Here is a 51,199-nt window from a genome sequence, read left to right as displayed (position 1 = left end):
GTTGATAGGCCAGATGTGGAAGCCCGGTAACGGGTGGAGCTGACTGGTACTAATAGGCCGAGGGCTTGTCCTCAGTTGCTCGCGTCCACTGTGTTAGTTCTGAAATAACGAACGGCCGTGTTGTGTTCCGGTGTTGGTTAATTTCATAGTGTTTCGGTGGTCATTGCGTTAGGGAAACGCCCGGTTACATTCCGAACCCGGAAGCTAAGCCTTTCAGCGCCGATGGTACTGCAGGGGGGACCCTGTGGGAGAGTAGGACGCCGCCGAACTCCTTTTATAGTTAAGCCCCGTGCCCTTGTGGCACGGGGCTTTTCTGCGTTCCGGACAGTTTAAGGTCGTGACATGCGCTACGAACTGGTCATCTTCGACAACGACGGTGTGCTCGTGGACAGCGAGCCGATCTCCAACACCATCCTGGCCGACTACCTCACGGAGCTCGGGCACCCCACCTCGTACGAGGAATCCCTCCGTGACTACATGGGGGCCGCCATGCACCGGGTGCATGACCTCATCGAGGAGCGGGGCGGGGAGAAGCTGCCCGCGGACTTCGACGACACGTTCCACTCGCGGGTGTTCGCCGCGTTCCGGCAGGAGCTGCAACCCGTGCCCGGCGTCGAGGAGGTGCTGGGGGATCTCGTCGCCGAGGGGGTCCCGTACTGCGTCGCGTCCTCCGGCAGCCACGAGCGGATCCGCGTCGGGCACCTGAAGACCGGGCTCGACCAGTGGTTCGAGGAGGAGTGGATCTTCAGCGCGGAGGACGTGGGACGCGGGAAGCCGGCCCCCGACCTGTTCCTGCACGCCGCCGACCGGATGGGGGTGCCGCCGGACAGGTGCGTCGTCATCGAGGACAGCCCGCTCGGGGTGGAGGCCGCCAGGGCCGCCGGCATGGATGTGTACGGGTTCACGTCGATGATGCCGGCGGACCGGCTGGCCGGGGTGACCGGGCATTTCTCCGACATGGGACAGCTGCGGGAATTGCTTGCCTGACCCATCTACCCATGGGTAGAAACTGGCTCTACGCTCGCGCCCATGACAGATGCACGATTGCGGCACGGCAGAGCCTCCCTCGCGTTGAGCTTCTTCGTGCAAGGCGTCACCTTCGCTCTTCTCGTGACGCGGATCCCCGCCATTCAGGACCGGTACGGGATATCCGACGGCCTGCTGCCCGTGTTCCTCGCCGCCGTGCCGATCCTGGCCGGTGTGGGCAGCGTGGTCACCGAGAAGGTGGTCGCCCGGGTACGGCCGCGCGTGGTCCTGCGGTGGGCTCAGCCCGTCGTGCTCCTCGCGCTGCTCGGTGTCGGTGCCGGGAGCGAGGTGTGGGAAGCCGCCGTGGCGCTGGGCGCGTTCGGGCTGGCCGTCGGCGCGCTGGACGCGTCCATGAACATGATGGGTGTCAGCCTCCAGCGGGCGTACGGGCGTTCCATCATGCTCGGCTTCCATGCCGCGTACAGCCTGGGCGGGATCGCCGGGGCCTCGATGGCGTGGGCCGGGGCGCACTGGGATCTGTCGCTGCTGGTCTCCTACCTTCCGGTCGTGGTGGTGCTGTTGCCCGTCGCGCTCGCCGGGAGCCGTTGGTACGTCGAGGGGAAGCGGGAGGACGAGGGGCGGGCCGCCGAGCGGGGGAAGGCCGGACCGGTCTCGTTCAAGCTGCTGATGCCGCTCTGTCTGGTGATGTGCTTCGCGTACATCGGGGACTCGACGGTCTCCAACTGGAGCGCCAAGTACCTACAGGACGTGCTGGGGAGCTCGGAACAGCTCTCGACCGTTCCGTACAACGTCTACATGGTGACGACGCTGCTGGGGCGGGCCGTCGGGGACTTCGGGGTGCGGCGGTTCGGCGCGGTGGCCGTGGTGCGGTTCGGGAGCGTGCTGGCCGCGGCCGGTTTCGGTGTGGTGGCCGTCGCCGGCGGGGCCTGGGTCGGGATGCTCGGGTTCACCATGCTGGGGTTCGGGCTGTGTGTGATCGTGCCGCAGACGTTCGCGGCCGCCGGGCGGCTGTTCCCCGGTGCGAGCGACACCGCGATCGCCCGGCTGAACATCTTCAACTACGTGGGGTTCCTGGTCGGCTCGCCCCTGGTGGGGGCGCTCGGGGACGCCTGGAGCTACCGGGGCGCGATGCTCGTACCGATGGTGCTGGTGCTCGCGATGCTCGTGTACGCCAAATCGTTCGGCGCGGAGCCCGCCCGATACGGTGGCGGGCATGAGCGGCCGCGCACAGCTGATGTGGGATGACGCAGTAACGGGATACGACTTCGGGGACAGTCATCCCATGGCCCCGGTCAGACTTGCCCTGACGATGGGTCTGGTGCGGGCGTTCGGTCTCGACCGTGCGGTGGACGTGGTGGCGGCCAAGCCCGCGGGGGACTCCACGCTGCGGCTCGTGCACCGCTCGGACTATGTGGCGGCCGTGCGGGCGGCCTCGGTGGATCCGGACCACGCCGACCAGAACTACGGGCTCGGGACGACGGACGATCCGGCGTTCGCCGGGATGCACGAGGCGTCGGCGCTGATCGCCGGGCAGTCGGTGGCCGCGGCGGAGGCGGTGTGGCGCGGGCAGACCGGGCACGCGGTGAACTTCACCGGCGGGCTCCACCACGCCATGCCCGCCAGCGCGTCGGGCTTCTGCATCTACAACGACCCGGCGCTCGCCATCGCGCGGCTGCTGGAGCTGGGCGCCGAGCGGGTCGCGTACATCGATGTGGACGTGCACCACGGGGACGGCGTGCAGGCGGCCTTCTGGGAGGACCCCCGGGTGCTGACGGTCTCGCTGCACGAGCACCCGCGGACGCTCTTCCCGCAGACCGGCTGGCCCGAGGAGACCGGTGCGGGGGCGGGCGAGGGCGGTGCGGTGAACGTGGCGCTGCCGGCCGGGACGGGGGACGCGGGGTGGCTGCGGGCGTTCCACGCGGTGGTGCCGGAGCTGCTGGCGGACTTCCGGCCGCAGGTCCTGGTGACGCAGCACGGGGCCGATACGCACTTCGAGGACCCGCTGGCCCATCTCGCGGTGTCGCTGGACGCCCAGCGGGCCGTGATGGCGGCCTGCCACGACCTCGCCCATGAGTACGCGGACGGCGGGCGCTGGGTGGCGCTCGGCGGGGGCGGCTACGCGGTGGTGGACGTGGTGCCGCGGTCCTGGACACATCTGGTGGGGATCGCCGCCCACGCGCCCGTCGACCCGGAGTCGGTGATCCCGTCGTCCTGGCGCGACGAGGTCTATGCCCGGACCCGGCAGCTCGGGCCGGCCCGGATGACGGACGGCCGCACCCCGTCGTGGAAGGCGTGGGAAGAGGGGTACGACCCGGCGGACCGGCTGGACCAGGCGGTGCTGGCGAGCCGCCGTGCCGTCTTCCCGCTGCGGGGGCTGCTTACCTGACGCCCGGCCGTCGCGTCCAGCGGTTACGCCAACTGTGGGGCGTAACCCGGCTTTTGGCCCCCGGGCGGTGCGGGTACGGGAACATCGGCAGGGTGTTGAGCACCGGAGCGCTGCGCGCTCATCTGCTGGCGGCCCGGCTGGCCGGGCCCGTGGCCACCCCGCGGGAAGTGAGTCTGCGGAGTTACCGGCTCTTCGCGGCCAGAGACCCCCGGGTGACGCTCGGCCTCGATCCCGGACGGGGCTGGGGGGAACGGGAGTTGCTCCGTCTCATGGCCGAGAAGTGCGGGGTCTCGGACGATCCCGCGCATGTCTCGGGTCCTGATGTGATCGATCCGGAGCGGACGCTGGCGGGGCTGGACGCGTTCGCCGCGCGGCTGTCGGACGCGGCTCTGCGGCGGGCGCCGGTGCTGTTCGGGACGGGACATCCGCACCGATTGCTCGGCTTCTACGCAGCGCTGGCAGACGCTTTGTCGTCGGTGGGGTGCGCTGTCCTCACCCCCGCGCAGGGGCGATGTATCGACATAACGACCCGGTTCGGCGTACGCACGTACCACCTCGACTACGTACGGGGAGTCGCGCTGGTGCGCGAACCCGGCGTGCGAGTGCCCGGTGGTGGTACCGGCGCACACTCCCACTCCCCGCTGCCGGTCAGGGTCGCTCTGGAGGCCGCGGCGGAGGCCCGGGGGCCGCTGCCGGAACTCGTCGTCGGGGACCACGGCTGGGTCTGCGGGGCAGGTCAGCTGGGCATCGAGGCGATCGGGCTGGCCGATACGGACGACCCGGCGCTGTTCGTCGGTGAGGCCGAGGGGAGGGTGTCGGTCGCCGTTCCGCTCGACGACGCCGTGCGCTCCGCCTACTACCTGCCGCTCACGCGCTATGTGCTCAATCGGGCGTGTCTGTCACAGTAGGCGGCCGATCGTCTCTCCTCTTCCCCACTCGCATCACCCGCCCCTAATCTGGGGAGTGAGCGCACATCGACGAAGAGTCACCGGAGGGGAAGCCGGTGCGCGTCGCGTGCGGAAGGTACAGGTGGATCATGGCTGCTGACAGCGAGAGGCCTCTCAACGAGGTCAAGTTTCTGACCGTGGCGGAAGTCGCCTCGGTCATGCGAGTGTCGAAGATGACCGTGTACCGCCTGGTGCACAGTGGTCATCTGCCGGCGATCCGGGTGGGCAGGTCCTTCCGGGTGCCGGAGCAAGCGGTTCACGAGTATCTCCGGGAGTCCTTCGTGGGGGTGGGGTCGGCCTGACATTCCCCTCGGATTACGTCCCTCACCCGGTGGCGGGTAGGCTAGGCCGACGTAGGTCGTGTGGGCCCAGACGCCCCGCACCAGTGAAGAAGAAGTGAGCGAGGGTAGTCGTGGGCTCTGTCATTAAGAAGCGGCGCAAGCGGATGGCCAAGAAGAAGCACCGCAAGCTGCTCAAGCGCACTCGCGTTCAGCGTCGCAACAAGAAGTAGGCGAACGCAGTTCGTGAAATCCGCAGCCCTTCCGCCTTACCGGCGGGAGGGCTGCGGTGCTGTGCGGACCGCCTCCGCCGGGCCGGCCACGCGCACAGCGGTTGCGGGCATTCGGGCCATGACGCGGCACGAGCCTGCCGTGCGGGCGTCACGGGGCAACCTCCACCCGCTACGGTGACGACCGGGGAGAACCTCTTCGAGGACCCCTCCGACTCACTTCACGGGAGACCGACGGAAGGCGCTGATCTTGGGGAAGGTCGTGCTCGTCACGGGAGCGGCCCGGCAGCTGGGCGGCCGCTTCGTGCGGCGCATCCAGCGTGATCCGGGCGTGGACCGGGTGATCGCGGTCGACGCGGTCGCGCCCGGCCATCAGCTGGGTGACGCCGTCTTCGTGCGTGCGGACATCCGCCAGCCCGCCATCGCCAGAGTCCTCGCCGAGCACTCGGTCGACACGGTCGTCCATCTGGACGTCAGCGGGAAGGGGCTCGGGGTCCAGAGCCGTACCGCGGTCAAGGAGACCAACGTCATCGGCACCATGCAGTTGCTCGGTGCGTGCCAGAAGGCCCCGGCCGTTCAGCGGCTGGTGATCAAGTCCAGCACGGGGGTGTACGGCTCCGCGCCCCGCGACCCGGCGGTCTTCCACGAGACCACCCCGCCCAAGTCCCTGCCCAGCGGAGGCTTCGCGAAGGACGCGGTGGAGGTCGAGGGGTACGTACGGGGCTTCGCGCGCCGCAGGCCGGACGTGGCCGTGTGCGTGCTCCGGTTCGCGAACATCCTGGGGCCGGACGCGGATTCGCCGCTCGCGGACTATCTGGCGCTGCCGGTGCTGCCGACGGTGTTCGGGTACGACCCGAGGCTCCAGTTCGTGCACGAGGACGATGTGATCGACGTACTCGGCATCGCCGCGAGCGAGCCGCTGCGCGGCACGCTGAACAGCGGCACCTTCAACATCGCCGGGGACGGGGTACTGCTGCTCTCGCAGTGCTCGCGGCGGCTGGGGCGGCCGACGATGCCGCTGCTGCTGCCCGCGGTCACCTGGGTCGGCCAGGCGCTCCGTACGATCGGGATGACGGACTTCTCGCCGGAGCAGATCCGGCTGCTCACCCATGGCAGGGTGGTCTCCACGGTCCAGATGCGCGAGACCCTGGGCTTCCGGCCGCGGTTCACCACGGTGGAGACGTTCGCGGATTTCGCGCGCAGCCGGGGGCCGGGGCTGCTGCCGCCCGAGGCGGTGGGCCGGGCCGTCGGCAGACTGGCGGCGATGCCGTTCGCCGGGGGGACCGGCGGGGCTCCGGGGATCACCGGGGCCGGCGGCGACACACACCCGACCCCGAGCGGCAGGTAGAGGAGCGCACCGACGATGGCGGATGCCAAGGTCATTCCGTTCGACGACGACCGTTCGCGGTCGGGGGGCTCGCCGCGTGCCGCGCGGCGGCGGTCCCCAGGACGCGGCAACGGGTCCGTGAGCGCCCTGCCGGGGCAGTCGGACGCCGGGCTGCCGCCGGAGGAGCCGGAGGAGCCGGAGGAGGCCGTGGTGGCACCCGAGGAGGCGGAACGGGGTGGCTGGGACCGGCGGATCGCGGGCGGGCTCGCGTTCCTGCGGCGGCGGGTCACGGGTGAGTACGACGTCGACGAGTTCGGCTACGACGAGGAACTCACCGACCAGGTGCTGATGTCGGTGCTGCGGCCCATGTACGAGAAGTACTTCCGGGTCGAGGTGAAGGGCATCGAGAACATCCCGTCGGACGGCGGGGCGCTCATCGTGTCCAACCACTCCGGGACGCTGCCGCTGGACGGGCTGATGCTCCAGGTCGCGGTGCACGACAACCACCCGGCGGGGCGCCATCTGCGGCTGCTCGCGGCGGACCTGGTCTTCATGCTGCCGGTCGTCAACGAGCTGGCCCGCAAGGCGGGGCACACGCTGGCGTGCGCGGAGGACGCGGAGCGGCTGCTGAGGCAGGGCGAGGTCGTCGGGGTGATGCCGGAGGGCTTCAAGGGCATCGGCAAGCCGTTCGGCGAGCGGTACAAGCTCCAGCGCTTCGGGCGGGGCGGCTTCGTGTCGACGGCGCTGCGGGCCGGGGTGCCGATCGTGCCGTGCTCGATCGTGGGGGCCGAGGAGATCTACCCGATGATCGGCAACTCCAAGACGCTGGCGCGGCTGCTGGGTACGCCGTACTTCCCGATCACGCCGACGTTTCCGTGGCTGGGGCCGCTGGGGGCGGTGCCGTTGCCGACGAAGTGGACGATTCAGTTCGGCGAGCCGATTCCCACGGACGGGTATCCGGTGGAGGCGGCGGAGGATCCGATGCTGATGTTCAATCTGACGGATCAGGTGCGGGAGCAGATTCAGCACACGCTGTACAAGTTGCTGGTGCAGCGGCGGTCGGTGTTCTTCTGAGGTGACCGGGTGCGCCCGGCGTGCCGCTCTGTCCTCAATCGCCGGACGGGCTGGATTTTGTCGGCCTCGGGCGCGCTCGGGCGGGGGCTCTGTCCTCAATCGCCGGACGGGCTTGTGTTGGCCGGACGGGCTTGGGGGTGCCCGTCCGGCGGTGGGGTCAGGAGTCGTTCCTGCTGTCGATCCCGAGGCCTCCGATCAGGCCGGGGATCAGCGGGGGCAGGGTGATGTCCGGCGTGGGTGGCGTGCTCGGGGTGTCCTTCGACGGTTCGGTGGTGTCCTGCGACGGCGGGTCGAAGAGGTCGTCCGTGCCGCCCCCGATCAGGCCGTCCGCCGGGGTGCTGTTCGAGCCCGACGGGTGGGGCGAGGAGCTGCTGCCCTTCTTGCCGTCGTGCGCGTCGGCGGGTGCGGAGGACGACGGCGATGGCCGGTGCGAGGACGGGGCCGTGCCGGTGCCGGTGTCGGTGGAGCCGGACTGCTGCGATCCGCCGCTCTTCTCCTTGGCGCGGGGGAACAGCGACTGCAGCGGCGCGACCTCTTCGTCTATGGCCGCGAAGACGGAGCTGACCTGGTCGCCGAGCTCGGTCAGCTGGACGGGCAACCGGTCGCGGAGGCTGGTCCAGCTGTCGCGGTGCGAGCGGGAGAAGGAGTCCAGGGTCTGGATCGGCCCGATGGCGCCGTTGCGCTGGTAGGCGGCGTGGAGCAGGCGGTGGCCCTCGGTGGCGTCGTGCGTCATGCCGTTGAGGGTGCGCCTGACCTCGCCGAGCTGTTCGTGGTCCAGGTCGGACGCGCGGCCGCGCTCCATCAGCCTGCGGGCTTCGCTGAGCCGGGTCGATGCCTGGTCCAGGTAGACCTCGCCGCGGTCGGTGTCGCTGCCGGCCAGGTTGAGGTGGAGGTCCTCCATGCCGCGCTTCAGCCCGTAGAGGGAATCGCCCGGGAGGGCGTCGGAGCTGGCGGCGGCCACTCCGCCGAAGGCTCCCGCGGCCACACCGACGGTGAGTCCGCCGGCCGCGAGGCCTTTCGTCCAGCGCGATTTGGGGCGCAGTTTGCGGAGCGGGGAGGCCCGGTGGGCCCCCTTGCCCCGTTGTTCGGGAACTGTAGGGGCCGCGGACGCGCCGCCCGCGGCGAACATGGCCTCCATGGCGGCGACGAGCTGGGCTCGCTGCACCACTTTGACCTCGGGATCCAATACCGGCTTCGGTAGCTCACCGAGGCCGTTCGCCAGGGCCAACAGCGGTCCGCGGTCGGCCGGTTCGGCCGGTTCCTCGGGCTGTACGGCCGCCGCACCGCGGAGCGACTGCTCCTCCACGGCCTGGGCGAAGGCGTTCGCCCGCCGGTGTGCCGAAACGTTTGCGATCACTGGCGGCACCTCCTCTCGTCATGACGGTCGACTCCCCTGAGCGTCCGGAAGGTTGCACACCTTGAGCGCATCCACACGATTGAGTGAGTGTCTGCGGACATGGGGTGACGACAGGGGGCCTGCAACCGGCACAACGAGTGGCGCGGCACTTGGGTTACGCACGAAAGATGATCGGACCAGTGCGTGATGAACGTATTGCCGAGAGTGATTCGGCCCGGGGTGGGGTCAGCGGGCATCGTCCGGAAGGAGTCGGGCAAGTGTGCGGACGGCGCGGTACTGCAGGGTCTTGATCGCGCCCTCGTTCTTGCCCATCACCCGGGCGGTCTCGGCGACCGAGAGCCCTTGCAGGAAGCGCAGGGTCACGCACTCCTGCTGCTGGGGGTTGAGTCGGCGCACGGCTTGCAGCAGTGCGGCATTGGAGAGGGACTCCAGGACGGAGTCCTCGGGGCTGCGCTCGACCTCGTTGGCGTCGAGCATTTCGCCGGTGGTCACTTCCAGCCGGAATCGACTGGATTTGAAGTGGTCGGCGACCAGGTTGCGAGCGATTGTGACCAGCCAGGCGCCGAAATCGCGGCCCTGCCAGGTGAACGTGGAGATACGCCGCAGGGCACGCAGGAAGGTCTCACTGGTGAGGTCCTCCGCTGTCGCCTTGCCGCCCACGCGGTAGTAGATGTAGCGGTACACGGTGTCGCTGTACTGGTCGTAGAGACGGCCGAAGGCGTCAGCCTCACCGGCCTGTGCGCGCTCGACGAGATCCATCATGCGCGCGCTGTCGCTGTCAGCTGTCGGCCGACGAACGGTGGACGTGGTCGTTGCGCCGCGGTTGCTGCGTCTTCCGACCGCCGCACCGCGTTCGGCCAGGGCGTAGCAAGGGCCGGCAGGCGCAGGGGTGGCAAAGGCGGGTACGGCGTACGCGGTGGGGACGAAGCCGCGCAAGCGGTCGGCGACCGTTGCGCGCAGCGTAGCCAGGCCCGAGGCGTCAACCCCGACGTGTGGGTACACGGGACTCCCAGAGGCAGAGCTTCCATCACGTGCAGTGCGAAACCGTCACTCGTCGTAGTGAGTGGTGGGTTCCGAATGCGTCTGAGGAGAATAACGCTTCGTACAGGCAGTGCTACACCCAGTTGCTCAAATCACCGGTTACGTCGTTTCTGTAGCGACTATTCGACACATCAAGTAGCACATCGTGACCGGTTATTGATCGAATTACTTCGAGATCTGCCAGTAGCCGCGACAGGTTGTGGTCGGGCGAGGGTGACCCGGTCAACACGGGCGACCGGGGTCAGCGGCGGCGGCGGTGCAGGGCGACGGCGGCGGCGGTGCCGCCCGCGAGGGCGCCCACTCCGGCCGCGGCCGGGATGCCGACCTTGGCCGCCTTGCGGCCCGTCCGGTAGTCGCGCAGCCGCCAGTCACGGGCGCGGGCGTACTTGCGGAGCTTGGTGTCCGGGTTGATCGCGTACGGGTGTCCGACCAGGGACAGCATCGGGATGTCGTTGTGCGAGTCGCTGTACGCGGCGCAGCGCGCCAGGTCCAGGCCCTCGGCCGCGGCCAGGGCGCGTACCGCCTCGGCCTTCGCGGGGCCGTGCAGCGGTTCGCCGACGAGGCGCCCGGTGTAGACGCCGTCGACGGATTCGGCGACGGTGCCGAGCGCGCCGGTCAGGCCGAGGCGGCGGGCGATGATCGTGGCGGTCTCCACCGGGGCGGCGGTGACCAGCCAGACCTTCTGGCCGGCGTCGAGGTGGGCCTGGGCGAGGGCGCGGGTGCCGGGCCAGATGCGGTCGGCCATGTACTCGTCGTAGATCTCCTCACCGATGGACATCAGTTCGGATACACGGTGCCCCTTCACGATGGACAGGGCGCTGTCGCGCGCGTCCTGCATGTGTTCGGGGTCCTCGACGCCGGCCAGCCTGAACCAGGCCTGCTGCCAGGCGAACCGGGTCAGTTCACGGCGCTCGAAGAACTTCCGCTTGTACAGGCCGCGGCCGAAGTGGAAGATCGCGGCGCCCTGCATCACGGTGTTGTCGAGGTCGAAGAAGGCGGCGGCCCGTTCGTCCCCGACGACGGGGAACTCGGGTTCCCGTTCCTCCGCGCCGGGCGTGGCGCCGGCCTCGGCGTCGGCTTCAGCTTCGGCTTCGGCGGACCGCTCGGCGTCGAGCGACGACTTCCGCGCTGCCTCTGCTGCTGCCTCGCCTGCCAGCACGCTCCGTGCTGTCGCGGAACGCCTGCGGGGTGTGAGCCATCCAAGAGCGGCCATGTCGTGAGCATAGCCAGTCGGTTCGGCCCTTCCCGACCTGCCGGGATGCCAGGGCGTGAACTCTCGGGGACCGAACTGCTGAACGGGTGATTGGGGGTGTGGGGGGCGTGGTGCGGGCATGGGGCCGGGCAGGTCTCCGCGCGGCGGAGAATGAAGGGTATGAGTGCCCTGTTGCGTCGTACGAAGAAGAAGCCCGCGGACCGGGTGGTGACCCTCGTCGGGAAACCCGGGTGTCACCTCTGTGACGATGCCAGGCTGGTGGTGCGCACGGTCTGTGAGGAGACCGGCGCGTCCTGGGAGGAGAAGGACATCACCAGGGACGATGAGCTGTACCGGGAGTACTGGGAGCAGATCCCCGTGGTCCTCATTGATAACGAACAGCACACGTTCTGGCGGGTGGACCCGGTAAGACTGCGCAGGGCGCTGCTTTCCTGAGTGAAACCCGGTTAACATCATGGGCGTTTTGAGTGGTCTCGGGGGCGTAGTCGTGAGGAGTGTGTACCACCTTGCCCCCTTCGGGCCCGCAACGGGCTGATGCGATCGGCGGTTCCTGGATCGCGCGGCGAATGCGCGTGACCCCGGTCACTTTGACCGGACAAATCGGACACTATCTTTGTGCACGCGTTCACAAAGACATAGCCTGCATTCGACGGGGCGGCCCTGGGACATACGGCCGCCTGCAGCCCCGCTCATCCCGCAGGAGCACCGTGGCAACTGGCCGAAACCACCGACCGGCGACCCGTAGCCGAGGAATTCCCGAGGCCACCGTCGCCCGACTTCCGTTGTATCTCCGTGCGCTGACCGCGCTCTCCGAGCGCTCGGTCCCCACGGTCTCCTCCGAGGAGCTCGCCGCGGCGGCGGGGGTCAACTCCGCCAAGCTGCGCAAGGACTTCAGCTATCTCGGTTCGTACGGGACGCGCGGCGTCGGCTACGACGTCGAGTACCTCGTCTACCAGATCTCCCGTGAACTCGGCCTCACGCAGGACTGGCCGGTCGCCATCGTCGGCATCGGCAACCTCGGCGCCGCCCTCGCCAACTACGGCGGTTTCGCCTCCCGCGGGTTCCGGGTCGCCGCGCTGATCGACGCCGACCCCGCGATGGCCGGAACGCCCGTCGCCGGCATCCCCGTCCAGCACGCGGACGACCTGGACCGGATCATCAGCGAGAACGGCGTGTCGATCGGCGTGATCACCACCCCGCCCGGCGCGGCGCAGCAGGTCTGCGACCGTCTGGTGGCCGCCGGCGTCACCTCCATCCTGAACTTCGCCCCGACCGTGCTCTCGGTGCCCGACGGCGTCGACGTGCGCAAGGTCGACCTCTCCATCGAGCTCCAGATCCTCGCCTTCCACGAGCAGCGCAAGGCGGGCGAGGACGCCACCGCGGACGACGGCCCCGACCCGGCCGCACCGCCCGTGCGCGCCGCGACCACCAGCCGGAAGGGACCCGACGGGGACATGCCCGCCGTGATGCCGGCATGAGTCTCCTTGTCGTAGGGCTGAGCCACCGCAGCGCTCCCGTCTCCGTGCTGGAGCGGGCCTCGCTGCCCGCCGGCACCCAGGCCGAGCTGCTCCGGGACACCCTCGCCGCGGAGCCCGCGGTCGAGGCCGCCGTCCTCGCCACCTGCAACCGCATCGAGCTGTACGCCGACGTGGACAAGTTCCACGCGGGCGTCGCCGAGCTGTCCACCCTGCTCGCCCGGCACAGCGGCGTCGGTCTGGACGAGCTCACTCCGTATCTCTATGTGCACTACGAGGACCGGGCCGTCCACCACCTCTTCTCGGTGGCCTGCGGACTGGACTCGATGGTCGTGGGCGAGGGCCAGATCCTCGGCCAGATCAAGGACGCGCTGGCGCTGGGGCAGGAGCTCCACACCGCCGGCCGGCTGCTGAACGACCTCTTCCAGCAGGCCCTGCGGGTCGGCAAGCGCGCCCACAGCGAGACCGGGATCGACCGGGCCGGGCAGTCGCTCGTCACGTTCGGTCTGGAGCAGCTCGCCGAGGGGCGCGACCCCGGGGTCTGGGCGAAGGGCAAGCGCGCCCTGGTGATCGGCGCGGGCTCGATGTCCTCGCTGGCCGCCGCGACCCTGGCCCGTACCGGTGTCGCCGAGATCGTCGTCGCCAACCGCACCCGTGCCCGCGCCGACCGGCTGGTCGAGATCCTCAACCAGGCCGGCGGCACCGGAGTGGCCGCCCACGCCGTGGAGATGGCCGCGGTCTGCGACGAACTGACACGTGCCGATGTCGTCGTCTCCTGCACCGGTGCGACCGGTCTGGTGCTGAGCGCCGAGGCCGTCGCCGGTGCGCTCGGGCTGGAATTCGCCCCGCGCGAGGCGCCTGCCGCGCCCGTCGCCGCGCCGCCCGCCGATCTGGACCAGCACGCCGCGTGGGTGGAGAACGGCTCCGCCACCGCGACCGCGCAGGCGCAGGCCGTCCGCCGGGTCACCGTGCCCGCCCAGTCCACCGGGCCGGTCCGCCTCGCCCTGCTGGACCTCGCGATGCCCCGCGACATCGACGGCGACGCCGCCCGCCTCGACGGTGTGTGCCTCGTCGACATCGAGTCGCTCGCCGAGGCGTCCGCCGACGCCCCGATGGCCGCCGATGTGGACCAGGTGCGCACCATCGTCGCCGACGAGGTCGCCGCCTTCGGTGCCGCCCAGCGCGCCGCCCACATCACTCCCACCGTCGTCGCCCTGCGCACGATGGCCGCCGGAGTGGTCGCGGGCGAGATCGCACGGCTGGACGGACGCCTCCCCGACCTGGACGAAAAGCAGCGCGCCGAGATCTCACAGACCGTGCGCCGCGTCGTCGACAAGCTCCTGCACGCGCCCACCGTGCGGGTCAAGCAGCTCGCCAGCGAGCCCGGCGGCGCCGGGTACGCCGATGCGCTGCGGGAACTCTTCGACCTCGACCCGCAGACGGTCGCCGCCGTCTCCCGGGCAGACCTGAACGACCCGAAGCGAGGGCGGTCATGACCGACAACTCACCCCTGGGCGCGGGGGCCACCGAGCCGCTGCGGCTGGGGACCCGGCGCAGCAAGCTCGCCATGGCGCAGTCCGGCCTGGTGGCCGAGGCCGTCACCGAGGTGACCGGGCGGGCCGTGGAGCTCGTCGAGATCACCACGTACGGGGACATCTCCCGGGAGCAGCTCGCGCAGATCGGCGGGACCGGCGTGTTCGTCGCCGCGCTGCGCGAAGCGCTGCTCCGCGGCGACGTGGACTTCGCCGTCCACTCGCTGAAGGACCTGCCGACCACGCAGCCCGAGGGCCTGACGCTGGCCGCCGTGCCGGTGCGCGAGGACCCGCGTGACGTGCTGGTGGCGCGGGACGGGCTGACCTTCGAGCAGCTGCCGTCCGGTTCCCGGATCGGCACCGGCTCGCCGCGCCGCATGGCGCAGCTCAACGCGTACGCCCGCGCTCACGGCCTCGGCTTCGAGATCGTGCCGATCCGTGGCAACGTCGATACGCGTATTGGTTTTGTACGAAGCGGTGAACTGGACGCGGTGGTACTCGCCGCGGCCGGACTCAGCCGTCTCGGCCGGACCGGTGAGGCGACCGATTTCCTGTCGGTCGACACCGTTCTGCCCGCTCCCGGCCAGGGAGCACTGGCGATCGAGTGCGCTGCCAGCAGCGCTGACCTCGCCGCCGCGCTCGCCGAGCTCGACGACCCGTACACTCGGGCCGCCGTGACCGCCGAGCGTGCCCTGCTCGCCGCTCTGGAGGCAGGCTGCTCCGCACCCGTGGGTGCGCTGGCCGACCTCCTGGCCGACGGTCAGGCTGTCAACGAACTGCGCCTGCGCGGAGTCGTCGGGTCCACCGACGGTTCCTCGCTGGTACAGCTGTCCACCACCGGTCCCGTCCCCACGTCGCACGACGACGCGGCGGCCCTCGGTCGCGAACTCGCGGCCGAGATGCTCGCCAAGGGTGCGGCCGGTCTTATGGGGGAGCGAGCACTTTGAGCCCCACCGGCCCCGCCGCATCCGAATTCCCTGTCCTGTCCGCAGGGCACGTCACCTTCCTCGGCGCCGGTCCCGGCGACCCGGGACTGCTGACTCTGCGCGCCGTCGAGGCGCTTGCGAGCGCGGACGTTCTTGTCGCCGAGCCGGACGTTCTCGGCGTCGTTCGCTGCCATGCGCGGGCAGGCGTAAGCACGCCTGAGCTGACGGTTGTTGACGTGCAGTCAACAGCCGTCGGTGTACCCGTTCTCAGGGACGCGGCCAATCTTGTCATGGAGGCCGCGAAGGGCGGCAGGCGGGTCGTCCGTGCCGTCGCCGGTGACCCCGGCCTGGACGGGAACGCGGGCGGCGAGATGCTGGCCTGCGCGGCCGCCGGCATTCCCTTCGAGGTCGTGCCCGGTGTCGCCAACGTCGTGGGGGTGCCCGCGTACGCCGGGGTGCCGCTGCGTGACGCGCAGGGCGCGGACGTCCGGTTCGTCGACGCCCGTACCGCCTCGGACCGCTGCTGGAGCGAGGTCGGCGCGAGCGATGCCACGTGTGTCATCTCGACGACGCTCGACGCGGTGGCCGCGGCCGCCGGTGAGCTGGTCTCGGCGGGCCGCAAGCCCGACACCCCGCTGACCGTGACGGTCGGCGGCACGACGACCCGCCAGCGCACCTGGACGGCGACGCTGGGCACCATCGCCCAGCTCTTCAAGCAGGCCAAGGTTCTCCCGTCGCCGGAGGGGCACCGGCCCGTCATAGCCGTGGTCGGGGAACGCAGCTCCGCCGCCCAGCGCGACCAGCTCTCGTGGTTCGAGTCCAAGCCGATGTTCGGCTGGAAGGTGCTCGTGCCGCGTACGAGGGAGCAGGCGGCGTCGCTCTCCGACCAGTTGCGCTCGTACGGTGCGGTGCCGCACGAGGTCCCGACGATCGCCGTCGAGCCGCCGCGTACGCCCCAGCAGATGGAGCGCGCGGTCAAGGGCCTGGTCACGGGCCGCTACGAGTGGATCGCGTTCACCAGCGTCAACGCGGTGAAGGCCGTCCGGGAGAAGTTCGAGGAGTACGGGCTCGACGCCCGTGCCTTCGCCGGGATCAAGGTCGCGGCCGTCGGTGAGCAGACCGCCGCCGCGCTCGTCGACTTCGGTGTGAAGCCGGATCTGGTGCCTTCGGGTGAGCAGTCCGCCGCCGGTCTGCTGGAGGACTGGCCGCCGTACGACCCGGTCTTCGACCCGATCGACCGCGTCTTCCTGCCGCGTGCCGACATCGCCACCGAGACACTGGTGGCCGGTCTCATCGAGCTCGGCTGGGAGGTCGACGACGTCACCGCGTACCGCACGGTCCGCGCCTCGCCGCCGCCCGCCGACACGCGTGAGGCCATCAAGGGCGGCGGTTTCGACGCGGTGCTCTTCACCTCGTCCTCGACGGTGCGCAACCTGGTCGGCATCGCCGGCAAGCCGCACAACGTGACCGTCATCGCGTGCATCGGCCCGGCCACGGCGAAGACCGCCGAGGAGCACGGTCTGCGCGTCGATGTCCTGTCCCCGGAGCCGTCCGTGCACAAGCTCGCCGAGGCGCTCGCCGCCTTCGGTGCGCAGCGCCGGGACGCGGCGAAGGAGGCCGGTGACCCGGTGACGCGGCCGAGCGAGCGCCGTCCCGGCGCGCGGCGGCGTCGTACGACGACCTGATCCGGCGCAACGGATGCGGGGCCCGGCTGCTTCTCCGTGAAGCGGCCGGGCCCCGCTCTGCTGAACGGGCCCTCTTTTCCCGGCGCAGGTGTCGGTAAGACGCTGATGTGTGCGGGTCTAGTCTCGAAGGATGACTGTGTACGGAAACTTCCCCGGCTCTCGCCCCCGACGGCTGCGGACGACCCCCGCGATGCGGCGGATGGTCGCCGAGACACGGCTCGACCCGGCGAATCTGATCCTGCCCGCGTTCGTGCGTGAGGGCATCGCGGCCCCCGTTCCCATCTCGGCCATGCCCGGCGTGCAGCAGCACACCCTGGACACCCTGCGGAAGGCAGCGGTCGACGCGGTCTCGGCGGGTGTCGCCGGGATCATGCTCTTCGGCGTGCCGCTGGAGGAGAAGAAGGACGCCCGCGGCACGGCCGGCACCGACCCGGAGGGCATCCTCCAGCTCGGTCTGCGCGCGGTGCGCGAGGAGGTCGGTGACGATCTCGTCGTGATGTCCGACCTCTGTCTGGACGAGACCACCGACCACGGCCACTGCGGTGTGCTGACCGAGGACGGCCGGGTCGACAACGACGCGACGCTGGAGCGGTACGCCGAGATGGCCCAGGTCCAGGCCGACGCGGGCGCCCATGTGGTCGGCCCCAGCGGCATGATGGACGGCCAGGTCGGCGTGATCCGCGACGCGCTGGACCAGACGGGGTACGAGGACGTCTCGATCCTCGCGTACACGGTGAAGTACTCCTCCGCCTTCTACGGCCCGTTCCGCGAGGCCGTCGGCTCCTCGCTCAAGGGCGACCGCAAGACGTACCAGCAGGACCCGGCCAACACCCGCGAGTCCCTGCGCGAGCTGGCGCTCGACCTCGACGAGGGCGCGGACATGGTCATGGTCAAGCCGGCCGGACCGTACCTGGACGTCCTGGCGAAGGTCGCCGAGTCGGTGGACGTGCCGGTCGCCGCGTACCAGATCAGCGGCGAGTACTCGATGATCGAGGCCGCGGCGGAGAAGGGCTGGATCGACCGGGACGCGGCGATCATGGAGAGCCTGACCGGTATCCGGCGGGCGGGTGCGCAGATGATCCTGACGTACTGGGCGACGGAGGTCGCGCAGCGGCTGGGCGACCAGCGGCGAGGGAAAAGCTGAGGGGATTCCGACGGAATTGCCGACGGAATTGCCGACGGAATTGAAGGAATGTTGAGGGATGCGACCCGCGCACACGAGGGTTGCATCCCTTCTCAATGAGGTGACTTGATGCGGGAGTCGACTGAGAAGGGCGCTTCTCGGCAATCGTAGGTTGTTGAGCGTGGACAGATCGTCAGTGAGTCGCTAGGGTCATACGAAGCCGAGGCGGCGATGCCGTCGGCGGCCCGGTGTCTGCCGACGGGCGGCATAGGTACGCCGTCGTGTGCGCCTGAATCGGACGGGCACACACGACGGCGGTTTACCAGGCTGTGCCCCGGGCTGTGTGTCTGAGCAGTGACAGGACTCCAAGGCGTACATCAGCGAGGCTAACACGCCTGCGGGCGGTCCGAAAGGTGGGGGCAGTGACCGGAAACGAGGCGCAGGGCGTCATCGAGGCGATTTCGCAGCAGCGCTTCAAGCCGTACCTCGACGACTGCCGGGGTGATCGGGCTGCCGCGCTGCGTCTCTACGCCTGGGACGGGGAGATCGCGAGGGCGTTCCACAGCCCCCTGCGTGACCTCGAAGTGAGCTTACGTAACCGGCTCCACCGACGGCTCGTGGACCGGTACCGGAGAGATGACTGGTGGCACGCGCCCCGGGTGCAGTTGAGTGATGTCAGTGAGAAGCAGGTCCTGAGCGCTGAGAAGGGGCTGCGCAAGCGCGGTAGGAGGGTCGGGCCGGACGACATGGTCGCGAAGCTGACGTTCGGCTTCTGGGTGGGGCTCCTGGGCAGGAGCAACAACTACGAGTACCAGTTCTGGCAGCCGGCGTTGCGGCACTGTTTCCGTGATTACGAGGGGCAGCGTGGCCCGCTCCAGAGGGAGTTCGAGTCGGTCCGGTTGTTCCGTAACCGCATCGCACACCATGAGCGGATCTGTCACCGCCGCCTGGAGGACGACTTCCGGACCGTCGTCGAACTGACCCGGTACCTCTCTCCGGAAACCGCTGCCCGGCATGAGAAGTACAGCCAGGTGCCTGAGGTGCTTGCCCGGCGGGCGAGGGTGTTGTGCGGAGACGAGGAGATCCGGTTGTGAGCGAGGGGCAGCACGGAGAGCGGGTGACGCTCGGGGAGATCAAACAGCTCGCGGGTGTGGGCCGCCCCACCGTCAGCAACTGGCGTCGGCGTTTCGCCCGGGAGGTGCTGGAGGCGGCGAACGACAAGCGCCCAGCGTTTCCGGATCCCGTCGCCGGCACCGACGGAAAACCGCTTTTCGACGCCGAGGAGATCGCATGTTGGCTCGATCTGCGACCGCTCCCTGACGCCGACACCGAGAAGGACGGGGAGCCTGTCACCTACGGAGAACGGTTCCGTCAGGAACTGAAGGTGAGGGGCCTGGTCGCCCTTCGGTACGAGACCCGTTCCGCGGACCGTCTCATCGCGCAGGTTCTCGCCGTCCTGGCGATGGATGCCGAGGGGGAGGCCTGGGTTCCCGAGTATCTGCCACCGACCCTCCTGCCGGATCGGGCTGCTGCTACTGCCCGTGTCCGGGATGTGGCCAGGGAGCTCGCCGAGGTGCGTGGTGGTGAGGGAGCGGCCGCCGATGAGGTTCTCAACCTGGCGGGGCGACTCGAATCGGACCTGGCGATGGATGCCACCCCTCAGACGGTTGTGGACCTGGTGTCGCTTCTTGTCGGGTCGCTCGGAGGCGGTACGGACGAGCAGGCATCGGTGATCAACCTCTGTGCGGGTACAGGAGAGTTGCTTCTCGGACTCAAGGACCTCGACGGCCACGGCGACTTGGTGGCGGTCGAGCCCGACGCCTTTCGCCGCACGCTGCTGATCTCCCGGCTGCTGTGTCACTGGCTGGGGTCCGTGGATGTCTTTGCCTCCCCCACCGACCTCGACACCCCGCAGGCCTTGGCCGGGCTCGGAGCGGATGCCTCGTACCGGCTCTCGCACGCGGATATCGTCGTCGCCGACCCTCCGTACGCCTCGGGCGAACGGGACCGCGACGAGGACGGGCCGCTCGGCTGGGCGCTCGAAGCGCTGCGTCGGCTCAATCCGCAGGGCCGGGGTTACGTGGTCGTTCCGTCGTGGACCCTGGCCCGTCCCCGTACGGCCGAGCCCACACCGACGGTACGGATGCGCCAGGAACTGCTCGACCGAGATTCGCTGGCGGCCATCATTCAACTGCCACGCCGTATCCACCCCTTCCGTACCGGTGCGGAGCACGCGCTGCTCGTTCTGCGCCGGGACGCTTCGTCAGAGGACAGAGGACGGGTGCTTCTGGTCGACGCCGACAGGATTGCCGGGCGCGTGGGAGCCGACTGGCCGCGTCATGTCGCCGAGATCCTGCGAACCCGCACGTCGCCGGTCGCGGAGGAAGCCCGGTATGCCACCGTGCAGGCGAGTGCCGGTGCCGAGGCTCTCGCCGACGGCCGCTCAGTCCTGCCCGGGCACCGGCTGGCCTCGCCGGAGCAGGGGCTCGACCACTTCGCTGCCACCAGGGATGCGAGGCAGAGCGCCTTCGATGTGCTGCCGCAGCTGAAGGAGTGGCTTGGCGGACTCGGTGTGCGCAAGCGGTCCGAGTCGGTGCGGCATATCAAGGTCGGCGACCAGCTGAAGGCGGGATCGCTGAGGTTGCTGGCTGGCCACCGCATCCGGGAGAGCGACATCGGTGACGCAGGAGTGCCGGTGATCGGGCGGGAGGAGATGCTGGGCGCGCTCCCGATCGGCAGCCGGCGCATTCTCCCCGAACACTTGGCCGCCTACCCGCAGGCGATGGTTACCGACCGGGGTGATGTGTTCCTGCTGACCGAGCACGGGGTTCGCACGCAGGTGGATGATGCGGGCGGCTGCGTACTGCTCGCGCCGGTGCAGGGACTGCGGATCGCGGCGTACAGGGCGTATCTGAACGAGTCGGCGAAGAGTGGGGCACGGCATCCGGAGAGTCTGTGGATGCGCCCCCAGGCGCTCGCACGCCTCCTGGCGGCCCCCCGGAACCAGCGTCGCGGCAGCGGGTCCCTCGTACGGCGGGTGAGCGTACGGGACATGGACCTGCCGCAGTTGCCCAGGGAGGAGATCGCCGACCTGGAAGCGATCCTGGCCGAGGCGGAACGGCACCGCGCGGAGGTGCGGCGGCAGTTGGCCGCACTGGACACACTGGCCGAGCGGTTGGCGGCGGGCGTGGCGGACGGCGACCTGCGCCTGCGTCAGCGTCAGCCGTCCGAACCGGGCCCTCGGGCCTGACAGGCGCCCCTTTTGAACCACGAGAGAAACGAGTACCCCGTGCCACCCCGTAAGAAGCAGACCGAACCTGCCGACATGAAGCAGATCCTGTGGCAGGCCGCGGACAAGCTGCGCGGCAGCCTGGACGCCGCCGCCTACAAGCACTTCGTGCTGGGCCTCGTCTTCCTCAAGTACGTCTCCGCCGCGATGAGCGAGAAGCGGGCGCAGCTGGAGGCCGAGCTGAGGGAGGAGGGTGGCTGGAGCGAGGAGGACATCCTTGTCACGCTGGAGGAGCGGCGCGAGTACACGGGCGCCGGCATCTTCTACGTACCTCCGACCGCTCGTTGGGAGGCCGTTCTCGAGCGGGCCGGCGCGACCGTGGAAGGGCAGACGGTAGGCGAGGCGATCGATGCGGCGATGCTGGCGATCGAGGCGCAGAACCCGGCGCTGAAGAAGACCCTGCCGAAGATCTACGCCGCCGGTCGGGTCGATGACGAGCGCCTCGTCGGACTGATCAGGCTGCTGGACCGGCTTGCCTTCCAGGAGCAGCTGGGCGACGACGGCCGCCGTAAGGGTGCGCGGGACATCATGGGGGAGGTGTACGAGTACTTCCTGGCTGAGTTCGCTCTGAAGGAGGGCCGCAAGGGCGGGGAGTATTTCACCCCGGAGAGCGTGGTGCAGCTGCTGGTGGAGGTGCTGGAGCCGCAGCCGGGCGAGCGGGTGTACGACCCGGCGTGCGGATCGGGCGGCATGTTCGTGCAGGCGGAGAAGTTCATCGAATCGCACGGCGGGAATCCGCTGAACGTCGCGGTCTACGGTCAGGAACTCAACCAGACCACCTGGCAGTTGGCCCATATGAACCTGGCCATCCACGGTGTGGAAGCGAATCTGGGTGACGAGCCGGCCGACACCTTCCGCAACGACCAGCACCCGGCGCTCAAGGCGGATGTGGTGATGGCCAACCCGCCGTTCAACATCTCCGACTGGGGCGGGGAGATGCTCGGCATGGACAAGCGGTGGGTGTACGGGGCTCCGCCCGTCGGCAACGCGAACTACGCCTGGCTCCAGCACATGATCAGCAAGCTCGCGCCGAGCGGCCGGGCGGGGGTCGTTCTCGCGAACGGCTCCATGAGCAGCAAGCAGTCCGGCGAGGGCGACATCCGCCGGGGCATGGTCGAGGACGACCTGGTGATGTGCATGATCGCGCTGCCCGGGCAGCTGTTCCGGTCGACGCAGATTCCGGCGTGCCTGTGGTTCCTCGCGGAGGGGAAGGGGCGGCACTCGGGGTGGGTGCGGGGGCGTAAGGGGGAGGTTCTGTTCATCGACGCGCACGAGTTCGGCGTGATGAAGAACCGGACCCTGAAGGAGCTGACGCCCGAGGAGATCGTCGGCCGTATCGGTGACACGGTGCGGGCTTGGCGGGGGGCGGAGAAGGGGGCGCCTTACGAGGACGTGGCGGGGTTCTGCGCGAGTGTGGGCGTGGACGCGATCGCGGAACACGACTTTGTGCTGACGCCGGGGCGGTACGTGGGTACGGCGGAGGCTGAGATCGACCCGGACGCGGAGCCGGTGGAGGCGAAGATCGCGCGACTGACGGCGTTGCTGCGGGAGCAGTTCGCGGAGTCGGAGCGGTTGGCGAAGGTTGTGGATGAGCAGTTGGGGAGGGTTTGATGGGGGAATGGAGGCATGTCACTCTCGAGAGCCTTTGCTCTGAGATCACAGTTGGTCATGTGGGCTCGATGGCAGAGGAATACGTGCCGCACGGAATCCCCTTCCTGCGGTCGAAAAACATTAGGCCCGGACGCATCGACCTTTCCGGCATCGTGCACATCGGTGTCGAATTTCACGAGCGTCTGACGAAGTCGATGCTACGTGGAAATGATGTCGTCATCGTCAGAACGGGGGTTCCAGGGGCGGCAGCCGTTGTTCCATTTGATTTCGGTCCCGCTAACTGCTCCGATTTGATTATTGCTCGCCCGGGGGGCGCAGTTGATCCGAGATTCTTGTGCTACTCAATCAATGCGACATCTAGTGCGTTCGTATCCGCCCATTCGGTAGGCGCAGTTCAGCAGCATTTTAATGTGGGATCTGCCAAGGGCTTGAAGATCCTGATGCCGCCCAAATTGAAGGATCAGCAGGCCATTGCCGAGGTGCTCGGTGCGCTGGACGACAAGATCGCGCTCAACGAGCGGATCCGCAGCACCGCTCTGGGCCTCGCCGACGCTTGCTACGAGGCGGCGGAAAAGAGCAGTCATCCAGAGACTATCGGTGACCTGGCAGCCCTCTTCGACGGCCCGCACGCGACACCCCAGAAGACGCCGGAAGGCCCCTGGTTTCTCAGTATCAGCAGTCTCAAGAGTGGATACCTGGACCTGGCCGAGTCGGCCCATCTCTCCGAGGACGACTTTCCTCGCTGGACACGTCGCGTGCAGCCGAAAGCAGGAGACATGCTCTTCTCTTACGAAACACGCCTTGGTGACGCGGCCCTCATGCCGGCCGGAGTCCGGGGAAGCCTCGGGCGCCGCATGGCGCTGCTGCGAAGTAAATCCGACGCGGTCAGCGGAGCGCTGCTCCTTCACGCCTACCTGGCACCCGCATTCCAGGAGGAGATTAAGCGTCGTACCATCCACGGCGCCACCGTCGATCGGCTGCCGCTCAAAGAAATGCCCGCCTGGCGCATTTACCTTCCCGCTACCGGTGAACGTGAACGGCTGTCCGCGAAACTCGACGCACTGCACAACACTGTGATGCAGACGGCCACCGAGTGCCGCAGCCTCACTGACCTCCGCGACACCCTCCTCCCTCAACTCATCACCGGCAAGCTCCGCGTCAAGGACGCAACCCGCATCGTGGAGGACGAGGTATGACCGACGCCGGATCGCAGGCCCACCCCACCGGTGAGCCCCCCATCGACCGTCTCACCGAGAAGGAGCTGGAGCTGCACGCCCTCGGAGTACTCGGCGAGATGGGATGGCAGCACGTACCCGGGGCCGAGTCGGGGCCCGTGTACGGGGTGCGGAAGGGGTGGAGGGACCTCGTCCTGTACCCCAACCTTCGCAAGGCGATCCGGCGTCGCTACCCGAAGCTGCCCGAGAGCGTGGCCGGCGACGCCATATCCCTGCTTCTCGAGCAGCAAACCCAGCACGACCTCCGCGAGAACCACCGGTTCTACGAGCGGCTGACCAGCGGAGTCTCCGTCCCGTACGACGACCCCGCCACCGGCGAGACGCGCCATGCCGTCATCCGGCCCGTCGACTTCGGCGATCCCCACGCCAACAACCTGATCGCGGCCAGTCAGGTACGGATCAAGAGCGTCAAGGACCGCACGTTCATATTCGACATCGTCCTGTACGTGAACGGGCTGCCGCTCGCCGTCATCGAGCTGAAGAAGGCCGACAGCAACGACAGCGCACGCACCGCCTACGACCAGCTCCAGGGCTACCGGCGCGAGCTGAAGCAGACCGGTACGTTCGCCACGTTTCTCGTCATGCTCGCCTCAGACGGGATCACCGCCCGCATGGGCACGCCCTTCACGCCCTGGCAGCACATGGCTCCGTGGCACGCCGATGACCAGAACCGCATGCTGCGCAAGCATCAGCGCGAGGATGGGCGGGCGTTGGAGCGCATGCTGTACGGGGCGTTCGAGCCGGCCCGTCTCCTGGACCTGATCGGCAACTTCCTCTCGTACTCCGCCGAGAAGTCCGGCGACGTCAACACCGTCAAGCTCGCCAAGGCACATCAGTACATCGCCGTGAACGCGGCCGTTCGGGCCACCGAGTCGGCTCTCGCGACCGACGGTCGGGCGGGTGTCGTCTGGCATACGCAGGGTGCGGGGAAGAGCGAGGAAATGCTCTTCTACGTGGGGAAGGCCGCTTCGACACCCGAGCTGTCGAGCCCGACCTTCGTCATGCTGACGGACCGGATCGACCTCGACGACCAGCTGTACAGGACGTTCGCCGCCAGCGACACCCTGCGCAAGAGGACGAAGCAGGAGCCGCAGACCGCCGACGACGCCGGGAAGCTGCGTGAGCTGCTCAACAGTCCGAAGAGCAACGGCGGGGTCGTCTTCGCGACACTCCAGAAGTTCCGGCTGACCGAGGCCGAGCGCAAGGCCGGCGTCAGGCATCCGCAGATCTCGCCCCGCCGTGACGTGATCGTCGTCGTCGACGAGGCGCACCGCAGCCACTACGACTTCATCGACGGCTACGCCCGCAATCTGCGCGACGCCCTCCCGAACGCCACGTTCATCGCCTTCACCGGCACACCGATCAACAACAACACTGGCAGCACGCAGAGCGTGTTCGGCGGGAACATCCACACGTACGACCTCACCCAGGCCGTGGACGACGGGGCCACCGTGCCCGTCTTCTATGAACCGCACCTCGTCAAGGTCGACCTCATCAAGGACGCGGACCTCGACGATCTGGATGCTCGCGCGGAAGGCCTGATCGAAGGGCTGGACGAGGACGAGAAGCGTGCCGCGCGGCAGCAGTTCGGGCGGTACGAGGCCCTGATCGGGTCACCCGCCCGGACCGGGGAGCTGGCCGGGCATCTGCTGGAGCACTGGGATGCGCGCAGCGAGGAAATGGAGAAGCTTACGGGCCACAAGGGCAAGGGCATGGTTGTCTGCGCCTCCCGGGCCATCGCCGCGCGATTGTTTGAGGAGGTGATTCGCCGCAGGCCTGACTGGGCGGGGGAGCGTGACCCGAAGTCGGAGTTGCTGACGGACACCACCGGGCGCATCCGTGTGGTCTTCACGGGGAACGCCGCTTCGGATGACGAAGAGGTCGCTGACTACATCCGTACGCCCACCCAGCTGAAGAAGATCCAGGAGCGGGTGACCGACCCTGAGGACGAACTGGAGCTGGTGATCGTCCAGTCCCTGTGGCTGACCGGCTTCGACGCACCGCCTCTGCACACCCTTTACCTGGACAAACGCATGCGCGGGGCCGCGCTCATGCAGGCCATCGCCCGCGTCAACCGCACCTGGCCCGGCAAGCCCTCCGGGCTGGTCGTCGACTTCCAGGGCGTCATACGGGAGATCAAGGAAGCCCTCGCCGAGTATTCCGAGCAGGACCAGGCGGACCCCATGCTGGGCGCCGACCTCGCGGGTGCGGTCCAGATCGTCCGGGAGAGCCACCAGCAGATCGTGGACATCCTGCACGGGTGTCGGTGGAGGAACACATTCGCAGCAGGCGGTCCCCGCTCCTACCGTGAGGCCCTTGTCGAGGTGCTGGAGTTCCTGATCGCGCCGGAGCCGGGCTTGGAGCCCGAACAGGCCACGCGCAAGCAGCGGTTCATGTACCACTCAGGCCTGCTCCGGCAGGCTTTCTCGCTCTGCCCGACCGATCAGCGCGTACAGGATCTGCTGCCCGACATCCGGTTCTTCGAGTCCGTGAGGAAGTCGCGGGAGAAGTACACGGCGGATGAGCGACAGGAGCAGAGCACAGACACCGCGGCGGACATGGAGCTGCTCATTGCCCAGCTCCACGCCTCGGTCATCGCAGCCGACGGCGTTGTGGACATCTATGACGCCGCAGGCCTGACCAAACCGGACCTGTCCCATCTGGACGAGTCCCTCCTGCGCAAGCTCCAGGCGTCCAAGCACCCGAACCTGGCGATCGAGGCGCTGCGCCGGGCACTGCTCAAGGAGATCCGGGACGCCCACCCCCGTAACCTGACACGGCAGGAGGGCTTCACGAGCCGCGTACGCGCCGCGATGAACCGGTACACGAACGGGCTCCTGACCGCAGCCGAGTTCATGAAGTTCCTCATCAAGCTGGCGCAGGAGGTCTCCGCCGACCGGGGACGGGCCAAGGACCTCGGGCTCACCGAGGACGAGCTGGCCTTCTACGACGCGCTGGCCGCCGACCCCTCAGCGGTCGAGCAGATGGAGGACTCGGTTCTCGCGCGGATCGCGCATGAGCTCTATGAGCAGATCCGTAAGGACGTCACCGTCGACTGGAAGCTCAAGGAGCAGGCCCGGGACCGGATCATGGCACGTGTGCTCCGGCTCCTGCGGAAGTACGGATATCCGCCGGACAAGCAGCCCGCGGCGATCGAGCGGGTGCTGAAGCAGGCGGAGGACCTGGCCGAGGCGATGGCTTGAGCTGAGCCAGGGTCTCTCGGCCGGCCCTGGACGATTCTGCATGCCAGAAGCCTCAGAGCACCGGTTCGCCGCCCCAGGCGGTGAGGATGCGGGCCGCCTCCCGGCCCAGCGTCCGGTCGTCGGCCAGCCGGTGCAGCACCTCGGCCCGGCCCTCGCTCGGGCCCGCGTGGCTGAGCGCGGCCAGGGCGTTGTCCCGGACGAGCTGGTCCTCGTCGGAGAGGACGGCGGCCGCCATCGCGTCGTGGATCTCCGGGTCGTCCGCGTAGGGGCCGAGCGCCATGGCCGCGTACTGCCGCACCAGGTCCTCATCGGGCCCGCGCATCACGGCCAGCAGCGCGCGGGCGGCCCGCTGCCGGTGCGTGTCCTGCGTGGGCGGCCACAGCCGCAGGGCTGTCGTGGCCTCGATCCTGGCGAGCTCGTACTCCTCGGTGTCCTCGGTCACCGAGGCGAGGAAGGTCAGGGCCGCCGGGTGGTCGGGCCGGTCCGCGAGTATGCCGCCTATCCCCGCGACGAGTTCGCGTCTCCTGTCGCTCTCGGGGGGCTGTGCGCGGAACTGGTCGATGAGGCTCTCTGTCCGGTCCATCGTGTGTGACTTCCCCGTGGGAGACGGCGTACTCCCCGTACGCGCCCGCGCCCGCGCCCCGCCTGCCCCGCCGGTGGGCGGGGTGGACGGGGGGTGGGCGGGACAGACGGGGCAGAAGGGGCGGACGGGGCTCAGTACTGGAGGGCGTCGGCCATCTCGGTCTGCCAGTAGGTGACGAAGCCGTTGTCGTCCCAGTAGGTGTTGGCCGGGAGCGTCAGCTCGGCGGGGGTGCCTGTGGAGCCCACGTTGTTCTTGCCGGCGAAGTTGACCTGGAGGTGGGTGGCCTTGCGCGGGGCCGGGCCGTTGCCGGGCTCGCCGGTCAGGCCGATGGCGGCGTAGGCGGACTGGCCCGGGTCGAGTGTCACGACGGCCTGGGGCTGGCTGTCGTCCAGGATCGGGAAGACGGCCTGGGCGTCGTCGAAGCGGAGCTTGGGTGCGTAGTAGGCGTCGCAGAGCTGGGAGCCCGCGTTCGTCACGGTCAGCAGCAGGTGGTTGATGGGGCGGCTCACCTTGGTGACGGTGACCTTGGTGTTGCTGCCGGTGCAGGTGACCCTCTTGCTGCTGCTGCTGGCGGTGTTGCCTGCCTTGTCCGTGGAGCCGCTGGTGTTCTTCGCGTCGCTCTTGGCGGGCGGCGCGGTGTTCTTCGTCGTGCCGCTGCCGCTGCCGCTGGTCTTGGTGCCGGAGTTGGTGGCGGGGGCGTCGGTGGCGCCCTCCTCCGGTGCGGCGGTCTGGGACTGGGACTGGGACTCGGGCTGGGACGTGGCCTGCTTGTCGATGGTGTTCGCCACCGGGGCGGCCGCTCCCGCCTTGCTGCTCTCGCTGTTGCCGCTGTCACCGCTGCACGCGGTGAGCGAGAGGGCGGCCAGGAGCGCGGTGGCGGCGACGACGGTGGTGCGGATGCGGTTGCTGCGCATGGTGGTACTCCCCGTGAAGTGGTGATGCTGGTGGTGGTGCTGGTGGTCTGTACGGTTCAGTGCCGGTTGTTCAGTAGCGGCTGTTCAGTAGGTGAGCGCGTCGGCCATCTCGGTCTGCCAGTAGGTGACGAAGCCGTTGTCGTCCCAGTAGGTGTTGGACGGGAGCGTCAGGTTGACCGGGGTGCCCGAGGAGCCTTCGGAGTTCCGGCCGGAGAAGTTCACCTGAAGGTGGGTGGCCTTGCGCGGGGCCGGGCCGGCGCCGGGCTCTCCGGTCAGGCCGATGGCGGCGTAGGCGGACTGGCCCGGGTCGAGCGTCACGACGGCCTGGGGCTGGCTGTCGTCGAGGATGGGGAAGACGGCCTGGGCGTCGTCGAAGCGGAGCTTGGGTGCGTAGTACGCGTAGCAGGGGCGGTCGCCCGTGTTGGTCAGGGTCAGCAGCAGGTGGTTGAGGGGGCGGCTCACCGTGCTGACGCTGGTCCTGGTGTTCCCGCCGTGGCAGGTGACGGGGGTGCGGTCGGCGGTGTCGCCTGCCCGGTCCGTGGAGCTGGAGCCGGTGGTGTTCTTCGCGTCGTTCTTCGCGTCGTTCTTGGCGGGGGCAGCGGTGTTCTTGGGCGTGCTGCCGGTGCCGGTGCCGGTGGTCTTCTCCTTCGGAGCGGCCGTCGCCGTCGGGGCCGGCGGGGACTGCTCGACGGCCGTGTGTGCTGCCGGAGCGGCCGCTCCCGCCTTGGCGCTCTCGCTGCCGGCGACCTCACTGCCGCACGCGGTGAGGGAGAGGGCGGCCAGGAGGGCGGTGGCGGCGAGGACGGTGGTGCGGATGCTGTTCCTGCGCATGGTGGTACTCCCCGTGAAGTGTGGTGGTGGTGGTCGGCGCTGGTCGGCGGTGCTCAGTACTGGAGGGCGTCGTCCATGCTCATCTGCCAGTAGGAGACGCTCAGGCTGCTGTCCACGTACGTGCTCTTGGAGAGCGGCACACTGACCGACGATCCGGTGTTGTCGGAGTTGCCGTCGCGGTTCTGGAAGCTGACGCTCAGGTCCTTGGTGGAGTACCCGTTCGAGCCGCTGCCGTCGGCGGCGGACGTCATGACGCCGGTGTAGGCGGACTCGCCCGGGTTGATGGTCGTGACGGCCTGCGGCTTGCTGTCCTCGAAGGTGTTCGGCACGGCCTGGGCCTCGCCGAACTTCAGGTACGGGTAGTAGTAGGCGTTGCAGGCCTTCGAACCGGTGTTGGTCATCGTGAGCAGCATGTGGTTGACGGGGCGGCTCACCTTGGTCATGGACAGCTTGGTGTTCGCTCCGGTGCAGGCCAGCGTGACCGGGCCGTCGTCGCCGGCCGGCTTCTCCTTGACCTTGTCGCCGCCGGAGCCCGAACCGGAGCCGGTGTCCGAGCCCGAGCCGGTGTTCGAGCCGGTGGAGTCCTTGCCCTTGCCCTGGTCGGCGGGCGGGTTCGTCGCCTCCTTGTCCCCGGAGGCGCCGGCGCTTTCCGCCGGGGTCTGGGACGAACCGGCCGAAGCGGAGGCGTGGTCGTCGAGCGGCGCCGCGTCATCACCCTGGCAGGCCGTCAGAGACAGGGAGGCGATCAGTGCGACGGCGCCGAGAGCGGAGGTGCGGGCGGCGCGGCGGAAGTTGATGGTACGCACGAGATGTTTTCCGTTCGTTGAGTGTTGTGGAGTGTGGGGCCCCGCTTTGGCACACCGGGGCCCGGCGGATGTACTGGACAATGGCGTGTGGTCAGAGGTTCCACAGGAGTGCGATGACGGTTGCGACAGAGGCGATCAGAACTCCTGTGGCCACTGCATCGGTCAGGCTGAGTTGAGGACGAGTACGCACGGCTGCTCCCGGGGACGGGCAAGTGGTGAATGTACGAGTCGCGCTGCTCGCCCTTGCCGGGGTGCTGCTGCGGTGTGTTCCACCATCGTGTCCGGTCCTCGGATCAGGCGGCAACGATTGCCGAGGGGTACGGGACGCTGGAACGGAAACATGGCCTCTGACCTGCAAGGACATCACCTGCCTGGGACGCCGTTCCGGGAGGGCAGTAGAGGGGAACGGTCAGAGTGGGCACGGAGATCCAGAACTTCGCCGCATTGCTCAGGGGGCTGAAGGAGCGCTCGGGGCTGAGCTACGGAGCGCTGGCCCAGAAGCTGCACATGAGCACCTCCACGATTCACCGGTACTGCAACGGGGAGGCGGTCCCACACGACTACGCGCCGGTCGAGCGCTTCGCGCGCGCGTGCCGTGCGCCGTCGGACGAGCTGGTGGCGTTGCACCGGCAGTGGATCCTCGCCGACGAGGCGAAGCGGCGAGGGGCCCGGAAGCCGGAGGCGGCTGGGGCGTTCGAGCCGTCGATGGCGACGGCGGAGCTCGCGGCCTCGCCGCCGCCGGAGCCGGTGAACCGGCTGGAGCCGGCCCCGGGGCCGGGATCAGAACCGGGACCGGAATCAGAAACGGAATCAGGACCGGGCTCGGAAGCGGAGCCGGAGAGGGCCCCCGGTCCAGCGGCGGCCGACGACGTGACGCCGGATGCGCGGCGCCCCGGTGCCGAACCGGCCCCGGGTCGGTTGTCCGGCAAGCGGCTGCGTGTCCTGCTCGCGGCCGTCGCGGTCGTGGCGCTCACCGTGCCCACCGCGTGGGCGATCAACCACTACTCGGACGACCGCACCCGCGAGGAGGGTATGGACACGCCGCGCAGCAGCGCACCGCCCACCCCGGGCCGGAACGGCAGCACGTCTCCGTCGCCGAGTCCTTCGAAGCCCTCGCCGTCCGCGACCAGCGGTTCCGCGTCACCCTCCGCGACGGCCACGAAGCCCACCGCCCCTCAGGGCGCGGGCGGGGAGGGAGAGAAAGGCGCCGGGTCCCAGGGGGTGCCGGTGACCTCCACTCTCAGTTCGTACAACTGGGACTGGCCCTGCGGGCAGTACTTCCTGCTCGACCGGGACCCCAGGGGCATGCCTCCGGTGCCGGACGTCGCTGACAGGGCCAGGCGCAACTGGTCGGCGCAGCTGGGCGGGGTGGACGGCGGAAAGATGCTGATCGAACTCACCTTGCAGGGAGCTTCGCGGGATGCGGTCGTCCTGAAGGCGCTCCACGTCCGGGTGGTGAAGCAGACGGCGGCCAACGACTGGCCGGCGTACTCGATGGGGGAGGGCTGCGGGGGCGGCATCATGCCGCAGTCGTTCAATATCGACCTGGACGACAGCCAGCCCGTATCGCGGCCGGTCGCCGGTGAGGACGGCGGCAAGGCCGTACCGGCGAAGAACTTCCCGTACCGGGTGAGCTCCACCGATGTGGAGGTGTTCCACGTCAACGCGCACACCGAGGACCATGACGTGACCTGGTACCTGGAGCTGGACTGGTCCAGCAAGGGCCGGAGCGGGACGTTGCGCATCGATGACAACGGAAAGCCGTTCCGCACGGCCGGCATGAGGAACCGGCCCGTGTACGAATACCGGTCCGACACGGCCGTGTGGGAGGACATCTCGGAATCGCTGGAGGGGCAGGGAAACTGATGACGTCCGGTCCGTCCGGTCCGTCCGGTCGCCCGGATGGGATGGACCGGACTGGACACGGCCGGATCAGCGACCGAGGCGCCGGACGCGGTGAGTCCGCGCCCGGCGCGTGTCGTACGGGGTGCCTCAGGCCTGCTTGCGGCGGCGGGCCGCCACGACCAGGCCGGCGCCTGCGGCGAGTACAGCCGCGCCGCCGATGACGATCGGGATCGTGCCGCTGCTGCCGGTCGAGGCCAGGTCGCCGCCACCGTCGCTGTCACCGGTGGTGCCCGGTGCGGGGCTGTCGGACGAGGACGGGGTGCCGGGTGCCGGGGATTCGGACGGGCTGTCGGACGGAGCGGTGCCGGGGGACGGAGGCACCGAGGCAGACGGGGTTCCGGTCGCCGGCGGCGTTGTTCCGGGGGTGCTGCTCGGGGTCGTGCCGGGCGACGGGGTCTCCTCGCCGGGGACCTCGGGGAGGCAGCCGGTGAAGGGGAAGTGGTGCGTCTCGGCGCCGCCGGAACCGTGCAGGGAGGCCACCCACACCGAACCGTTGACCGGTGCCGCCGTTCCCAGTTCCAGGTGGGCCTTGGGGGCGAGCACGCTGCCGGGCCAGGCGGCCTGGCTGTTCTTGGTGACCTTGGTGGCGTCGGGGAAGTTCCACAGCAGCTTGGCCCGCACCTTGCCCTCGGACGCGCTCTGCAGCTTGTCGTCCAGGACGAAGTCCTGACCACCCGACAGGAAGAAGCCCGTGGTACCGGCGGCCGCCATGTCGTAGTCCTGTCCGCTGACGTTGACGATCGTCGTCGCCCCGGCCGGAACCTTGATGAAGACCTCCTTGGCCTTCTCCAGCTGGTCCGCCTGTACGGAGAAGACGTTACGGCCGCTGTCGCGGCCCTCCAGCGTCAGCCGGTTCCCGTCGAGCCGCACCTGGGTGCCGGAGGTGGCGGGCTCCTCGGCCAGCGCGGTGGAGTAGGACCCGAGCTTGGCGAACTCCGCGTCGAAGTCGATGAGGTCGGCCTTCTGGCTGAAGGTGCCGTGGTGCAGTTCGACGGCGCGGTCCTTGACCGCGCCGCCGACGACCGCGTTGCCCTTCATCACGACGGTGGCCGAACCACCGTTGAGCAGGTTGCCGCGGACGACGAGCGACGCCCGGCCGGGCAGGGCGTCGACCTCGGCGGCCGACAGTTCGTTGGCGACGCTGAATCCACCCCGGAAGTCGGCGTTGCCGCCGACGGCTACCGCACCTTCGGCGTCGGGGGAGTGGACGTCGTCCCCGAGGACGAACTCGCCGTACTTACCGGCGATGCCGAAGGCGTCGGTGGTGCAGTCCGTCGGGGCGGGGGTGGCCTGGGCGGCCGGAGCGACGGTGAGCCCGAGTACGAGGGCGCCGCCGATCGCCGCGAGAGCGGCAGAGGTGGGTATGCGCATGATGCGTAGTTCTCCTGCGGGCATTTATGAAGGTTCTGTGGCGACTTCGGTCATGATTCCCACATATCCCAGAATTGGTCAAGACCAATGCGTGATTCTGCTGGGCGCTGGGCGCTGGGCGCTGGGCGCTGGACGCTCGGGGCTCGATGCTCGATGCTCGGAGCTCGACGCTCGGGGCTCGGGCTTCGAGAGGGTCCAGTCACTCGTTCGGGGGACGGTGGGTCGGGCTCCGCCCGGGGCTTGAGACCCGAGCCGCGAGCTCCGAGCCACGAGCTCCGAGGTTCGAGCGCCTTCTTTTAACCGGTAGGGAAAGAAGGGTGGTTGGGAAAACCTTCCCGACCTCCCTGACCCGTCACGGCCAGCAAGTATGACTAATGGTGACAGCTTGCGACGCTGCGTCGCGAGTGTCTACGGTGCGAGAACTAAACGACCCCGACGCGGTGTATTCAGCACCGAGCCGGGGTCTGACCTCCAAGATCGAAGTAAGAGGACCGATCTCGTGGCTGTTCAGAACTTTAGTCCCGCCCTGCCTGCGACCGCAGTGTCGGCCCCGTACCCGATGGCCCATCCGGGTTACGGCAAGCGAACTGTTCCGGATCAACTCCCGCCCCGTGCTGATGACTTCGCGCTGCTGCCCTTGCGGGAGCGGTATGTGGCCGGGTTCATCGAGCAGCTGCCCGAGGGTGCCACGATGAGCGTGAAGTGCCTCGCCAAGCAGCTCCCGTTGTACGGGCAGCAGGCCGTCAGCTCCGCGCTGACCGCGCTGTCGGTGGCCGGGCACCTGCGGCGCGTACGGTGCGCGGTCGGTGGCGGTGACGAGGTGCGGTGGGTGTTCCGGACCTTCTGGTCGCGGACCGCCCACGACAGCGAATGGTGGGCGAACCATCTGGCTCCCGTGTCCGAGCCCGTGCCCGTGCTCGTGTCCGCCCTCGTGCCCGAGCCTGCGCCTCAGCCCGTACGGGAACCGATGCCGGAACGGGCACCCGTACCGGTGCGGGAACCGGTACCTGCGCCCGTCCGGGAAGCGGTGCCTGCACCCCGGACGGAGCGCCCTGCCCCCTCCCCCGCGTACCTCGCGCTGGCCGGGCTCGGGCGGGTCGACACACGCCTCGCGCTCTCCGCCGCCGACTGCACGGTCCTGGAGACCCTGGCCGAGCGGTGGTTCGCACGCGGCGTTGACGCCGACTACCTCACCAGCGCCCTCACCGCCGGACTGCCCGCCCGCGTCGACTCACCCGTCGGCTTCGTCCGCCGCCGCCTCAACGACAAAATCCCGCCCGCACTGCCCACCACCCCCACACCGCCGCCCGCCGGTGCCCCCACCCGGCGCGTGATGATGGAATGCACCGAATGCGGCACCCCCGGCCGCCCCGAAGCACTCCCCGATGGCCTCTGCCAACCCTGCCGCCAGCCCGCAACCACCGCCACCGACACCCAGGCCGCCCTGCCCGTCGAACGCGACGTCAGCGCCCATGTCGCCGGACTGCGCGGGCTCCTGGCGGCCGGTAAGTGAGTTGGTGCGCTCACCTGCAGTCCGGCTCAGTCCCACCAGAACGCCCACGTCACCTGGTTCAGCACCGCCTTCTCCGCGTATGTCTGGAGGGTGTTGAGCGTCGACTGCTGGATGTTGTCCGGGCAGAACGCGAAGTGCTCGGCGGCCAGCGCCTCGGCCTCCGCCGCCGTGGTCGGCGGGCGGCTCACGGAGACGACCATCGTGTCGAAGCCGAGCACCACGACACGCGCCCCGAACCGGTCCTCCCAGGAACGGAGTACCGCGCAGAGCCGAGCCACGTCGTTCTCGTGGTTGAGCGGTCCCGACCAGCCGATCGCCGCCGGTATGTCCGCGCTGCGCCGCGCGGGCACCAGTCCGGCTCGCATTCCGGCCGGCGAGAAGTCCATCTGGGTCATCTGGTCCGCGATCTCGGCCGCCAGACCGTCCGGGGTGTCCGGCCCCGCCTCAGCCGGCACGGGGGCCAGGCCCGGCCAGCCGGTCTCGGAGTCGTCGAGGTCGAGTTCGTCGTCGGCGTACGCCTCCCACACCTCGCTCATGACGTCTTCGGCGTCATGGTCCCCGGGGTACGTCGTCCCGGCCGGGGTGAGGTCCCAGTGCTCGGGCCACTGGGTGCGCATCCCGCCGTCGATCAGTACCGGAAGCAGCCCGACCGGCCGCCCCAACGCGCGCAGCGCGGCCCACGAGCCGGGGGACGCGGACTCGTCCCCGTACCAGAGCAGTGGCTCGTCCCACGCGCCGTCGACCGTGTCGACCACGAGTGTGCCGGGCGGGAGTTCCAGCCCGGTGTCGGCCGGGGAGCGGAGAGGATTCGGGAGCGTCGCCATGCCAAAACCCTAGGCGCCCCCACTGACAGTCGTCCCGTCAGCGTCCTACGTGCCCGGTGAACGTGGCCCAGGTGGTGGGGGCGAGGGTGAGCGCGGGGCCTTCGGGGTTCTTGGAGTCGCGGACGTGTACGGCGCGGGGGTGGGCGGCGACCTCGACGCAGGCGCCGCCCTGCTCGCTGCTGTAGCTGGACTTCCGCCAGTCGTAGGCGACTTCGAGACAAGCGCCGCCTTCGCTGCCGCTGTAGCTGGACTTTCGCCAGTTGTAAGCGACTTCGAGGCATTCGCCGCCCTCGCTGCCGCTGTAGCTGGATTTGAACCAAGTGTGTGCGGTGCTCATAGCTCTCCTAGCAGCCGGTCCAGCAGTCCCCTTGAACCCATTGACAGGCGTCCCGTCAGCGTCCTACGTGCCCGGTGAACGTGGCCCAGGTGGTGGGGGCGAGGGTGAGTGCGGGGCCTTCGGGGTTCTTGGAGTCGCGGACGTGCACGGCGTGGGGGTGGGCGGCGATCTCGACGCACTCGCCGCCTTCGCTGCCGCTGTAGCTGGACTTCCGCCAGTCGTAGGCGACTTCGAGGCACTCGCCACCGTCGCTGCCGCTGTAGCTGGATTTGAACCAAGTGTGTGCGGTGCTCATAGCTCTCCTAGCAGCCGGTCCAACAGACCCTTCGAATCCTCGACGTTGAGGGCCTGCGTCCGCAGCATCGCATATCTCTGCGCGAGGATGCTGATGTCGTCCGGGTCGGAGATGAGCTGGCTGCCACGCTGCGTTTCGGTGTAGGCGATGCGCTGGTAGTCCGGTGTTTCCAGCAGGATGAACGGGCCGTCGAGGGCTGCGTGCGTGGCTCGGTCCAAAGGCATGATCTGGAGCGCGAACCCCGGGAGATCAGCACATGCACGCAGGTGGCGGAGGGTCTCCTCATGCACGACAGGGCTGCCCAAAGGTGCCCGCACGATCGCCTCGGAGATGATGAAGCTCGTAGTCGGCGGGAGTGTGCGCCGCATGATCTCCTGACGCTCCAGCCGGTTGCTGACGTGGGTGTCGATCTCCTCCGGGCTGAACGCGGGAACGCGGCTGCCGAAGACGGCCCGCGCGTACGCCTCCGTCTGCAACAGGCCGGGCAGAACCTGATTGGCGAAGAAGGACAACGCCAGCGCCGACCGCTCCAGGTCCATGTACTGCTCCGCCCACGCCGGGATCAGGTCTACCTCCGGCATGTTGTCCACCGCCGTCTCCAGCGTGCCCTTCGTGTCCAGGAGGCTGTCCAGGACGCGGGCCAGGGGAGGGAGCAGGGTGCGGCGGCCCTGTTCGATGGAGGCGATGGTTTCCGGCTGGGCGCAGGCCTGTTCGGCCAGTTGGCGCTGGGTCAGTCCTGCGGCGATGCGGAACCGGGCCACCAGCGCGCCCACGAGCTTCATTGCCGACGCGTTCTTGCGCTGCCGATTCCTGGGATGCATACGGTCCCCACTCCCCACTCTCGTCCGTACTTCACGCGTGATCCGGCCGTACAGGAAATCTGTACGGATGCACGCACTGCATCAGCGTAGTCACGCAGTGTGACTCTCGTCTCATGAACGAGACGATGCAACTCGTGCTGATGCGCGAGCGGTTCTACCGGCGCGAACGCCGATCGGTGCGGTCCGTACGGGAGTTCGTACGGGACGCCGCCGAGGACTGGGGGTACGGGGCGCGGGCCGACGACGTACTTCTCTGCGTGAGCGAGCTGGCGACCAACGCCCTGGTGCACGGGGTGCCGCCGGGGCGCGGGTACCGGGTGCGGCTGATGCTCAGTGAGGCGGGGCGGCTGCTGCGGGTCGAGGTGCACGACAGCGGGGACGGGACGCCCGCTGCGCGGGAGCCGGCCGGGGAGTCGGGGCGGGGGCTGCTGATCGTGGCGGCGTACTCCGACGGGTGGGGGGTGGGGGAGCGCAGCCCCGGCAAGGTCGTCTGGTGCCAGTTCCGCGGGGGGCGGGGAGCGGTGGCGGCCGGGGCCCTCCAGGGCGTCCCAGGTGGTGAGATTTCGCCAACTCCGTGAAGGAGCCGAGTCGTTGGGTGAATTCGACTTGCGTAGACGAACGGTGCGTCGCTTAATGGACCCTTCGCGGCGAGCGGATCATTCGAGGGGGAACAGTGGAACCACCGGCCGTACCGCCGCGACCCATGAGCGCGCCCATGCCGCCGCTCGGGCACGCGGTGGACCTCAGGGTCAGCAAGCGGCTGCTGTGGGTCGGGCCGGCCGCGTATCCGCTGGAGAACATCGCCCGCGTGTTCACGTTCGTGCTGCGCCCGCGTCGCAAGGAGGCCATAGCGCTCTTCTGCAAGCGTGTGGCGTTGACGCTCGCGATGGCGGTGGGCCTGACCGTGCTCATCCTGCTGGTGGACGGGGTGGCGACCCTGAGCCGGGGTGAGAGCAGCGGTGGCCCGTTCATCGTCTTCGTGTGGCTCGGGACGGCGGGCGCGCTGGTCTACTTCCTGCTGGAGATGACGAAGGTCCTGTCGGCCCGCGCGCACTTCGTGCTCGCCGTGGAGACGTCGGGGCTGTCGACGGCGATGGTGACCAGCCACGACCCGAACCATCTGGTGGAGCTCGTCGGCCGCATCACGTACGCGATCGACCATCCGGAAGCGGAGTTCACCGTGCGGGTGGAGGGAATCAGCGCGAGTCCCCAGATCTACCACTTCGGGGACAACGTCAATATGTACGGCGGATCCGGGAACGTGGGGATTGCGAATTCATGAGCGGCGACAACGTCAACATGTATGGCGGCACGGGGAACACGGGCATCCAGAACAACCACTTCGCGCAGCCCGCCCCCGAGCCCGTCTCCCCGGAGCTGCGGGAGGCGGTACGGGAACTGCTGCGGCTGGTCGGTGAGTTGCGGGGACAGCTCCCGCCGGCCAGTGCCCGGGTCCTGGACGACAACCTGCCCGCCCTCACCGGAGAGGCCGACGCCCCGCCGGCACCCGAGGAGCGGCACCGCGCGCTGATGGCGGTCGCCGGGATCGCGGCCACCGTGTCGACGGTCGGGGAGCCGGTGATCGAGGCGGTCCGGAGGGTGCTCGGACTCCTGGGCGCTGTCTGAGCCGTACGCGGTGTGTGGTGGACCCGTCAGCGTGCCAGCGTCGCGAGAATGGTTTTGCCCCGGCTGCCGTGACGGTGGACGGTGACGCTGCTGGCCAGCCGGAGGACCATCGGCCAGCCGAAGCCGCCCGTCCGGCCGGTCAGGTCCGGGGCGCGGCACTGCGGATGGGTGGGGCTGGGGTCGACGACCCGTACATGCAGCGCACCTTGATCGGCCCCGAACGACAGGGCGGTGACGGCTCCGGCGTACCGGATCGCGTTCGTCACCAGCTCCGACGAGAGCAGCACCAGATCCTGGACCGCACGGGCGGACGGCGCCGGATTCAGTTGTGCGACGAAGACGGCGGCGGCCTCGCGGGCCTCCGAGGCCCGGAGCGGTGGGGGTGCGGCCTCCGAGACCGTTTCCGCGGCGGTGAAATCGGGTGTGGCGCATGGGTCTGTCATGTGGATTCACCCCAGAGGGAAGGGCTCGGCGGCGGGTCTTGGCTGCGTGTACCCGAGCCATTGCCGGATATCCGAAATTGACCCGTACGGGTGCCCGCCCGTCTTGAGGCGTGCGTCGGGTTCCTGCGGGAAGGTGAGCGGGACCAGACAGTGCGGCTCGCCGGAATCGGTTCCGGGACGACCGCCGCGGCGAAGGGAACAGCCCATGAACGAGTCCGTCGACCTCGCACCGGACTCGAACGCGGTGATCACCGAGCCGGTGCCCGATCTCCAGCTCCAGCTGCTCATCCAGCTCCTCGACCGGGAGATGCGCTCCGGGCTGCCGCTCACGCTGACCATCCCGGCCGGTGTGCTGCACGGTGACGTGATCGGGCACGAGGCCTGGAAGGCGGAGTGGTCCAGGAGCCTGCGCCAGGTGGAGGGCGAGGGCGCCAACCTCATCGCCGAGTTCCCCGAGACGGTGGATCAGAGCATCAAGGAACTCCGCGACGGCGAGGACGCGCAGCAGCTGCCCCGCTGGATCCACCTGCGCGACGCCACACTCGTGTTCGGCGGTGCGGCTCCCCTGCGGCTGCCGCTGTGGCGCGGGCGGCTGTCCGACGTCTCCGGGTGGGCGCTGGGCCGGCCCGAGTAGTTCCCGGCCAGGCGTGGGGGAGCCGGGCAGACAGGGCTCCCGGCTCGGCGGGGGAGCCGGCAGCGGTGCATACGTACCGCGTTCGTCGAATGACTGTGCGTAGTCGATTTTCGGCTGACTCTCCGTCCCTCATGTCGCGCGTGTCGCCCGCTTCGACCCCCGCGCGTCCTTGCCGGCGCTCGTTTCATCCCTCCTGGGGCGGTATGACGCTTTCGGCCAGTCGGTCCGGGCGGTCTAGTGGATCAGTCCGGGCTCGATCAGGCTGGATCCGACCGATCGCTTCTGTCCGACCCTCAGAGGAGACGAACGTGCGTAGTCATCACCGTGTCGCGGCTGTCGCCGCATCCTTCGCGCTGGCCGGCGCGGGACTGCTGGGAGTGGCCTCGCCGGCCGCGGCATCCGCGGCAGGGCTTTCCTGCAGCACTCCCAAGCTCCTGGTCGGGAGCGCCGGACACCACGGCGCCTCCATCAGCTGTACGGGCGGAGCGTTCACCGAGTTCATCGACTGCAACAAGCCCGGCTACGGGACCTACCGGCACTTCGGCAACCGCGCGGTGTCCGGTGGAACCTCCACCACCTGGTGCGACATCGGCGCGGATGTCACAGCCGTAGGGGCCACGGCCTCCTGAGCCCCTCAGGGAGCCTCACCCCCTGAGGCACCACCCGCGTGGGCCACGTGCTCCGGCCCGACGCGCGCGAAGGGCCGCTGACAGCGCTCCGGGTCAGGAGCGTGCCAGCGGCCCTTCGTGGCCCCGCAGCAGATCAGGAACGTGTGGTGCTCAGAGCCGCTCGGGCGTCCGGATGCCGAGGAGCTTCATGCCCTGGTGGAGCGTGCGGGCGGTGATGTCGCAGAGGAACAGCCGGTTCTCCACGACCTCGGCCGGGTTGTCGTCGCTGAGGACGTGGCACTGGTCGTAGAACGTCGTGTAGTGCGAGGCCAGCTGGTAGAGGTACCCGGCCAGCTTGTGCGGCTCGTAGCCCGCCGCGACCTCGGACAGCACCTCGCCGAACTGGTCCAGGTGCAGACCCAGCGCCCGCTCGGCCGGGGCCAGTTCCAGCTCCGGGTGCGCGACCGGCTTCGCGTCGCCGGCCTTGCGCAGGATCGACCGGATACGCGCGTACGCGTACTGGAGGTAGACGGACGTGTCGCCGTGCAGCGACACCATCTGGTCCAGGTCGAACTTGTAGTCCCGCACGGCGGAGGTCGACAGGTCCGCGTACTTCACGGCGCCGATGCCGACGTACCGGCCGTTCTCGACGATCTCCTCCTCGGTCAGGCCGATCTTCTCGGCCTTCTCCCGGACCACGGCCGTCGCCCGCTCGACCGCCTCGTCCAGCAGGTCCTCAAGCTTGACCGTGACACCCTCACGGGTCTTGAACGGCTTGCCGTCCTTGCCGAGGACGGTGCCGAAAGCCAGCTGGTGCGCCTTGACGTCGTCGCTCAGCCAGCCGGCCCGCCGGGCCGTCTCGAAGACCATCTTGAAGTGCAGGGACTGCCGGACGTCCACCACGTACAGCAGAGTGTCCGCCTTGAGGTTCCGCACCCGGTCGCGGATCGCGGAGAGGTCGGTCGCCGCGTAGCCGTAGCCGCCGTTCGTCTTCTTGACGATGAGCGGGACCTTGTTGCCGTCCGGGCCCAGCACGTCGTCGAAGAAGACGCAGAGCGCACCCTCGGAGCGGACGGCGACGCCCGTCTCCTCCAGGATCCGGCAGGTCTCCTCCAGCATGTCGTTGTAGCCGGACTCGCCGACGATGTCGGGGTCGCTGATCTCCATGTCGAGCTTGTCGAAGACCGAGTAGAAGTAGATCTTCGACTCGTCGACGAACCGCTGCCACATGGCGAGCGTCTCCGCCTCGCCGGCCTGGAGGGCGACCACCCGGTCCCGCGAGCGGGCCTTGAACTCCTCGTCGGAGTCGAAGAGCGCCCGCGAGGCCTTGTAGAGCCGGTTGAGCGAGGACATGGCGGCCTCGCCGTCGACCTTGTCGCCCTCGTGGTCCAGCTCGTCGGGGTGCTCGATCAGGTACTGGATGAGCATGCCGAACTGGGTGCCCCAGTCCCCGATGTGGTGGCGCCGGACCACGGACTCGCCGGTGAACTCCAGGATCTGCACCATCGCGTCACCGATCACGGCGGACCGCAGGTGACCGACGTGCATCTCCTTGGCCACGTTCGGCTGGGCGTAGTCGATGACGGTGGTGCCCGCGGCGCTGTTGAACGGCACGCCGAGCCGGCCCTCGCCGTCCGCGGCACGGGCCGCGAGCGTCTCGGTGATCGACTTGTCCGAGAGCGTGATGTTCAGGAAGCCGGGGCCGGAGACCTCGATGTCCTTGATCAGATCGCTCGCCGGGAGGGCGGCCGTGACCTGGGCGGCCAGCTCGCGCGGGTTGCCCTTGAGCTTCTTGGCGAGGGCCAGGATTCCGTTGGCCTGGAAGTCGGCCCGGTCGCTTCGGCGCAGCAGCGGGTCCGCGGTGCCGGCATCCGGCAGGGCTGCCGTCAGGGCGTCCGCCAGCTGCTGCTGGAGCGTGGAAGCGAGGGAATTGACCGAGGCCATCAGCTGGCTGCCGTTTCCGTAGGAGTACAAGGGATGACGCCAAGTATCCCACGGTGTGCAAAGCCGTTTTCGCGCTGTGGGCGGTACCTGGGAGAATGAGACTCGCCCCTATGAGTCCTACAAGAGAGAAGGACGTGCCGACCGTGGCTCAGAGTCAGAGCAGCACCGAGACCGACTGGGTCTCCCGCTTCGCGGACGAGGTCATCGCCGAATCGGAGCGTCGTGCGCCTGGCAAACCGGTCGTCGTCGCCTCCGGCCTCTCCCCGTCCGGCCCGATCCACCTGGGCAACCTCCGCGAGGTCATGACCCCGCACCTGGTCGCCGACGAGGTCCGCCGTCGCGGGCACACCGTCCGGCACCTGATCTCCTGGGACGACTACGACCGCTACCGCAAGGTGCCGAACGGTGTCCCGGGCGTCGACGAGACCTGGGCCGAGCACATCGGCAAGCCGCTGACCTCGGTGCCCGCCCCGGCCGGCTCCGCGTATCCGAACTGGGCCGAGCACTTCAAGGCAGCCATGCTGGCGTCGCTGGACGAGCTGGGCGTCGAGTACGACGGGATCAGCCAGACGGAGCAGTACCTCGCGGGTACGTACCGCGAGCAGATCCTGCACGCGATGCGGCACCGCGCCGACATCGACGCCGTCCTGGACCGCTACCGGACCAAGAAGGACGGGGCGGCCGGAGCCAAGGGCAAGAAGCCGCAGCAGAAGAAGGCCGACGAGGCCGAGCTGGAGGCCGAGGCGGGCTCCGGCGCCGCGAGCGAGGACGACGGCAGCGGCGGCTCGGCCGGCTACTTCCCGTACAAGCCCTACTGCGGCAACTGCGAGAAGGACCTCACCACGGTCACGTCGTACGACGACGACAGCACCGAGCTGAACTACACCTGCTCGGCCTGCGGCTTCGCCGAAACGGTTCGGCTGAAGGAGTTCAACCGCGGCAAGCTGGTCTGGAAGGTCGACTGGCCGATGCGCTGGGCGTACGAGGGCGTGATCTTCGAGCCGAGCGGCGTTGACCACTCCTCGCCCGGTTCCTCGTTCGTCGTCGGCGGCCAGATCGTCCGCGAGATCTTCGACGGCGTGCAGCCGATCGGACCGATGTACGCCTTCGTCGGCATCTCCGGCATGGCGAAGATGTCCTCCTCCAAGGGCGGCGTGCCGACCCCGGCCGACGCGCTGAAGATCATGGAGGCCCCGCTGCTGCGCTGGCTGTACGCGCGCCGCAGGCCCAACCAGTCCTTCAAGATCGCCTTCGACCAGGAGATCCAGCGGCTCTACGACGAGTGGGACTCGCTGGGGCGCAAGGTCGCCGACGGCTCCGTGCTGCCGGCCGACGCCGCCGCGTACGCCCGCGCGATCGGGACGGCCGCCGGTGAGCTGCCGCGCACCCCGCGCCCGCTGCCGTACCGCACCCTCGCCTCGGTCGCGGACATCACCGCCGGGGCGGAGGACCAGACGCTGCGCATCCTCAGCGAGCTGGACCCGGAGAACCCGCTGACCTCGCTGGACGAGGCCAGGCCCCGGCTGGACCGGGCCGAGAACTGGATCACCACCCAGGTCCCGGCCGAGGCCCGCACCATCGTCCGCGACGAGCCGGACAAGGAACTCCTCGGCTCGCTCGACGACGAGGGCCGCGCATCGCTGCGGCTGCTGCTGGAGGGTCTCGACTCGCACTGGTCGCTGGACGGGCTGACCACGCTCGTCTACGGCGTGCCGAAGACGCTGGCCGGGCTGGAGGCTGACGCCAAGCCGACGCCCGAGCTGAAGACCGCGCAGCGGTCGTTCTTCGCGCTGCTGTACCGGCTGCTCGTCAGCCGGGACACCGGGCCGCGACTGCCCACGCTGCTGCTCGCGGTCGGGGCGGACCGGGTGCGCAGGCTGCTCGGCGCGTAACGACGGACGCCGAAGGGCCGCCACCCCTGCTGTTCTGCGGGTGGCGGCCCTTCGGCGTTGCTGTTGCTGTTGCTGTTGCTGGGGTGGGGCGGGGCTGGTGGGGCTGGTGTTGCTTACGCGATGTGGTCCGCTTCGAGTTCGGCGTGGTAGCGGTTCTTGAAGCCCTGGATCAGCTGGCGGAGCAGGGCCGCGCTGCGCGGGTGCCGCACGTTGTGGCCGTCCGACAGGTGTATGTCGAGAACCTCGATGCTCGGGTACGTGCTGTGCTGGGTCACGAACGCGGCGAAGACCTCGTAGGCGATCTCGCTGAACTCCGCGTCCTCCTGCGCCCACTCCTCGGCCCATTCCTCGGCCGCCTCGGCGACGGGCTTCGGCTCCTCGGGCGCGTTGTCGGAAGCGTTGACCTCGTCGGACACCGGGGCTTCGTGCGCTTCGGGGACCGGCAGCTGCTGCTCGCCGCGCGGGGCCGGCATGGCGCCGATCGTGCCCACGTTGCCCAGCGGGCGGGTGCGGCCGGGGCCGGTCGGGATCATGACCGGGCCGGGTTCCTGGGCGTCGACGTACGTCGGGTTGTACGAGCCCTCGTACGCGCCGTCCGGCGCCTGTGCCGCGAACCACGGGCTCTCGTAGGAGGCGGGGTCGGGGGCCTGGGGCTGGGCCTGGGCCTGGGCTCGGGAGTGCGGCTGGAAGGCGCTCTGCTGCTGGGGCTGTTGCTGGTCCTGTTGCTGGTCCTGCTGCTGGTTCCGTTGCCGGCTCTGCTGCTGGATCTGTTGCTGGTTCTGCGGCTGCTGGTCCGGCTCGGCGTACTGCTCCTGCTGCGGGGCGCCGACGAGTTCCGGCTGCTGGAACTGGGCCGTCTCGACGGCGGCGACAGCTCCCGCGGCGGCGGGGGGCGGGGGCAGCAGGGCCGGTTCGATGCCTGCGGCGGCGAGTCCGGCCGGGCCGGTCTCGGCCAGCGGGATGCCGTACTTCGCGAGGCGGAGCGGCATCAGGGACTCGACGGGGGCCTTGCGGCGCCAGCTGCGGCCGAAGCGGGCCTGGAGGCGGGCCTGGTAGATCAGCCGGTCCTGTTCGAGCTTGATGACCTGCTCGTACGACCGCAGCTCCCACAGCTTCATCCGCCGCCACAGCCGGAACGTCGGAATGGGGGAGAGCAGCCAGCGGGTGAGGCGGACACCCTCCATGTGCTTGTCGGCCGTGATGTCGGCGATCCGGCCCACGGCGTGCCGGGCGGCCTCGACGGAGACCACGAACAGCACCGGGATCACGGCGTGCATGCCGACGCCGAGCGGGTCCGGCCACGCGGCCGCGCCGTTGAACGCGATCGTCGCGATCGTCAGCATCCAGGCCGTCTGGCGCAGCAGCGGGAACGGGATGCGCAGCCAGGTCAGCAGCAGGTCCAGCGAGAGCAGGACGCAGATGCCGGCATCGATGCCGATCGGGAAGACCAGCGAGAAGTTCCCGAAGCCCTTCTCCAGGGCGAGTTCGCGCACGGCCGAGTACGAGCCCGCGAAGCCGATCGCTGCGATGAGCACCGCACCGGCGACCACGAGCCCGATGAGTATGCGGTGCGTGCGTGTGAGCTGCATCGCGGCCACCCGCGATCCCCTTCCCGTTTCTTCGTCTCCGACGTCCGGTTTGAAGAGACGATTTCGAGTTCTGGCGGGCACAGCCTGGCACACGCGTGCGAGAGACGTTGCGCGGGGAGGGGCGAAGCCCGGTTCTCGCAGGAGGACCGGGCTTCGTGAATCAGCTTCTGTGCTGGGGCGTTGGGTCTAGTCCGCAGCCTTGTCGGTCGCCTTGTCCGCAGTCTTGTCGGTGGCCTTGTCGGTCGTCTTGTCGGTCGCCTTGCCCGAGGACTTGGTGGACGGCTTGGGCGAGGTGCTCGCCTTGTGGCTCTCGTTGGCGGTGGCGACCGCGGCGACCGCGTTCTTGATGCCCATCTTGGCGCCCGTGGTGATCTTTTCGGCTGCCGGGGACTTCGATCCCGCGTAACCCGCGCCGTTGTAGGTGAGGGTGACGACGACGTTCCCCGTACGGGCGACGATCGTCGCGTACTTGAAGTCCTCGCCCGTCTTGGCGAGGTCGTACGTGATCAGCGTGGCCTGGTCGCCGATCCCGCTGACGGGAGTCGTGACGAGCTTCTTCGCGCCCTCGGCCGCCTTGGCCTTGGTGATCTGCTTCGTGAGGTCTTCCCCGGCGCGGTCGGCGCCGCTGCCCAGGGCCTGGTCCGAGGCGAAGCGGGTGAAGCCGACGTCGAGCCAGCGGTACTGGGAGCCCTTGACGCCGTTGTCGTCCAGACCGTTCCAGGAGCAGCTGCCGCGGGCGGCGGTGTCGCTGGACTTGCCCGGTGTGCCCTTTTTGTTATTGGCCGCGGGGACCAGGGACTTGACCGTCTTCGCGGTGATCGACTTGCACGGGTCGGGCAGCTCGGCGAACTTCGCCGCAGCGACCGTGGCTTCCGACTTCGTCGCATCCGGCGCGGGGGACGAGGACGAGGCCTTGTCCTTCTCGCCGTCGGAGTCCGACGAGCAGCCGGCGACGACGAGCATCACCGGAACGGCGGCGCAGGCGAGTATGCGGGTGAGTCGCGGGGCTGATCGGTGCATGGTTCCTTCACTCGGGTGGCGCGGCGTTCGGGCGGCCGGACGGTCGGTGGGCAGGGGACGCCGATGTGGTGCGGGCGGTCGGCGGGCGGTGGTTCCGGAGGGCCACGGTACGACGGACGGCAGCCGGACGCCGCCTCGGCCGGACGGTTCGCGGGGCGGCCGGCGGCCGGGCCGGACCGGCCGGGGGCGGGGTTACTCGCTGAACCTGTCGACCAGTTTCCGGCCCAGTGCCTGGGCCTTCTCCTGCAGTTCCTTGCTGTCGGGCGCCTCGGTGGAGAGGGCCGGCTGCGCGGTGTACTGGATGGTCACGATGACGTTCGATGTGCGGAATACCACGCTCACCGTGCGGTGCTGTGCGGTGGAACCTGCCCGAGTGAGCAGAACGTCCAGAAACGCGCTGTCGCCGAGCGAGTCGAGGACGCGGGGCTGGAGGCTGCCGTCTGTGCTGCCGTCCGTGGTGTCGCCGGTGTTCCCGCCGGTCTTTCCGTCCGTGTCCGCGCTCTTGTCCGCCTCCGTGCCCGGCTTGCCGCCGGCGGTCCCGGACGGGGAGTCCGGCGTGCCGTTCCCCGCACTGTCGGACGGGGCGGAGGCCGAGGGCAGGTCGGCGGCGGCCTCCTTCTTCGCGTACACCTCGCGGGCGCGGTCGTCGTCGCTCACGGCCGGGTCGTACGAGACGACCCGCTCGAAGTCGACGGAGAGGCTGCGGGGACCGTCGGGCGCCTCGGTCTTCCAGCGGCAGCCGGCCCGGCGGTCGGTGTCGTACGTGACGGCGGGCGAGCCGTCGAGCACCTTCTCCTGCTGGGCCTCGGGCAGCTCGGAGGCGCCGGGCAGCAGGTCCTTCAGTGTGGCGGGCGCGATGGCGCGGCAGGCCTCGGGGAGGGTGCGGTACTTGCCCGGGGGCGCGGTGGAGGTGGTCAGGGCCCCGGGCTTGCTGTCGGTGGCGGAATCACCGGTTCCGGTGCCGCTGCTGCAGCCGGCCGCGAGCGCTGCAATGAGCACGGCGCCGGATGCGTACGCCATTCGTCGCACGGTCCTGGGCTCCCTTCGTGCGAAAAACGGTTGCCGCTCGTCGGCGGCCGGTGGACACAATGTGTATCGCACGCGCCGCTGTGAATGCCGGTCGGCCGATACTTTTGCCGACCTTGGCACCGGTTTTGCGCTTTCAGGCTTTTCGGGGGAATCGAGGAATTATGTCGTACGTAGAGGTGCCGGGCGCGAAGGTTCCCATCCGCATGTGGACCGACCCGGCCAAGGTCGAGGACGTCGCGATGCAGCAGTTGCGCAACGTCGCCACGCTGCCCTGGATCAAGGGCCTGGCCGTCATGCCGGACGTCCACTTCGGCAAGGGCGCCACGGTCGGCTCGGTCATCGCGATGCACGGTGCGGTCTGCCCGGCGGCGGTGGGCGTGGACATCGGCTGCGGCATGTCCGCGGTGAAGACCTCGCTGACCGCCAACGACCTGCCCGGGGACCTGACAAGGCTCCGGTCGAAGATCGAGCAGGCCATTCCGGTGGGCCGCGGGATGCACGACGAGCCGGTGGACCCGAGCAGGCTGCACGGGCTTGCGGCGACCGACTGGGACGACTTCTGGCAGCGGTTCGACGGGGTGGCCGATGCGGTCAAGTTCCGTCAGGAACGGGCCACGAAGCAGATGGGAACGCTCGGAGCGGGAAACCACTTCGTCGAGTTCTGCCTCGATGAGTCGGGTTCGGTCTGGCTGATGCTGCACTCCGGCTCCCGGAACGTCGGCAACGAACTGGCCGCCTTCCACATCACAGAAGCCCAGAAGCTGCCGCACAACCAGGACCTGATCGACCGCGACCTCGCGGTCTTCATCGCGGACACCCCGCAGATGGCGGCCTACCGCAACGACCTGTTCTGGGCGCAGGAGTACGCGAAGCACAATCGCGCGATCATGATGGCGCTCTTCCAGGACGTGGTCCGCAAGGAGTTCAAGAAGGCCAAGGTGACCTTCGAACCGGTCATCTCCTGTCACCACAACTACGTGGCGGAGGAGCGGTACGACGGCATGGACCTGCTGGTCACCCGTAAGGGTGCCATCCGGGCCGGCTCCGGTGACTTCGGGATCATTCCGGGCTCGATGGGCACCGGCTCGTACATCGTGAAGGGCCTCGGCAACGAGAAGTCCTTCAACTCGGCCTCGCACGGCGCGGGCCGGAAGATGAGCCGGAACGCCGCCAGGCGGCGCTTCTCCACGAAGGACCTGGAGGAGCAGACGCGGGGTGTGGAGTGCCGCAAGGACTCCGGCGTCGTGGACGAGATCCCGGGTGCGTACAAGCCGATCGAGAAGGTCATCGATCAGCAGCGGGACCTGGTGGAGGTCGTCGCGAAGCTGAAGCAGGTCATCTGCGTGAAGGGCTGAGCGGCGCCGGGGGTCTGCCGGGCGGGGACGGGCGGGGGTCTGTCGGGCGGGTCCGGGGCCTGTCGGGCGGGGACGGACGGGGGCCTGTCGGGCGGGTACGGGGGTCTGCCGGGCAGGGCCGGGGTGAGACCCACGGGGGTGGACTCACCTCGGCGCGTGCCGTCAGGCGGTGCGGTGGACCTTGGAGTTGGAGGCCTGGGCGCGGGGGCGGACCACCAGAAGGTCGATGTTGACGTGGCTGGGGCGGGTGACGGCCCAGGTGATCGTGTCGGCCACGTCGTCGGCGCTGAGGGGGGCGTCGACGCCGGCGTAGACCTTGGCGGCCTTCTCGGCGTCGCCGCGGAAGCGCGTGGTGGCGAACTCCTCGGTCTTGACCATGCCGGGGGCGACCTCGATGACGCGGACCGGGGTGCCGACGATCTCCAGGCGGAGGGTCTCGGCCAGGACGTGCTCGCCGTGCTTGGCGGCCACGTACCCGCCGCCGCCCTCGTAGGCGGAGAAGCCCGCGGTCGAGGAGAGGATGACCACCGTGCCGTCGCCGCTCGCGGTGAGGGCCGGGAGCAGGGCTTGGGTGACGTTGAGGGTGCCGATGACGTTGGTCTCGTACATCTGGCGCCAGTCGGCCGGGTCGCCGGTGGCGACGGGGTCCGCCCCGAGCGCGCCGCCCGCGTTGTTGACCAGGACGGCGAGGCTGCGGAACGCGGTGGCGAACTCGTCGACCGCGGCGCGGTCGGTGACGTCCAGGGCGTAGGCCGTGGCCTCGTGGCCCGCCGCGGTGATCTCGGCGGCGAGCGCCTCGATGCGGTCCTTGCGGCGCGCGGTGACCACGACGCGGTAACCGGCGGCCGCCAGTTGCCGGGCGGTCGCGGCACCGATGCCGCTGCTCGCTCCGGTGATGACGGCGATGGGGGATGCGGCCATGGCGGGCTCCTCGGACAGCTGATCGATACGTGGCCAGGATAGGCAGGGGCGCGGTCAGTGGTTGCGCGGGGCGTACATGATCACGGCCATGCCGGCCAGGCAGACCAGCGCGCCGGTCACGTCCCAGCGGTCGGGCCGGTAGCCGTCGGCGACCATGCCCCAGACGATCGACCCCGCGACGAAGACCCCGCCGTACGCGGCGAGCACCCGCCCGAACTCGCCGTCCGGCTGGAGCGTGGCGACGAAGCCGTACGTGGCCAGCGCGACGACCCCCGCACCGATCCAGGCCCAGCCGCGGTGTTCCCGGACACCCTGCCAGACGAGCCAGGCGCCGCCGATCTCGAAGAGTGCGGCGACGACGAACAGGGCGATGGAGCGGACCACGGACATGTGATCAGCGTGTCATGCGCGGCGAGGCGCCACGAAGGCGCGCCGAACCAGTCGGAAAATGTGAATAATTCGTGCAGATCTGTATCTTCGGGACATGGTAGTGACGCGTAAGGCTCTGCTGAGGGTGTCCGCTGCGGCGGCGATGGCGTCGACCCTGGCGCTGGGTGCGGGCGGGACGGTCGCGGCCGTCGGCGCGCCGGTGGTTTCGCGGCCGGTCTCGCCGGTGGTTTCGCGGGTGGTTTCGCCGGTGGTGCGGGGCGTTGAGCCGGAGGCGGATGTGTCGCACCACGGTCATGTCTCGCTGTGGGGCACCGGCCTCGGCGTCTGGCTGGTCAGCCAGAACAGCGGGCCCTCGGACCTCGCGGGGACGACCGTCCGGCTGCGGCTGTCCGTACCGCTCTCCGGCCGGCAGGAGCTTCCCGCGCAATGCCTTCAGGCCGACCGGCAGACCGTGCTGTGCCGGACGGGCCCGCTGCGCGGGGACGGTTCGCAGCAGCGGCAGCTCGCGCTCGAACTCCAGCTTCTGGGGCGGCCGACGGAGGTGGTCGTCCGGATCGACACCGCGTGGAACGGCGGGGCGACGGACCTGAATGCGAAGAACAGCGAACACGAGGTGCTGGCACCGGCCA

Annotated in this window: 48 protein-coding genes and 2 rRNA genes; 31 read left to right on the top strand and 19 right to left on the bottom strand. The window is 69.4% G+C overall.

Annotation, left to right across the window (positions count from 1 at the left end; genetic code table 11):
• The 10 genes from ACZ6S6_RS15350 to ACZ6S6_RS15305 form a co-directional block, all read left to right on the top strand.
• Positions 1 to 73, top strand: a 23S ribosomal RNA gene (locus ACZ6S6_RS15350); the annotation flags it as partial.
• Between the two features lie 79 nt (positions 74 to 152).
• Positions 153 to 269 (top strand): 5S ribosomal RNA (gene rrf / locus ACZ6S6_RS15345).
• A gap of 73 nt (positions 270 to 342) precedes the next feature.
• Positions 343 to 987, top strand: coding sequence for an HAD family hydrolase (locus ACZ6S6_RS15340; protein ID WP_362967423.1), 645 nt, complete (start codon positions 343 to 345; stop codon positions 985 to 987).
• A gap of 42 nt (positions 988 to 1,029) precedes the next feature.
• Positions 1,030 to 2,232 carry an MFS transporter gene (locus ACZ6S6_RS15335; protein WP_362967425.1) on the top strand — a complete coding sequence of 401 codons (1,203 nt, stop codon included), beginning with the start codon at positions 1,030 to 1,032 and terminating at the stop codon, positions 2,230 to 2,232.
• Positions 2,201 to 3,373 (top strand): acetoin utilization protein AcuC, encoded by a 1,173-nt coding sequence (locus tag ACZ6S6_RS15330; protein ID WP_469705929.1) that lies wholly within the window; start codon positions 2,201 to 2,203, stop codon positions 3,371 to 3,373. The genes ACZ6S6_RS15335 and ACZ6S6_RS15330 overlap by 32 nt, the downstream gene beginning before the upstream one ends.
• A gap of 92 nt (positions 3,374 to 3,465) precedes the next feature.
• Positions 3,466 to 4,281, top strand: coding sequence for a phosphatase (locus ACZ6S6_RS15325; protein ID WP_362967429.1), 816 nt, complete (start codon positions 3,466 to 3,468; stop codon positions 4,279 to 4,281).
• A 128-nt stretch (positions 4,282 to 4,409) separates the two neighbouring features.
• Positions 4,410 to 4,622, top strand: coding sequence for a helix-turn-helix domain-containing protein (locus tag ACZ6S6_RS15320; RefSeq protein WP_158072253.1), 213 nt, complete (start codon positions 4,410 to 4,412; stop codon positions 4,620 to 4,622).
• 110 nt (positions 4,623 to 4,732) lie between these two features.
• Positions 4,733 to 4,831: a 30S ribosomal protein bS22 gene (locus ACZ6S6_RS15315; RefSeq protein ID WP_003948845.1), complete on the top strand. Its 99-nt coding sequence runs from the start codon at positions 4,733 to 4,735 to the stop codon at positions 4,829 to 4,831.
• A 247-nt stretch (positions 4,832 to 5,078) separates the two neighbouring features.
• A complete protein-coding gene (locus ACZ6S6_RS15310) occupies positions 5,079 to 6,176 on the top strand; it encodes an NAD-dependent epimerase/dehydratase family protein (RefSeq protein WP_362967431.1) in 1,098 nt (365 codons plus the stop codon).
• 15 nt (positions 6,177 to 6,191) lie between these two features.
• A complete protein-coding gene (locus ACZ6S6_RS15305) occupies positions 6,192 to 7,229 on the top strand; it encodes a lysophospholipid acyltransferase family protein (RefSeq protein ID WP_469705928.1) in 1,038 nt (345 codons plus the stop codon).
• A 157-nt stretch (positions 7,230 to 7,386) separates the two neighbouring features.
• Here the strand turns inward: ACZ6S6_RS15305 and ACZ6S6_RS15300 are convergent, their stop codons facing one another.
• The 3 genes from ACZ6S6_RS15300 to ACZ6S6_RS15290 all read right to left on the bottom strand — a co-directional run bounded on the left by ACZ6S6_RS15300 (position 7,387) and on the right by ACZ6S6_RS15290 (position 10,840).
• Positions 7,387 to 8,586, bottom strand: a complete 1,200-nt coding sequence (locus ACZ6S6_RS15300) for a DUF5667 domain-containing protein (protein WP_362963493.1) — start codon at positions 8,584 to 8,586, stop codon at positions 7,387 to 7,389.
• A 225-nt stretch (positions 8,587 to 8,811) separates the two neighbouring features.
• Complete coding sequence (locus ACZ6S6_RS15295; RefSeq protein ID WP_123460007.1) at positions 8,812 to 9,588, bottom strand: ECF subfamily RNA polymerase sigma factor, BldN family; 777 nt, start codon at positions 9,586 to 9,588, stop codon at positions 8,812 to 8,814.
• 280 nt (positions 9,589 to 9,868) lie between these two features.
• Positions 9,869 to 10,840, bottom strand: coding sequence for an HAD family hydrolase (locus tag ACZ6S6_RS15290; protein ID WP_362963491.1), 972 nt, complete (start codon positions 10,838 to 10,840; stop codon positions 9,869 to 9,871).
• Positions 10,841 to 10,999: 159 nt separating this feature from the next.
• Here ACZ6S6_RS15290 and ACZ6S6_RS15285 point away from each other — a divergent pair, with 159 nt between their 5' ends.
• From ACZ6S6_RS15285 to ACZ6S6_RS15235, 11 genes are all read left to right on the top strand, one after another.
• On the top strand, positions 11,000 to 11,275 hold the full coding sequence (locus ACZ6S6_RS15285) for a glutaredoxin family protein (RefSeq protein ID WP_469705927.1): 276 nt from the start codon (positions 11,000 to 11,002) through the stop codon (positions 11,273 to 11,275).
• Between the two features lie 272 nt (positions 11,276 to 11,547).
• Positions 11,548 to 12,318 (top strand): redox-sensing transcriptional repressor Rex, encoded by a 771-nt coding sequence (locus tag ACZ6S6_RS15280; RefSeq protein ID WP_362963487.1) that lies wholly within the window; start codon positions 11,548 to 11,550, stop codon positions 12,316 to 12,318.
• Complete coding sequence (locus ACZ6S6_RS15275; protein WP_469705926.1) at positions 12,315 to 13,811, top strand: glutamyl-tRNA reductase; 1,497 nt, start codon at positions 12,315 to 12,317, stop codon at positions 13,809 to 13,811. Before ACZ6S6_RS15280 ends, ACZ6S6_RS15275 begins: the two co-directional genes overlap by 4 nt.
• Complete coding sequence (hemC, locus tag ACZ6S6_RS15270; RefSeq protein ID WP_469705925.1) at positions 13,808 to 14,794, top strand: hydroxymethylbilane synthase; 987 nt, start codon at positions 13,808 to 13,810, stop codon at positions 14,792 to 14,794. The genes ACZ6S6_RS15275 and hemC overlap by 4 nt, the downstream gene beginning before the upstream one ends.
• Entirely contained in the window at positions 14,791 to 16,458 is a 1,668-nt protein-coding gene (locus ACZ6S6_RS15265; RefSeq protein WP_362963481.1) for a bifunctional uroporphyrinogen-III C-methyltransferase/uroporphyrinogen-III synthase, read from the top strand. The genes hemC and ACZ6S6_RS15265 overlap by 4 nt, the downstream gene beginning before the upstream one ends.
• A gap of 130 nt (positions 16,459 to 16,588) precedes the next feature.
• Positions 16,589 to 17,602 carry a porphobilinogen synthase gene (gene hemB, locus ACZ6S6_RS15260; RefSeq protein WP_362963479.1) on the top strand — a complete coding sequence of 338 codons (1,014 nt, stop codon included), beginning with the start codon at positions 16,589 to 16,591 and terminating at the stop codon, positions 17,600 to 17,602.
• Between the two features lie 401 nt (positions 17,603 to 18,003).
• The gene (locus tag ACZ6S6_RS15255; protein WP_362963477.1) at positions 18,004 to 18,675 is read left to right on the top strand and encodes a hypothetical protein; all 672 of its coding nucleotides are present in this window, start codon (positions 18,004 to 18,006) and stop codon (positions 18,673 to 18,675) included.
• Positions 18,672 to 20,831: an N-6 DNA methylase gene (locus ACZ6S6_RS15250; RefSeq protein ID WP_469705924.1), complete on the top strand. Its 2,160-nt coding sequence runs from the start codon at positions 18,672 to 18,674 to the stop codon at positions 20,829 to 20,831. The genes ACZ6S6_RS15255 and ACZ6S6_RS15250 overlap by 4 nt, the downstream gene beginning before the upstream one ends.
• Positions 20,832 to 20,906: 75 nt before the next feature.
• A complete protein-coding gene (locus ACZ6S6_RS15245; RefSeq protein ID WP_362963473.1) occupies positions 20,907 to 22,481 on the top strand; it encodes a class I SAM-dependent DNA methyltransferase in 1,575 nt (524 codons plus the stop codon).
• Positions 22,481 to 23,677, top strand: coding sequence for a restriction endonuclease subunit S (locus ACZ6S6_RS15240; protein ID WP_469705923.1), 1,197 nt, complete (start codon positions 22,481 to 22,483; stop codon positions 23,675 to 23,677). Before ACZ6S6_RS15245 ends, ACZ6S6_RS15240 begins: the two co-directional genes overlap by 1 nt.
• The gene (locus tag ACZ6S6_RS15235) at positions 23,674 to 26,919 is read left to right on the top strand and encodes a type I restriction endonuclease subunit R (RefSeq protein ID WP_362963469.1); all 3,246 of its coding nucleotides are present in this window, start codon (positions 23,674 to 23,676) and stop codon (positions 26,917 to 26,919) included. The genes ACZ6S6_RS15240 and ACZ6S6_RS15235 overlap by 4 nt, the downstream gene beginning before the upstream one ends.
• Before the next feature lie 52 nt (positions 26,920 to 26,971).
• Here the strand turns inward: ACZ6S6_RS15235 and ACZ6S6_RS15230 are convergent, their stop codons facing one another.
• The 4 genes from ACZ6S6_RS15230 to ACZ6S6_RS15215 form a co-directional block, all read right to left on the bottom strand.
• Positions 26,972 to 27,502: a HEAT repeat domain-containing protein gene (locus tag ACZ6S6_RS15230; protein WP_362963467.1), complete on the bottom strand. Its 531-nt coding sequence runs from the start codon at positions 27,500 to 27,502 to the stop codon at positions 26,972 to 26,974.
• A gap of 131 nt (positions 27,503 to 27,633) precedes the next feature.
• A complete protein-coding gene (locus ACZ6S6_RS15225) occupies positions 27,634 to 28,416 on the bottom strand; it encodes a DUF4232 domain-containing protein (RefSeq protein WP_469705922.1) in 783 nt (260 codons plus the stop codon).
• A gap of 84 nt (positions 28,417 to 28,500) precedes the next feature.
• A complete protein-coding gene (locus tag ACZ6S6_RS15220) occupies positions 28,501 to 29,247 on the bottom strand; it encodes a DUF4232 domain-containing protein (protein ID WP_469705921.1) in 747 nt (248 codons plus the stop codon).
• A 53-nt stretch (positions 29,248 to 29,300) separates the two neighbouring features.
• Positions 29,301 to 30,053 carry a DUF4232 domain-containing protein gene (locus ACZ6S6_RS15215; protein ID WP_469705920.1) on the bottom strand — a complete coding sequence of 251 codons (753 nt, stop codon included), beginning with the start codon at positions 30,051 to 30,053 and terminating at the stop codon, positions 29,301 to 29,303.
• Between the two features lie 414 nt (positions 30,054 to 30,467).
• Between ACZ6S6_RS15215 and ACZ6S6_RS15210 the strand changes: the two genes are divergently transcribed.
• Positions 30,468 to 31,919, top strand: coding sequence for a helix-turn-helix domain-containing protein (locus ACZ6S6_RS15210; RefSeq protein ID WP_469705919.1), 1,452 nt, complete (start codon positions 30,468 to 30,470; stop codon positions 31,917 to 31,919).
• Between the two features lie 126 nt (positions 31,920 to 32,045).
• Here the strand turns inward: ACZ6S6_RS15210 and ACZ6S6_RS15205 are convergent, their stop codons facing one another.
• Positions 32,046 to 33,329 carry a choice-of-anchor A family protein gene (locus ACZ6S6_RS15205; protein WP_362963457.1) on the bottom strand — a complete coding sequence of 428 codons (1,284 nt, stop codon included), beginning with the start codon at positions 33,327 to 33,329 and terminating at the stop codon, positions 32,046 to 32,048.
• A gap of 499 nt (positions 33,330 to 33,828) precedes the next feature.
• On the opposite strand from ACZ6S6_RS15205, the gene ACZ6S6_RS15200 reads away from it, so the two are divergent.
• Positions 33,829 to 34,842, top strand: a complete 1,014-nt coding sequence (locus ACZ6S6_RS15200; RefSeq protein ID WP_469705918.1) for a MarR family transcriptional regulator — start codon at positions 33,829 to 33,831, stop codon at positions 34,840 to 34,842.
• Between the two features lie 26 nt (positions 34,843 to 34,868).
• Here ACZ6S6_RS15200 and ACZ6S6_RS15195 read toward each other — a convergent pair whose 3' ends face one another.
• From ACZ6S6_RS15195 to ACZ6S6_RS15180, 4 genes are read right to left on the bottom strand one after another with little or no spacing between them, the layout of a single operon-like run.
• On the bottom strand, positions 34,869 to 35,666 hold the full coding sequence (locus ACZ6S6_RS15195) for a DUF4253 domain-containing protein (protein WP_469705917.1): 798 nt from the start codon (positions 35,664 to 35,666) through the stop codon (positions 34,869 to 34,871).
• A gap of 37 nt (positions 35,667 to 35,703) precedes the next feature.
• Positions 35,704 to 36,003 (bottom strand): DUF397 domain-containing protein, encoded by a 300-nt coding sequence (locus ACZ6S6_RS15190; RefSeq protein WP_469705916.1) that lies wholly within the window; start codon positions 36,001 to 36,003, stop codon positions 35,704 to 35,706.
• A 55-nt stretch (positions 36,004 to 36,058) separates the two neighbouring features.
• Entirely contained in the window at positions 36,059 to 36,298 is a 240-nt protein-coding gene (locus tag ACZ6S6_RS15185) for a DUF397 domain-containing protein (protein WP_469705915.1), read from the bottom strand.
• Positions 36,295 to 37,119: a helix-turn-helix domain-containing protein gene (locus ACZ6S6_RS15180; RefSeq protein WP_469705914.1), complete on the bottom strand. Its 825-nt coding sequence runs from the start codon at positions 37,117 to 37,119 to the stop codon at positions 36,295 to 36,297. Before ACZ6S6_RS15180 ends, ACZ6S6_RS15185 begins: the two co-directional genes overlap by 4 nt.
• Before the next feature lie 113 nt (positions 37,120 to 37,232).
• On the opposite strand from ACZ6S6_RS15180, the gene ACZ6S6_RS15175 reads away from it, so the two are divergent.
• The 3 genes from ACZ6S6_RS15175 (at position 37,233) to ACZ6S6_RS15165 (ending at position 38,745) form a co-directional block, all read left to right on the top strand.
• Entirely contained in the window at positions 37,233 to 37,697 is a 465-nt protein-coding gene (locus ACZ6S6_RS15175) for an ATP-binding protein (protein ID WP_469705913.1), read from the top strand.
• Between the two features lie 125 nt (positions 37,698 to 37,822).
• Positions 37,823 to 38,401 (top strand): DUF6232 family protein, encoded by a 579-nt coding sequence (locus tag ACZ6S6_RS15170; protein ID WP_362963443.1) that lies wholly within the window; start codon positions 37,823 to 37,825, stop codon positions 38,399 to 38,401.
• Positions 38,398 to 38,745, top strand: a complete 348-nt coding sequence (locus tag ACZ6S6_RS15165) for a DUF5955 family protein (RefSeq protein WP_469705912.1) — start codon at positions 38,398 to 38,400, stop codon at positions 38,743 to 38,745. The genes ACZ6S6_RS15170 and ACZ6S6_RS15165 overlap by 4 nt, the downstream gene beginning before the upstream one ends.
• Before the next feature lie 26 nt (positions 38,746 to 38,771).
• Here the strand turns inward: ACZ6S6_RS15165 and ACZ6S6_RS15160 are convergent, their stop codons facing one another.
• Positions 38,772 to 39,188 (bottom strand): ATP-binding protein, encoded by a 417-nt coding sequence (locus ACZ6S6_RS15160; RefSeq protein ID WP_469705911.1) that lies wholly within the window; start codon positions 39,186 to 39,188, stop codon positions 38,772 to 38,774.
• Positions 39,189 to 39,393: 205 nt separating this feature from the next.
• Between ACZ6S6_RS15160 and ACZ6S6_RS15155 the strand changes: the two genes are divergently transcribed.
• Together ACZ6S6_RS15155 and ACZ6S6_RS15150 are read left to right on the top strand one after the other, a co-directional pair.
• Positions 39,394 to 39,822: a hypothetical protein gene (locus ACZ6S6_RS15155; protein ID WP_469705910.1), complete on the top strand. Its 429-nt coding sequence runs from the start codon at positions 39,394 to 39,396 to the stop codon at positions 39,820 to 39,822.
• Between the two features lie 308 nt (positions 39,823 to 40,130).
• A complete protein-coding gene (locus tag ACZ6S6_RS15150; RefSeq protein ID WP_362963435.1) occupies positions 40,131 to 40,451 on the top strand; it encodes a hypothetical protein in 321 nt (106 codons plus the stop codon).
• A 150-nt stretch (positions 40,452 to 40,601) separates the two neighbouring features.
• On the opposite strand, the gene argS is transcribed toward ACZ6S6_RS15150, so the two are convergent.
• Positions 40,602 to 42,374 carry an arginine--tRNA ligase gene (gene argS / locus ACZ6S6_RS15145; protein WP_362963503.1) on the bottom strand — a complete coding sequence of 591 codons (1,773 nt, stop codon included), beginning with the start codon at positions 42,372 to 42,374 and terminating at the stop codon, positions 40,602 to 40,604.
• Between the two features lie 134 nt (positions 42,375 to 42,508).
• Here argS and lysS point away from each other — a divergent pair, with 134 nt between their 5' ends.
• The gene (gene lysS / locus ACZ6S6_RS15140) at positions 42,509 to 44,266 is read left to right on the top strand and encodes a lysine--tRNA ligase (protein ID WP_469705946.1); all 1,758 of its coding nucleotides are present in this window, start codon (positions 42,509 to 42,511) and stop codon (positions 44,264 to 44,266) included.
• A 113-nt stretch (positions 44,267 to 44,379) separates the two neighbouring features.
• On the opposite strand, the gene ACZ6S6_RS15135 is transcribed toward lysS, so the two are convergent.
• From ACZ6S6_RS15135 to ACZ6S6_RS15125, 3 genes are all read right to left on the bottom strand, one after another.
• Positions 44,380 to 45,855, bottom strand: coding sequence for a DUF2637 domain-containing protein (locus tag ACZ6S6_RS15135; RefSeq protein ID WP_469705909.1), 1,476 nt, complete (start codon positions 45,853 to 45,855; stop codon positions 44,380 to 44,382).
• A gap of 186 nt (positions 45,856 to 46,041) precedes the next feature.
• Positions 46,042 to 46,875, bottom strand: a complete 834-nt coding sequence (locus tag ACZ6S6_RS15130; protein ID WP_469705908.1) for a DUF3558 family protein — start codon at positions 46,873 to 46,875, stop codon at positions 46,042 to 46,044.
• A 192-nt stretch (positions 46,876 to 47,067) separates the two neighbouring features.
• Positions 47,068 to 47,895: a DUF3558 domain-containing protein gene (locus tag ACZ6S6_RS15125; protein WP_469705907.1), complete on the bottom strand. Its 828-nt coding sequence runs from the start codon at positions 47,893 to 47,895 to the stop codon at positions 47,068 to 47,070.
• A gap of 170 nt (positions 47,896 to 48,065) precedes the next feature.
• Between ACZ6S6_RS15125 and ACZ6S6_RS15120 the strand changes: the two genes are divergently transcribed.
• Positions 48,066 to 49,259, top strand: coding sequence for an RtcB family protein (locus ACZ6S6_RS15120; protein WP_362963427.1), 1,194 nt, complete (start codon positions 48,066 to 48,068; stop codon positions 49,257 to 49,259).
• Positions 49,260 to 49,421: 162 nt separating this feature from the next.
• Here ACZ6S6_RS15120 and ACZ6S6_RS15115 read toward each other — a convergent pair whose 3' ends face one another.
• Positions 49,422 to 50,180 (bottom strand): SDR family NAD(P)-dependent oxidoreductase, encoded by a 759-nt coding sequence (locus ACZ6S6_RS15115; protein ID WP_362963425.1) that lies wholly within the window; start codon positions 50,178 to 50,180, stop codon positions 49,422 to 49,424.
• Between the two features lie 54 nt (positions 50,181 to 50,234).
• On the bottom strand, positions 50,235 to 50,570 hold the full coding sequence (locus ACZ6S6_RS15110) for a YnfA family protein (RefSeq protein WP_124284276.1): 336 nt from the start codon (positions 50,568 to 50,570) through the stop codon (positions 50,235 to 50,237).
• Between the two features lie 94 nt (positions 50,571 to 50,664).
• On the opposite strand from ACZ6S6_RS15110, the gene ACZ6S6_RS15105 reads away from it, so the two are divergent.
• Positions 50,665 to 51,199: hypothetical protein (locus ACZ6S6_RS15105; protein WP_469705906.1), on the top strand; the 535-nt coding region annotated here is incomplete at its 3' end.

Source organism: Streptomyces sp. NPDC048671 (assembly GCF_055587045.1).
This window is presented reverse-complemented; position numbering and strand designations above follow the sequence as displayed.

Coding starts and splice junctions, on each gene's coding strand:
- ACZ6S6_RS15340 (WP_362967423.1), top strand. CDS start 343: ATGCGCTACGAACTGGTCATCTTCGACAACGACGGTGTGCTCGTGGAC.
- ACZ6S6_RS15335 (WP_362967425.1), top strand. CDS start 1,030: ATGACAGATGCACGATTGCGGCACGGCAGAGCCTCCCTCGCGTTGAGC.
- ACZ6S6_RS15330 (WP_469705929.1), top strand. CDS start 2,201: ATGAGCGGCCGCGCACAGCTGATGTGGGATGACGCAGTAACGGGATAC.
- ACZ6S6_RS15320 (WP_158072253.1), top strand. CDS start 4,410: ATGGCTGCTGACAGCGAGAGGCCTCTCAACGAGGTCAAGTTTCTGACC.
- ACZ6S6_RS15305 (WP_469705928.1), top strand. CDS start 6,192: ATGGCGGATGCCAAGGTCATTCCGTTCGACGACGACCGTTCGCGGTCG.
- ACZ6S6_RS15290 (WP_362963491.1), bottom strand. CDS start 10,840: ATGGCCGCTCTTGGATGGCTCACACCCCGCAGGCGTTCCGCGACAGCA.
- ACZ6S6_RS15285 (WP_469705927.1), top strand. CDS start 11,000: ATGAGTGCCCTGTTGCGTCGTACGAAGAAGAAGCCCGCGGACCGGGTG.
- ACZ6S6_RS15275 (WP_469705926.1), top strand. CDS start 12,315: ATGAGTCTCCTTGTCGTAGGGCTGAGCCACCGCAGCGCTCCCGTCTCC.
- hemC (WP_469705925.1), top strand. CDS start 13,808: ATGACCGACAACTCACCCCTGGGCGCGGGGGCCACCGAGCCGCTGCGG.
- hemB (WP_362963479.1), top strand. CDS start 16,589: ATGACTGTGTACGGAAACTTCCCCGGCTCTCGCCCCCGACGGCTGCGG.
- ACZ6S6_RS15245 (WP_362963473.1), top strand. CDS start 20,907: ATGAAGCAGATCCTGTGGCAGGCCGCGGACAAGCTGCGCGGCAGCCTG.
- ACZ6S6_RS15240 (WP_469705923.1), top strand. CDS start 22,481: ATGGGGGAATGGAGGCATGTCACTCTCGAGAGCCTTTGCTCTGAGATC.
- ACZ6S6_RS15235 (WP_362963469.1), top strand. CDS start 23,674: ATGACCGACGCCGGATCGCAGGCCCACCCCACCGGTGAGCCCCCCATC.
- ACZ6S6_RS15230 (WP_362963467.1), bottom strand. CDS start 27,502: ATGGACCGGACAGAGAGCCTCATCGACCAGTTCCGCGCACAGCCCCCC.
- ACZ6S6_RS15225 (WP_469705922.1), bottom strand. CDS start 28,416: ATGCGCAGCAACCGCATCCGCACCACCGTCGTCGCCGCCACCGCGCTC.
- ACZ6S6_RS15220 (WP_469705921.1), bottom strand. CDS start 29,247: ATGCGCAGGAACAGCATCCGCACCACCGTCCTCGCCGCCACCGCCCTC.
- ACZ6S6_RS15205 (WP_362963457.1), bottom strand. CDS start 33,329: ATGCGCATACCCACCTCTGCCGCTCTCGCGGCGATCGGCGGCGCCCTC.
- ACZ6S6_RS15195 (WP_469705917.1), bottom strand. CDS start 35,666: ATGGCGACGCTCCCGAATCCTCTCCGCTCCCCGGCCGACACCGGGCTG.
- ACZ6S6_RS15190 (WP_469705916.1), bottom strand. CDS start 36,003: ATGAGCACCGCACACACTTGGTTCAAATCCAGCTACAGCGGCAGCGAG.
- ACZ6S6_RS15185 (WP_469705915.1), bottom strand. CDS start 36,298: ATGAGCACCGCACACACTTGGTTCAAATCCAGCTACAGCGGCAGCGAC.
- ACZ6S6_RS15180 (WP_469705914.1), bottom strand. CDS start 37,119: ATGCATCCCAGGAATCGGCAGCGCAAGAACGCGTCGGCAATGAAGCTC.
- ACZ6S6_RS15175 (WP_469705913.1), top strand. CDS start 37,233: ATGAACGAGACGATGCAACTCGTGCTGATGCGCGAGCGGTTCTACCGG.
- ACZ6S6_RS15170 (WP_362963443.1), top strand. CDS start 37,823: ATGAGCGCGCCCATGCCGCCGCTCGGGCACGCGGTGGACCTCAGGGTC.
- ACZ6S6_RS15165 (WP_469705912.1), top strand. CDS start 38,398: ATGAGCGGCGACAACGTCAACATGTATGGCGGCACGGGGAACACGGGC.
- ACZ6S6_RS15160 (WP_469705911.1), bottom strand. CDS start 39,188: ATGACAGACCCATGCGCCACACCCGATTTCACCGCCGCGGAAACGGTC.
- ACZ6S6_RS15155 (WP_469705910.1), top strand. CDS start 39,394: ATGAACGAGTCCGTCGACCTCGCACCGGACTCGAACGCGGTGATCACC.
- argS (WP_362963503.1), bottom strand. CDS start 42,374: ATGGCCTCGGTCAATTCCCTCGCTTCCACGCTCCAGCAGCAGCTGGCG.
- ACZ6S6_RS15135 (WP_469705909.1), bottom strand. CDS start 45,855: ATGCAGCTCACACGCACGCACCGCATACTCATCGGGCTCGTGGTCGCC.
- ACZ6S6_RS15130 (WP_469705908.1), bottom strand. CDS start 46,875: ATGCACCGATCAGCCCCGCGACTCACCCGCATACTCGCCTGCGCCGCC.
- ACZ6S6_RS15125 (WP_469705907.1), bottom strand. CDS start 47,895: ATGGCGTACGCATCCGGCGCCGTGCTCATTGCAGCGCTCGCGGCCGGC.
- ACZ6S6_RS15120 (WP_362963427.1), top strand. CDS start 48,066: ATGTCGTACGTAGAGGTGCCGGGCGCGAAGGTTCCCATCCGCATGTGG.
- ACZ6S6_RS15115 (WP_362963425.1), bottom strand. CDS start 50,180: ATGGCCGCATCCCCCATCGCCGTCATCACCGGAGCGAGCAGCGGCATC.
- ACZ6S6_RS15110 (WP_124284276.1), bottom strand. CDS start 50,570: ATGTCCGTGGTCCGCTCCATCGCCCTGTTCGTCGTCGCCGCACTCTTC.